The following is a 55190-nucleotide window of genomic DNA, read 5'->3' as shown; positions in this document are numbered from 1 at the left end:
GGAATCAAGCCATGAGATAATGGCCGGAATACCGCCTTCAAATCGCGATCCGCCATGCCGTTCGACGGGAGCGGATGGGAATCGAACCCACCAGACGCTGCGATGCAACGCCTCAACGGCTTTGAAGACCGCGGGGCCCACCAGGAACCCGGACGCTCCCGCGGGCATCATACGACAGAAACGTCAAAACGCCGAAAAGTCAAAAAGTCAAAACAACGAAGATCTCACCACAGAGACACAGAGGCACGGAGACGAAAGAAGCTTTGCAATAAAAATCGAAATCAGTTACTCGGTGTCTCGGTGCCCGTGCGGAAAATGGCATCTAAGGTATGGAGGCGATCGCAGATTCGCGAAACGGTGGCGGCGAGGGCGACAATCAGGATGCCGTCGACCGTCCAGCGGAGGCGCTCCAGGGGGATGAAGGCGAGGGCGACGGCGAGTTGGGCGGCGATGAGGCCGATGAGCAGACCGCGCACCTTCAGCCGGTCGTCGAAGTAAAAGAGGCCGGCCAATCCGAGCGGGAAGACGAACATCGGGTGTGACCACGGTCGCATAAGCCGCCAGAAGACCGCCAGCCAGACGATCGACAGCACGATAGCCGCCGTCAAAAGCCATCGATGATAAGGGGTGCGGCGACCGGCGAGCGCGAGCGTCCAGGCGACGATGAGGAGCGTGCCCGGCGGAGTCCAGGTAACGCTGGTGCCGGCCCAGACTCGAAACTTGCGCAGGATGTTGAGGGCCCAATCGGCGGGGTGAGCGGCGATAAACGTGCGGCCCATCGCGTAGAGCCGGCGATCGGCTTCGACTTCGGAAAGACCCTTCCGACGCAGCCGATCGAACGCGCCATAATCGGCCTGGTCCATGCCGGGACGCTTCGAGTAATCGAGGTTGTTGCCGAGATAAAAGTTGAGTCCGCCGCTCGTCGAAAGCGTCCAGGCGCCGATGACGCGGCTATTGCGATCGCCCCAGCCTATTGCGGCCATGCCGACGCCCAAGAGCAATATCACGGCGCGGAGAATTCCCTTCACCGACGGGCCGCTTCGCCACGCGGCATGGAGTGCGAACGGAAGCGCGAAGACACCGGCATCCGCGCGGGTCAGCGCGCCTAGCCCCAACAAGACTGCGGTGCCGCACCATGCCGCCCACCGTCGTGCGGGGCGATCCGATTCGAGCGCGACGAGATAGAGGAGGATCGCGGCCATCAAGAGGGTGATGACCAGCGTCTCGGTCAGGTAAACGGACTGCAAATAGCGAAACGGGGCATAGAGTGCGGCGATCAGTCCGGCCACAATCGCGCCGCGAGGGTCCGACAAACGCCGCGCGATGAGGGCAATGAAGATCGTGGCGAACATCGAGAGGATGGACTGCGCCTCGATAATGCCGGAGTCCAGTACCTCGCGGCCCTGCCAGCGATCGACGGCGGCAATCAAGACAGGAAAGAGCGGCATCCGCTTGGCGAATTCGCCGGTAGGCGATCGCAACGCGCCGGTGTCAGACAGGGCGATGCCGAGCGAGAGGTACTCCTTCTCATCGTTCGACCGCTCGTCATAGACAAAGAAGAAAAAGACACAGGCATGGCTGGCTAGGGCGACGAGGAGGACGACGATGAGCCAACGGCCCTTCGCCGCTGCGGGCGGCAACGAGGGCGCGTCATCGGGCTGCGCGGACATCCAACGCCTTCTGGAGGGCCTCGACCTGGGCCTCGAGTTCCTTGATTTGCTTGGCCATCTCGGGCAGCCGCGCCGTGTAGGCGAAGGAGCGGAGCGCGTCTTTGAGCGGAATTGCGGGGGTTCCGGCAACCGATGTATCGGCGGGGACATCCTTCATGACGCCGCACATCGCCCCGAGTTGGGCGTTATCGCCGATGGTCAGGTGACCGGCGACGCCGGCCTTTCCGGCCATGGTCACGTGGTTGCCGACGACCACCGAGCCGGCGATACCTACGTGCGCGACGAGCATGCAATCACGGCCGATTTTCGTCCCATGGCCAATGGCGATCAGATTGCTGAACTTCGTACCCTCTGCGATCAGAGTGCGGCCGAGCGTCGCTCGATCGATGGAACAATTCGCGCCGATCTCGACGTCGTCGCCGATCTCGACGATGCCGATCTGCGGGATCTTATGCCATTTTTCCTTGACGGGGGCATAGCCGAGGCCGTCTTCACCGATGACCGATCCGGCATGAATGGTGACGCGATGGCCGAGGAGGCTGCCGTCGTAGATGACGACATTCGGATACAGGAGGCAGTCGTCGCCGATTTGGCAATCGCGGGCGATGTAACAGCCGGGATAGAACACGGCGTTTTTTCCGATCGTGACATTCTCGCCGATGGTCACGTTATGATGGATGCACGCGCCGGGGCCGATCTTGGCCGACGACGCGATCACCGAACGGGGATCGATGCCGCACGGCGGATGTTGTCGGTAGCCGTGAACGTGGACCATGACGGCCGTGACGGCGGCGTAAGGGTCGGTCGTGCGAAGGACGGTCAGCGCGTTGGGAATCGCCTGGTCCTGCGAGACAATGACCGCGCCGGCACGGGTGGTTTGCAGAGCCTTTTCGTACTTGGCATTGGAAAGGAAGCTGATTTCCTGCGGACCGGCGTCTTCGAGTGTGGCGACGCCGATGACCTCGCGGCCGGCGTCTCCGATGATTTCGCAGGGCATCTGATACTTCGCTAGGATGTCGGCGATCTGGCTGAGTCGATAGGGCATATAGGATTCGACCACCCCCGGTCCGGCCGCATGGAATCCGCGAGGCCACTGCTCGATTATGCGGCGACGACGGCGGTGAGTCAATTGCGTTGGGCCGTTCGAGGCTGCGGCGGAACGCTATAATAACGCGAATGCGACCGTTCGGCACGTCGGCAAGGTGAGAGCGTTTTGACACTCGGTGCGATCGTCATCGTTGAGGATGAGCAGGCCATCCGCCAGGGCGTGGTTGAAGTCCTCCGCAGCGCGGGGTATCAGCCGATCGAGGCCGCGGACGGTCAGGCCGGTCTGACCGCGGCGCGGCGTCCGGACGTGCGGCTCGTCCTGCTCGACCTGCTTCTGCCCAAGCTCGACGGCATGGATGTTCTGAAGAACCTGCGGAAGACGCATCCGACGCTGCCCGTGATCATTCTGACGGCGCGGGGGACCGAGGAGGAGCGCGTGTCGGGCCTGCGGGCCGGGGCCGATGACTATGTTGTGAAACCGTTTTCGGCGAAGGAACTGCTTGCCCGTGTGGAGGCAGTGCTTCGGCGGAGCGCGGAGCGGCCCGCGCAGGTGCAACGTCTGCGCGACGGGGGATTGATCGTGGATCTGGCGAGGCGGGAGTTTTTTGCGGGCAAGGGCGAGCGCCAAGCGCTTTCTGAGACGGAGTGTTCGATCCTCAGCCACCTGGCAGCACACGCGGGCCGGGCCATTTCGCGCGAGGAACTTCTGGCGCGGGTGTGGGGTGTCGGCCGGGGCGTGGAGACAAGGACGATCGACATGCACGTCGCCCGCCTCCGCGCGAAACTGTCGTCGGCGTCCGGGGAAGATGGCGAACGGTTCATCGTCACCGTCCGCGGCACGGGGTACATGCTGGGCGCCGATCTTCGCGCCGAGGCGAGCGGCGCCTCGCGGGGAGGGCCGGTATGACGCTGCCGAAAACCACCCGGCGTCGAGCGGTCTTCGCGCTCGCACTCATTTGGATTCTGGTGATCGGAGGATTGGCCTGGGCGACGTCCGCAGCGATCCGGCTGGAGCGACTGGAGGCGCGGTATGAGCGCGACGAAGCGGAGACCGTCCGGCTGGAGCGCGCCGTCCGGTTGATGGAGGCAGTGGTCGCGCCGGTTCTCGATCAGGAATCGACGCGCCCTTATGAACATTTCCGCGCGTTTTATGTCCCTGCGAGAGCGCGCGACAAGATGGACGGATCGGACGTCAGCGAGCGAATCCTGGTGCCGTCGCCCCTTCAGAATTTCAAAGGGCCGGATTGGCTCTTGTTGCACTTTCAGGGCTCCGATACCGAGGGATGGGTATCGCCGCAACTGGAAGCGGGCGCCGGCAGCGCGATGCCCGCCGGCGCGTTTCCGGCGGCCGAGCGGGCCCGGCAGGCATCGGCGGCGAACTGGCTGGCCGCGCTGCGGGATCGCTATTCGCCCGTCACGATGCTCTCTATCCTTGAAGAGGCCCTGTCGAAGGAGATCAACGGTCGCAGCTCTCTCCTCGGCGAGTCTTCGACCTGGCAGGGGGGGCGAGCGGAGTCCAGCCCGGCTCGATCGACTTTTTCGTCCGATACGTCCGGACCGCCCGACAAGGAGCCGGGACGGGGCGCAGCGGATTTTTACCGGCGCAGCGCCCGGCTTCTGCAAATGCAGCGCGAGTACTTCCCGCTCTACCAATGTGAACCGGAGACCGTGGCGCTGGAAAACCTCGACGCCGAACGGCGCGAGCCACAGAACAACGGGACCAGCGGCGCGTGCGTGCAGGTTTCACGCACCCTCATGATGCCAATCTGGCTGGACCTGACGTTTGACGGCCGACAGCAACTGGCGCTGGTCCGTTCGGTATCGGTGGAGACGCAGCCCTATTGCACGCTTCAGGGCGTTCTGATCGATTGGGATCGGCTGCGTGCAGTCCTGGAAGGCGAGATTCGGGACATCTTTCCGAATGCGCGCGTCGTTCCCCTGGCGAGCTCCGAGTACTCGGAGCGACGGCCGCCGCATGGCACGATGCAGAGGATTCCCGTACGCCTTGAGCCGAATGAGGCTGCCGGGGTGCGGACCCGTGAGAATGAAAAATCTTCGTGGGGGGGGTTGGCCATCGCATGGGCGGCGACGCTGCTGGCGCTGACGGCGATATCGTATGGCACCCTCAAGTATATTTCTTATTCGGAGCGGAGGATGCAGTTTGTCGCGGCCGTGACGCACGAACTGCGCACGCCGTTGACGTCGTTCCAACTGTATAGCGATCTCCTGGGCGAAATGAAAACGGAAGACGGCGAAAAACGGCGGCAATACGCCAGAACGCTGGGAACGGAATCGAAGCGCCTGGCGCGGCTCGTGGAAAATGTCCTCGCGTATTCGCGGGTGGGCGACCAGAGCCCGCGGCTCAGCCCGCAGGCCGTTTCCCCGCAGTCCCTTTTGGACAGTGCGGTTTCACTGACGGCCGAGACGTGCGCGGCAGCGGCCAAGCAGATCGTGGTCGAAAACCGCTGCCCGCGCGAGATGATGCTGCACACCGATCCGCAATTGGTCGTACAAATCCTGGCCAATCTCCTGGAGAACGCGTGCAAGTACAGCGGCGATGCCGCGGACCCGCGGGTCTGGCTGTCCGTTTCGCCGGCGGGCGACGGGGCGATCTTTGAAGTGGACGACGCCGGGCCGGGCGTGCCGTCGCGGATGCGCCGCGCGGTTTTCGAGCCCTTTCGGCGCGGCAGCTCGGAGCCGCAGCGCAAATCCAGCGGCGTGGGACTGGGTTTGTCGTTATCGCGCTATTGGGCGGAATGTCTGGGCGGTCATTTGTCACTCAAAAAGAGCACGCGCAATGGCACGCATTATTCCTGTTTTGCGCTGACGCTACCGAGTCGCTTGCCGGCCAATCGGGAGATCGTCGGCAGTTGATGGGCCGACCGGCGTCACCACTCCAGGTCTTCTTCTTTCGGCGGCGGCAGCCAATTGGACGTAAAGACGTTTCGCAGGTACTTCCGGATGGCCTCCCGGCGCTGCTCGTCTGACCAATCCGACTGGCGCTGAACCCAGGCGATGAAGACCGGATTGCCGCGGCCAATTTCGAAGGCCTTGGCAAAGCTGTCCTTGAACATCGACGCGGCCTTTCGCGCCTGTTCCTCCGACCAATCCGGTCGTTTCTTGCGCAGTCCCGCCGCGCCGACATCGATGCCGCACTCGACCGCCAGGGCGTGCGAGGGCGCGACGGCGGCCCAGGTTGTCTCGGGAGTACTCAACTGTAGCTCCACTCGCTTGCGCGGGGGAAGGACCAGCGTCATTCCCTTGAGCATGGGAGGCTCGGGTAGACCCTCGGCCGCCATCTTTTTGCGGACCTCTGCGACGCTCCTGGCGTGGCGCGGTCTGGTGACCATGATCGCGGGGTCGCGCTCCAGGAGATGGGCGTCTTCGAGGGTGGCCGCGACCGGCGGATCCCCCGGGTCCATGACGACGACGAGGCCCTTTTCCAGTTCGCGCTTGAAATTCCGCTTGATGTACTTCTGCACATCGCGCACCCAGCGATCGGCCTCGCCCGCGGATTCGGCACTTCGGGCGTAGATAAAAGCTTGCGGGGTGTGAAAGAGCCTTCGGCCTCGGTATTCGGCGGAAACCTCGCGCGGGGCCTCGAGGAGGACTTTGGGCGGCTGCGGACCACACCCGCCGGCAACAAGAATGAGGACGACGCCGGATACGGCAATACTAATTCGAACTAGACCGGATGACGGAATCGTGGGGCCTATTGACGCGATCATTTGTAATCCCTTCGAATCGCCCTGTTGAACTCGCGATCACGCCGCCTCGTAGGCCTTGCGGAGCCAACGGATGAGTTCAGCGTCGACATCGGTTTTCTTTTCTACGCGGACGCGATGGCTGACCATGGCATTGAAGCTACCGGATTTCTCCAGGCGCGGCGTGGACGACTCGCCTTTGAGGTTGATCCCGACGTCCACGCGCGTTGCGGTTGACGGTTGGACGATCGCGAATTGCTTGGACCGCCGCAGGCTGACGTACGCCTTCTTCGGGGCGATCTCGACGTCGCCGCCGAATTTGCCGACTGCGGTGAGCAGGGCGTCGTAAATCGGCCGCAGGCCCGCCTTGGCGCCGGCGTATTGCCCGTCGACAAGGTCTTCACCCTCGACCGGCGCCTCGCCGGATGCGGCCTGCAACGTCTTCTGCGCGACCAGATTCGCGTATCCGTGGCCCATGCCATGTTCCGACTTCAGAAATGCGACGATCTCGCCGTGCCTGGACTTTTTGGAAGCCGTTGCAATTTTGAGCCATGCATCCAGCGGCTTTCCCGTCTTTTCCTTCAAGTTTGAAATCATGGTTGCCAGCATTTCTTCGGGAGTCTTGGCCATTCGGTCCCCTCGTTTGTCGTTGTTGATTGGTTGGTCCCTCACCCCTCATCGGGCGCCGACAATGGTAACGGATTCCGATACATCTCGACCAGCCCATTGCCGCAGACCGGTCCGGACCAAACCTGGTGGCCATGAGCGCGGCGCGAGCGACGAAAGTCGCATAGAATTCGCCCATGGAGCGCGCGGCCGTCGATGTAGACACCCTTCCATCCACCGTTGCCGCGGAGATGCGCGCCGCGTCGATCCGGCATCGACGCCTTTGCGTCGTTATGCTCGGTCTTGCGGCAGGCTTGTCAGCGGTTGCGAGCCTGCTGCATTTCGCCGCGTTACAATGGATAGATCGATGGCCCTTTCTTGCGCCGTCGCAGGTCCCCGAGTTATATGTGGGCATGTGGATATTCGGCGTACTGGCCGCCGTAACGGCGGGCGGGGCGCTCGTCGTGCGCCGCAAGGCGAGCGGGTCGGCGAGATTGGCGCGCCTGTTCTTGCTGGCAGGGGTGGCGCTGGGGATGATTCTGACGGACCGGGCCTTGGCCTTTGTCTTCCCACCGCCGTCCGAGTTGAATTCGCTTCTGGAGCCGCACCCGGAAAGGGGCTGGACCCTGCGTCGCAGCGCGGTGGGAACGGATGCCGGCGTCCATGCGCGGACGAACTCCCTCGGACTCCGCGGGGCCGAATTGCCGCGTGACAAACCGGCGGACGAGTTTCGCATCCTGTTCGTCGGCGATTCGGTCACCTTTGGCTACGATTTGTCCGACGATCAGACGCTTTCGGCGCGCTGTTGCGCGGCCTTGACCGGCCGGTCATCCCGCGCAGCCGTTCGGTGTGTCAATGCCGGCGTCAGCGGCTACACCACGTGGCAGGAGCTTCATTATCTCGAGCACGACGGGCTCGCGCTGCGGCCCGATTTGATCGTGCTCCAGTTTTCGTTGAACGACATCCTCGATGTGCTACTCGTTGAGCCCGGCCGCGTGCATGGCCGGCGGATAGAATTCGAGTTCTCAAATTCTTCCCATTGGTCGGGGATCGTCCGGGCGATTACCTCACTTCGCGCGCGCCGTTACTGGCGACAGGCTCGGGAAAACCTCGAATGGATTGATGAAGGCGATCGGGCGACGGTCGCGAAGCTCGGCTCGTTTGCGTCCATGTTCGCGGAGCCGCCGCCGGCCCCGGTGGAAAAGGCCTGGCAGCGCGTGCTCGTCGATCTGACCGCGTTTGACGCGTTGTGCAAGGCGCGCGCGGTCCCGTGGGCTTTCATCGTGACGCCGCCGCGCTCCGAATTGGATCCGAAGGTGGCCCACCTCCGGCCGCAGCGGCGCCTGCGGGTGTGGGCTGACGAGCATCATGTCCCGATGTTCGATCCGCTGCCCCTTATCCTGAAAGAGGGCGAGCGCCGCGGAGTGTCGGGCGATGCGATCTATATTGATGAAGGGCACCCCACGGCGGCGACGATGAAGCTCATCGCCGAGGCCCTGGCGAGTTTTCTTGTTGAACGAGGCTTAATAGGCCGACGCGCTACTAACGATCCAGCTCCGCCGCGATGATGTTGAGGCTGCCGAGGACCGCGACGACGTCGCTGATGCAGTGACCAACGACGAGCTTGGGGAAGCATTGGTAGTTGATGAAGCTGGGCGGGCGGCAGCGGGCGCGGTAGGGGGCGTTGCCGCCATCGGAGGCGAAGTAGAAGCCGAGTTCGCCGTTGGCGGTCTCGTTGGCGCCGTAGGCCTCGCCGATCGGCGGCGAGAAGCCGCGGTTGGTCATGATCTGTTCGAAGTGATGGATCAGGCCCTCGATGGAGAAGTAGATCTCACGCTTGTCCGGCAGGGTAAGCTTGTCATTGGGCAGGACGTTGACCGAGCCGGGGGGGATGTTGTCGATGAGCTGATGGACGATTGAAATGGCCTGGCGCATTTCTTCCAGCCGCACGAGATAGCGGTCATACACGTCACCGTGCGAGGCGACGGGCACTTTGAAGTCGACGGCGGATGAGCCCTTGCCGTCCCAGTTGTCAGCGTAGCACAGGTACGGTTCATCCTTGCGGAGGTCGCGCTGGACTCCGCTGGCCCGGGCGATGGGGCCCGTCCAGCTCCAGGCGATGGCCTCGTCGTGCGTCAGGACGCCGATGCCGCGGGTCCGCTCGACGAAGATGCGGTTGCGCGTCAGGAGGGACTCCGTATCGTTGATGGCCTGGGGGACGCGCTTCAGGAACGCCTTCACGTGATCGGGCCACTCCGGCGGCATGTCGTACATGAGCCCACCGACGCGGGTGTAGCTCGTCGTGAAGCGGGCGCCGCAGATTTCCTCGAACAGGTCGTAGATGTGCTCGCGCTCGTTGAAGGTGTAGAGGAAGGCGGTGAACGCCCCCAGGTCCAGACCCGCGGTCCCGATGCAGAGTAAGTGGTCCTGAATCCGGGCGAGTTCGGCGATGATCGTCCGCAGGACTTTGCACCGCGGTGTCAGTTCGATCCCGAACAGTTTCTCGCAGGCGTGGTGCCAGGCGATGTTGTTGGCCATCGGGCTGATGTAGTTCATCCGGTCGGTGACGACGACGTACTGGTTGTAGTTGAGGTGCTCCCCGAGCTTCTCGAAGCCGCTGTGCAGGTAGCCGATGTGGGGTGTGCAGGCGACGACCGTCTCGCCGTCGAGTTCGAGGACGAGGCGCAGGGTCGTGTGCGTGGCCGGGTGCTGCGGCCCGAAGTTCAGCGTCCACAAATCGCCGCCGACGTCTTCACGCTCGAGGCGGGTCGGCTCGATTTTCGGCATCGTCGCCATCAACGATTATCCTCCACGGCGTCGACAATACGCCCGTAGGCATCGTAGGGCAGACTGCAATTGTCGTCCAATTGGCAACGTCTGTTCCTGGCACGTTGACCGGGCGCGGTGCTCGTTTGTATAGTTTCACCTTCGGTGTAATCCCAACGCAACCCATTGCGCAGCAAGGATGCCATGCCCGAGATCAGGAAGCTCGACCCCAGCCTCGTCAATAAGATCGCCGCGGGCGAGGTGATCGAGCGGCCGGCTTCCGTCGTCAAGGAATTGCTGGAAAACGCCCTCGACGCTGGGGCCACGCGCATCGATGTCGCGCTGGAGGAGGGGGGCACGCAACTCATACGCGTTGCGGACAACGGCTCCGGGGTTGCGGCGGGGGACCTGCCCCTGGCTGTGGCGCCCCATGCGACCAGCAAGCTTCATACGAGCGACGATCTTTTCAACATTCGCACGTTGGGCTTTCGGGGCGAGGCGCTGGCGTCGATCGCCTCCGTCAGCCGACTGCGGATGGCCAGTCGGACCGTCGGAGCGATCGAAGGACATGAAATCATCTGCACTGATGGACAGATCGAGGGGCCGCGGCCCTGCGCCGCGCCGGTCGGTACCTGCGTCGAGGTACGGCAACTCTTTTTCAATGTGCCCGCGCGGCGGAAGTTCCTGCGCCAGGCGCCGACGGAACTGACGAATGCCACCGAGCAGCTCGCCCGGCTGGCGCTGGCCCATCCGCAGGTCGCCTTCACCCTCGCGCACAACGATCGCGCGTCGCGGAACCTTCCGGCGACGGCTGATCGACGGGCGCGGATAGCGGATTTTTACGGCGCGGAGCTCGCCGAGTGCCTGATTCCCATCGACCGCGAGGAGCGCGGATTGCGGATCGAGGCGTTAATCGCTCCGCCCGCCCAGTCGCGGGCCTCGACCAAATGGCAATATCTGTTTCTCAATGGGAGATTCATCAGTGACCGGCGAATCGGATTTGCGATCCGTGAAGCCTTTCGCGGTCTCGTCGAGCATGATCGCTATCCCGTTATTTTCATTTTTCTCACGACCGATCCTCAGGCGTACGACGTCAATGTCCATCCCACGAAGATCGAGGTGCGTTGGCGCGATGCGGCGTTGGTGCAGTCGCAGGTGCTCGCGATTTTGCGGGAAACGCTGCTGTCGCGCGACCTGACGCCGGGGCTGAGCCTGGCACGCTCATCGAGCGGGGCGGCGGCACTAACCGAGGACGATCTCGGCCATCAGGAGCGGACCCGGGCGGCGCTGGCCGACTATCTCAAGTCGATCGACCCGACGCAGGCGCGGCTGGCGTTCCAGCCGCCGCGATTTCCGTCGGAGAGCGTGCGGCCATCCATCTCGGAGACGTTGACGACGCGCTATCCTTCGTTTGAAGAGGCCGTCGCGCGGCCGACTCATTCGACAGTAGTGACTCACTCGGGTGAGGGCGCAGCTGCGGAACAGCGGCCGCCAAACGGCAAACCGGTTTCGGGGGAAAATGAATCATTCGAGCCACCTCCAGCGAATGTGCCTCCGGTGCGAACTGCCGCTGAAGCGCAGGCCTCCGTCATCCAGGTCCACAATACCTATCTCGTCGCGCAGACGGAGGACGGGATCATCATCGTCGACCAGCACGCTCTGCACGAGCGGATTCTCTATGAGCGATTTCGCGATCGAATCCTGGCCGGAGCGCTGGAGTCGCAGCGGCTCCTGATCGCGCCGACGATCGAGGCGTCGGCCGGGATGGTCCAGGCGGCGGAGCACCATCGCGAACTGCTCCTGCGGCTGGGGATCGAGCTGTCGGTCTTCGGGCCGACGACGCTGGCGGTGCTGGGCTTCCCCAGCCTGCTCAAGACCGTCGAGCCGGGCGAGTTCGTCGCCGACCTGCTGGAAAAGCTCGCCGAGCAGAGCGAACCGCCCTCCGATGAGACGCTGCTGCACCAGGCGCTCGACATGATGGCTTGCAAGGCGGCGGTCAAAGCGGGCGATCCGCTGACAGCCGAGGAGATGCAGGCCCTGCTGATGCAGCGGCACTTGACCGACCGCTCGTCGAATTGTCCGCATGGTCGCCCGACGACGCTGCAACTGTCGACGCGGGATTTAGAACGGCAGTTTAAGCGGGTGTAGTTCAGCAAAGTGACGAAGCTCCGCAGCTCAAGTATCATTTGGAGAAATACTACCGGGAGGTACCCATGAAATTCGCCACACGCGCCATTCACGTCGGACAAGAGGCCGATCCCACGACCGGGGCGACGATCGTCCCCATCTACCAGACTTCAACTTACACTCAAGAGGGCATCGGGCAACACAAGGGCTTTGAATACTCGCGGACCGGCAACCCCACGCGCGCGGCGCTGGAAAAGTGCCTCGCCTCGCTGGAAGGGGCGCAGTACGGCCTGGCCTTCGCCTCGGGTACGGCGGCCAGCGCGGCGATTATGAATCTCCTGTCCAGCGGTGACCACATCGTCTGCGCCGACGATGTGTACGGCGGGACCTATCGGCTCTTCGAGCTCGTCCTGAAGCGCTATGGACTGACCTATTCCTGGGTGGACATGACGCGGTCAGACAACGTCAAGCAGGCGATGCGGCCGAACACAAAAATGATCTGGATCGAGACGCCGACCAACCCACTGCTCAAGATCGTGGATATCGCGGCGGTCTGCGAGATCGGCCGGCGAGCCGGAGCGATCAGCGTCGTCGACAACACCTTCGCCAGCCCCTGCCTCCAGCAGCCGCTGGAACTCGGCGCCGACATCGTCGTCCACAGCACGACCAAGTACATCGGCGGCCACTCCGACGTCGTCGGCGGGGCGGTCATGCTCAGCGACGAAAAGCGCTACCAGACGATCAAGTACCACCAGAACGCGGTCGGCGGCGTGCCGGGGGCATTTGACTCGTGGCTGGTGTTACGCGGCCTCAAGACGCTGGCCCTGCGGATGCAGGCGCACTGCGATAATGCGGCGAAGGTCGCGCAGTTCCTCGAGGGACACCCGGCCGTCGAAAAGGTCGTCTATCCCGGTCTCGCCTCCCATCCGCAGCATGCCCTCGCGGGTCGGCAGATGAGCGGCTTCGGCGGTATGGTCTCGTTCGTCGTGAAGGGCGGAGAGGCGGCGGCACGGAAGATCGCGGGGCGCACGCACCTGTTCGCCCTGGCCGAGAGCCTCGGCGGCGTGGAAAGTCTTATCGGCCACCCGGCGACGATGACCCATGCTTCGATTCCCGCGGCCGAGCGCGAGTCGCGGGGCATCACCGGCGGTCTGCTGCGGTTGTCGGTCGGTATCGAGGACGCGGACGATCTGGTCGCGGACTTGGAGGGGGCACTGGCGGTCCTTTCGCCGTCGAAGGCGGTCGCGGCGGGAGTTTGAGAGCGCTTTCTTCAGATGGCGCAGATGAACGCAGATTAAGAAAGGGGTCTTCGCTTGCCGCTCCCAATCACCCGCTTGTTCGCCAAGACACGACAGTCCGCGGAGAGAACGATCAACGAAATCAAGCCGATGCTGCGGGTGCGGTCGAAACGACAGTTGATGCAAGGTTTCAAGGGACGTTATCTCCACGGCGAAAGGGACCTCGGGAGGCGCGCTCGGAAAAACGCTTGGTAGTGCTTGATGGGAATGCAGGCTAACCCTTGAGTTCGATTTCACGCGTCAGTGAGACTGACTTGTCGCCGATTTTATCCCGGATTGTCGCGCTGATTTTGTACACGCCCAACTTGTCGTGGGGCTCGAAGCGTATCTTGATCACCAATCGATTATCGAATACTCGAAAGCGTGTCGGGATTTTCCCAGACAGCGCCTCCAAATCCTTGAGGTCCGCTTCTTCATAGACGTCGCCATCCGGGTTGAGAATCTTCAAATCATACGTCACGTTCGCATTCAAATCATCTGCCAACTCGATTCCGCCGAAAACGATTTTGATGCCGACGATATCGCCACGCTTGGCCGTCGACTTGTGGCCAATGCGCGGCGCATCATCGACGGGCTTGTCGAACTCCGCCATTTCCTTGTCAGCCATCACGTAGAGGTCCGCGGAGAAGGGTCCGTCCTTGTGTGGTAGCGCGTCCTTTGGTTTTGCATAGGACACCATTTCTTGGAGCTTTTTCTTCACGTCGCCCGTTCGCGACATAGACTCCTTGTGGATCAGCCGATACACAAGCTCATGCTGAATCATGTTACTTTTCAGCGACCATTCGGCGGCGCCGCGCGTCACTTCATCCTTTGTTGCGTCGCCACTCAGCGGATGCTTCTCATCCAGCACGTCGATTACCTTTTTGACATACACGACGTCGCCGGAAGCCAAGAAAGCGCCCCACATCATGTCGAGATCGCCCGGCCCTTTCATTTTCTTCTTTTTGAGATTGACGGGCTTTTTCTTGGCAAACGCGGGCATCTCGCCAAAGATTTCGGCGACCTTTTTCGCGTGGCCGGAGCGCCAAAGCGCAATCTGTACAGCCTCCTTCGTCCTGCCGGTGAAATCCGCGCTTTTCGCAAATCGGCCGACTTCTGAGGGGTTATCTGCAAATACGATTGCAAGGAACGCGGCGGTCGGAGTTAATGCGGACGCGTTGTCGTCGAGCATCTCACTCTCTTGCAACCATTTGAGGAAATTGACGACGGAGGAAGTATCTTTGTCCAAGTAGTAGTAGGTGACGAATTTGTCAAACTCGGCAGAGCCCTGGGGCGGGTCCTCCAATGCAGACGTATTTGCCGAAAGCGCGACGAGTCCCAACACAGCAAACACGCAACTTCGCATTTTCTTGCTCTCCTAACGATTGGTAGGTCAGATTTTATTCTAACGAATGACCGCGGCCGAATACAATCGCTAGGTCTGATGCGTAATTGTATCCGCGCACAGTTCAACCTGATGGCAGCGTCAGCATCGATGAGAGTTTGATAATCGTATTCCAATTCCGCGCGGTCCCACGGGTGGCGAGGGACTTTTCGATGAGGGTGTTGGTCAGTTTGGAGCGGCCAATGCCGGCGGGGTAGACGGCGTAGAGGTGGCGACCGTCGGCGCGGACGATCTCCGGGCCTTTGATGGCGGCTTGCAGGGCCTTCACGAGCTTCGCGTCGGGGGCGTCCTTGAGGAACACGACGAGGAGGTGGCTGGGATCGGATTTGGCCTCTTTCGGAAAGGGGTTGCGGTCGATGAGGGTTTGCCACTCGTCGGCGGTGCGGACGAAGTAGTCGGGCGCGGCTTTCAGGCGCTTTTTCGTTTCGCTTTCAAGCAGGCGTTCCAAAGACTCGGGCGAGCGCTTGCCGGCCTGAAAGACAAGGTTGCCGCTTTGGAGGAGCGACTTTACGCCGGTGAAGCCGAGGGATTCGAGCATGGCGCGAAGGTCGGACATGCCGATGAGGTTGTGACCGCCGACGTTGATGCCGCGGAGGAGGGCGATGTAGGAAGACATTAAATCAGGATACAGGAGACTGGAGACAAGAAACAAGTGAGATGATCGCGCTGGGGTGAGGCCCGTTAAGGGGGCGACGGTGGAATCAGGGGCTCAAGCTGCGTGATGAGCGCCGGGATGTGAAAAGTCGCCACGCGCCAGATTCGCTCATGTTCGATCTCGCCGTAATCATGCGCCAAAACGTGTCGCTGCCCGGGTGATCTTGTCCCAGGGGATTTCGGGGTGTTGTTTTTTGAGGACGGCGGAGACTCGACGGGCGGCTTCTCCGATGATCTCGATCTGGCGTTCGACCGCCGAACGCAGGAGTAAATCCCCTGCGTAGTCGTCAAAGCTTCGATCTCGGGTAAAGAACACTACCGCCCGCGCGGCGGTCAACATGTCTTCCAAATAGGATGCGTCGCTTTGCTCACGCGGCATAAAGGACCCTGCGCGTGCTCAAGATTTCGTGTTTACGAAAAGGATTGCGCAGGGCTTCCTTTTCAATCAGGTCTACGTGCCGCCCGTAAAGGGCTTCCAGTTCGTCCTGAAGATCGAACAGGTCCCACAGGCTCCAACCCGCGCCGGGCTCGAAACTGACCAACACGTCGACGTCGCTCTCGGGCCCAAAATCATCCCGGAGCGCCGAGCCAAAGATCGCGAATTCCCTGATCTTCCACCTCGCGCAGAGAGGCTTGATATCGAATAACGCAATTTGAATTGGGATTCGTCCGTCCATGGTCTCGAAACCTCTAACATCGCATTTTAGCGGCATCGCACATTTTTGTCTTTTTCGGTGCACCAAGTGGTGCCGCACTTTCTTACGCGGGTCGATCCGACCCGGTGTACGGCTCATGGAGCCGGACCGGCGCCGTCTTCGTCTTGCGCAGCCGCTCGTTGAGCACCTCGACGAACAGGGAGAACGCCATGGCGAAATAGATGTAGCCCTTGGGAATGTGTTGGCCCCAACCTTCGGCGATCAGCGTCAGGCCGATCAGGAGCAGGAAGCTGAGGGCGAGGATCTTCACGGTCGGCCGTTTCTCCACGAAGCTGCTGATCGGACCGGCGAAGGCCATCATCAGGGCGACGGCGATCACGACTGCGGCGATCATGACGGCGATCTGGTCGGCCTCGACCATGCCCACGGCGGTGATGACCGAGTCCAGCGAAAAGACGATGTCCAGGAGCATGATCTGCACCAGCACGCCGCCGAGCGAGGGCCGGACGCGGGCCGACGACCCGCCCTCGTCGCCCTCGAGTTTCTGGTGGATTTCGTGGGTGCTCTTGGCCAGGAGGAAGAGGCCCCCGCCCAGCAGGATCAGATCGCGGCCGGAGATCGCATGACCGAGGATGGAGAACAGCGGGTTGGTCAGTCGGATGATCCACGCCAGCGAAAACAGCAGGGCGATCCGCATGAGCATCGCGAGGGCCAGCCCGATCCGGCGGGCCTTGGCCTGCTGGGCGCGCGGGAGCTTTCCGGCGAGGATGGAGATGAACACGACATTGTCGATGCCGAGGACGATCTCCAGCACGGTCAGCGTGCCGAGGGCGATCCAGACCTGGGGGTCGGCGATCCAGTCCATCCAGCCACTGTATCGCGTCAATCGATAAAGTAAAAAAACGTAAGGCCGAGTTGGCATTCCGGTAAATACCAGCCCGGCCTTACGCTGCAAGAGAAAAACTAAGGAGCGCTTAACTCCCTAAGAGGCAGCGCTGAAGCTTTTCCGCCTTAAGTGCGGGGTCTTCATCGCTGTCCCGAAGCCGGTCAATGAGGGCCTGGATGTCCCGACCGTCGATCACCCCGTCGCCGTTGTAGTCGCAGTCCGGGGAGCGACCCTGGGTTGCGGCTGGTTCAGCATCGGCGAACAAGTTCGCTGTTTCGGGGTTGACGCCGGCAGGGCCGTCGTGGGCCATCTCACGAACCGAGCGTGTTCCAAAGAGACCAGGCAAGACGAACAAAACGGCGACCGCCGCGGCGGCGGCCAGGGGAATCGCGACGCGGACCCATCGGTGGCCGGCGTGAGCGGCGCTCCGGCTCGCACTGGAGCGCCGGTCCGCACGCCAAGGATAGGCTGCCGCCGAGGGGGCCAGAGCGCCATCGCGATGGGCTTGGCCGAGCTGGGCGAGCAGGCTATCGAGATCCGTTGGGGTCATGACGATTCCTCATTGGGGTATTGCAGGTCGAGGCCCCCTTGCGCAGAAAAAATGTCGGAGATTTTCAGACCCTTGGCCTCCATGCACCGCCGGAGGTCGGCGAGGATACGGGGCAGGTCGCGCTCGCGAAGCGTCGCCTCCGGGATCGCAACCTCTTGTGCCACAAGGCGTAAGGTTTCGCCGGCAAAGAAGCGACGGCGGACGATTTCGGCGTCTTTGGGGCTCAACCGGGCCACGCAGTCGTTGAGGCCGACCAGCAATTCAGCCTCGGAAGCGATCGTCTCCGGGCTGGGCTCGCCGGTCTGGGCAGGGCGGAGGTCGTTGGGGCCGCCGAGGGTGGTGGGGGACTGGCGACAGTGTTCGCGATAGACGTTGAGGACGATTCCGGCCATCCAGACCAAAAAAGGGCGGTCGGGGTTGAAGCGCTTGCGCTGCTCAAAGGCGCGGCACCAGGCCTCGTTGACCAGTTCGTCCACCCAATCCGGTCGGTGGGAAATCCGCCAGGCGCTCAGGCGGACGCGCTGGTGATAGAGGTCATAGATGCGCTCAAAGGCCGAGTCGTCTCCCGCCCGCACATCGACAAAAAGCTGCTTTTCCGAGCGATCGGCCATAGCCACCTGCCGGGCGATGATACCAGAAGCGAAAATAAAGCCGTTGGGGCGGCTGCTCTACATTTTTTGGGGAAGCCGCTAAACTGCCGGTCCTGTTGGAGATAGTCGCCTTCAGTAGGGGACCGGAATGCGGCTGGTACGGAAATTGCTGGGGAACGAATGAGCATGAAGATTGCCATACCCAAACCCACCAGTGAAGGCGAAACGCGGGTCGCCTTAATCCCCGAGAGCGTGGCGAAGCTGACGAAGGCCGGGTTGGAGGTGCTCGTCCAGGCGGGTGCCGGCCGACCGGCCTCCTACGCAGACGCTGATTACGAGAAGTCGGGGGCTCGCGTCGTCACTGACGCAGAAGCGCTCTATGGCGAGGCCGATGCCGTGGCGCTCGTTCATCCGCCCGGCGAGGCGGACATCGCCCATCTGCGCTCCGGCACCATCCTGATCAGCGTCCTGAATCCGCTGGTTCGCCATGATCTGGTCGGCACGCTCGCGGATCGCGGCGTCTGCGCGATCTCGCTGGACCTCGTGCCGCGGATCACGCGGGCACAGGCGATGGACGTGCTCAGTTCGATGAGCAGCATTGCGGGGTACAAGGCGGTGGTACTCGCGGCGGCGACACTCGGCCGGATCTTTCCAATGATGATGACCGCCGCGGGGACGATCAAACCGGCGCGGGTGCTGATCCTCGGCGCGGGTGTCGCGGGGTTGCAGGCGATCGCCACGGCCAAGCGGTTGGGCGCGGTCGTCGAGGCGTTTGACGTGCGGCCGGTCGTGAAGGAGCAGGTGGAGAGCCTCGGAGCGCGGTTCGTGATCGTCGAGGCGCCGGCGGAAGATGCGCAGGACAAGGGCGGGTATGCCAAGGAAATGTCTGAGGCGTACAAGCAAAAGCAAAAAGAGACGATCCACCAGCATGTCAAGGAATGCGACGTGGCGATCTCGACGGCGCTGATCCCCGGCAAGCCGGCGCCGAAGCTCATTACGGCGGAAATGGTCCGCGACATGCGGCTTGGATCGGTCATTGTGGATTTGGCATCGGAGGCGGGTGGGAATTGTGAGTTGACGCGGCCGGGCGAAAACGTCGTAGATAACGGCGTGACGATCATGGGGCCGAAAAATCTTCCCGCGAGCGTGCCGTATCACTCCAGCCAGATGTTCTCGCGGAACCTCACGGCGTTCTTGCTCAACATGACCAAGGACGGCCGGATCGAATTCAACATGGAAGACGAAATCGTACGGGATACGCTGGTCACGCGCGATGGCCAGGTCGTCAACGCCCGCGTGCGGCAGGGGATGGGACTGGCGGCGTTGGAAGTACGGCCACCGGAGCCGGTGGGGGCCGCGTAGCAGTACCACAAAGGCAGTTCTCGAAGACTCGACCTGCCCTACAGGGAGACAATTGAATGGAATCACAGATGGAGATGAGCATCTATGTGTTCATGCTCGCCACGTTTATCGGCATCGGCGTGATCCGACGGGTCTCGCGGCTGCTGCACACGCCGCTGATGTCGCTGACGAACGCGATCTCGGCCATTGCGGTCGTCGGTGCGATCATCGTCGCCGGTGGCGAGCACTATCCGACGCACATCCGCGTCATGGGCGCGGTTGCCTTGTTTGCCTCCATGACGAACATCATCAGCGGGTTTTTGATCACCAATCGTATGTTGAAGATGTTCCGCACGCAGAAGGGGGCGAAGTGATGGCGATCGTGGCCGCTGCCCCCCAATCTGCGGTATACACACAACTAGCTTACCTTGTCGCGACCGCCCTGTTTGTTTTTTCGCTGCACTGGATGGCGGAAGTCAAGACGGCGCGGCGCGGCGTGTTCGCGGGTGTCGCGGCGATGATTCTTGCCGTCGCAGCCACTTGGTGGCCGCAGTGGGCGCAAGAGATTCCGCATCACTGGTGGGTGATCGTGCCGATCCTGTTGGCCGTGCCCATTGGCATCTGGCTGTCGCTGGTGCCGCTCACGGCGGTCCCGCAACGAACCGCATTGTCACATGCCTTCGGCGGATTGGCCGCGGGCCTCGTAGGCACGGCAAAATATTACTACTGGATTCACAACGAGCAGGAGATGCTCACCGCCTTTCGCATGACCGCGATTATTGCGGAAATCATCCTGGGATATCTGACGTTTACAGGAAGCTTGATTGCGGCAGGGAAGCTGCAGGAGATCAAGTGGATTCCGCAGCGGCCGTGGGTCTATAAGGGGCAGAATCTTGTCAACCTCGGCGCGTTCGCCCTGGCCCTGGGGCTGGGCATCGCCCTCATCCTCAACCCGGCGCAGGCGTGGTCGCCGTGGGTCTTTGCGCTGATTATTCCTTTGGCCCTGGCATTTGGCGGGATGCTCGTCCTGCCGATCGGCGGGGCAGACATGCCGACGGTCATTTCTATCTTGAACTCGTACGCGGGATTGTCGGCGGTGGCGATGGGGTTCGTGCTGGATAACAAGCTGCTGATTACGGCAGGGGCACTGGACGGCTCTTCGGGTCTGATCCTGTCGATCATCATGTGCAAGGCGATGAACCGGTCATTTACCAACGTGCTCTTCGGCGCGTTCGGGCAGGTGCAGGCCAAAGCGGCGGCCGCCGAGCAGAAGACCTATCGGAGCGCGACCGCGGAAGATGCGGCCCAGATCCTGGAGGCGGCGAGTTCGGTCGTGATTGTGCCGGGCTACGGGATGGCCGTCGCCCAGGCGCAGCACAAAGTCCGCGAGCTCTACGATCAACTGACCAAGCGCGGCGTCAACGTACAGTTCGCCATTCATCCGGTCGCAGGCCGAATGCCGGGGCACATGAACGTGCTTCTGGCCGAGGCGGACATTCCCTACGAGAAGCTCAAGGAGATGGACGAGATCAACTCCGACCTGCCGCAGGCGGACGTGGCCCTGGTCATCGGGGCCAACGACGTCACCAATCCCGCGGCCCGCCACGACAAGGCCAGCCCCATCTACGGCATGCCCATTATCGACTGTGACAAGGCCAAGACGGTCATGGTCATTAAGCGCAGCATGAACCCCGGCTTCGCGGGGATCGACAATGAGCTGTACTACCTGGATCGGACGATGATGTTGTTTGGCGATGCGAAGTCATTCGTGGGCGAGATGGTTAAAGAGTTGTCCGGTGGCGGCGGGCACTGAGCCAAAGTCAATTCATGTCGCGGACGGCCTACTACTGGGACGCGATCAGCCTTGAACACGATACGGGCAGGCATGTCGAGCAGATTGCACGCGCCGAGCGGTTGCGGCCGGAGGCGATGAGGGCCCAGGTGCCGGAACTCGATGCGCGGGCCGTCGTGGATCATGATGCGCCCAGGTGGATCGTTCGGGTTCACGAATCGGCCTATCACGACTGGGTGGCGGAGGCGTGCCGGCGCGGTAAGTCGCTGCTGGATGGCGGCGATACCGTCGTCTCCGAGCGCAGCTACGAGGCGGCGCTGGGGTCGGTGAACGCGGCGCTGACAGCTGCCGACGCGGTCATGACGGGGCAGGCCGACAACGCCTTTTGCGCGATGCGACCACCGGGGCACCATGCGCTGCCTCATGCGGCGATGGGGTTCTGCCTCTTTGGCAATGTGGCCATTGTCGCCCGCTATTTACAGGAGCACCACAAGATCGGCCGGATCGCCATCGTCGATTTTGACGTGCATCACGGTAACGGCACGCAGGACATTTTCTACCGTGACGGCGATGTACTCTTTGTCTCGCTGCATCAGCATCCGCTGTGGCCGGGGAGCGGGATGGCGGACGAAATTGGCGAGGGGCCGGGAAAGGGGATGACGCTGAACATCCCTATTGCTCCTTTCACGAGCGAGTCGGAATACCTGGCGACGTTTGAAGCGCGGGTGCTGCCGGCCGTACTTTCCTTTAAGCCCGAGTTCCTGCTTGTTTCTGCCGGATTCGATGCGCACCGCGATGATCCGCTCGCCAATCTTCAGTTGACGGAGACCGGCTTTGGGCAATTGACTCGCTGGCTGAAACAACTGGCGGGGGATCGTTGTCAGGGCCACATCATCAGTTGTCTCGAAGGCGGGTACAATCTCGACGCGCTGCAGAGAAGTGTCGCCGCGCATGTGCTTGCGCTGATGGAATAGGGATTTCTTCGCGTTGCTGATTCCCGATCTTCACGTAGAATGCTAAAAAGACCCGGCAAACTTGCCGGGGGCTTTAGTTCAAGGACGGCTCCGTGCAGCTCAATATCGCCAATGAGTACGATCGCCTGGAGACGGTTCTCGTGCATCGCCCCGGCGACGAGATCGACCGGCTGACGCACGACAATATGAAGCGGTTCCTTTTCGAAGATATTCCGTACCTCGCCGGGATGCAGGAGGAGCACGACGAATTCGTCGGGGAGATGCACGATCGCGACATCCGCGTGCTCTATTTGGAGAAGCTCCTCCTTGAAGTACTGGAGAAACATCCACTGGCCAAGGCGCGGTTGGTCGAGCAGGTCTGCACGACCGATCAGGCACCGGCGATTGTGCCGGACCTCCTCGATGAGAAGGTCGTCTCGAACGCCGCCCTCATCGGCGTCTTTTTCCACGGCCTGACCAACGCCGAGTATTACGAACTAACAGCGCGGCCGCCGTTGGCGGGTTCGGCGCGGGCCGCGTACATCCTTCCGCCGATCCCCAACGCCTATTTCAGCCGCGATCCTGCTGTCGTGGTCAATCGCTGTGTCGTGTCGTGCAAGATGCACTATCCCGAGCGGGTCCGCGAGGCGATCCTGGTACGCACGGTGCTGGAGCACCATCCCGAGTTCGCCGGTCACAACGTCGCCTACGGCGGCTCGGACAACCCGACGGAAGACCGTCCGTTCACCATCGAGGGCGGCGACTTGATTGTGCTCAATTCGGAAGCGGTGCTGGTCGGGGTCAGCGAGCGGACGCGATCCGAGACGATCAAGGTGCTCGCCCGCAAGGTGTTTACCAGTGGGCAGGCCAAACGGTTCTACGAGATCCCCATCCCGACGCAGCGGACCTTCATGCACCTCGACACGGTCTTCACCATCGTCGATCGCGGCGTCGTCGTATGGTATCCGGGCGTGATGGAGCAGATCGAGCGGATTGATCACTTTGCGTGCGACGAGGCGGGCAGCGTGGTGCGCAAGAGCGAGTCGCGGTCGCTGACGCAGATTCTCAGCGACGAATTCGGCAAGGAGTTGAAGGTCATTCGCACCGGCGGCGGCGACGAGCACTTCGCCAGCCGCGAGCAGCGAACCGACGGGACGAACATCCTGGCCATCGCGCCGGGCGTGGCCTGCACCTATAAGCGCAACGCGCGGACGATCAAGGCGATGGAGCAGGCCGGGATCGAGTGCATTGCGGTGGGGGGCTCGGAACTGGTGCGGGGCCTGGGTGGCCCGCGGTGCATGACGATGCCTTTGCGAAGGGTTGTGGCGTCCTGATCGGAGCCCGGAGCGCCAGCGACGGGATGCGTCATCGCTGCTTGGCGCCGATGCGATAGCTGCGGAATTGACGTTGCGGGTTGTTGTAGTCCTGCCAGTTGTTCCCGCCGAAGTAGTCGCGGTAGTACTCAACGTAGATCGTGTCTTCGACGCTCTCGACCTGGCCGGCCGTGGCAGGCCAGGGTTCGCGGCCGATTTGCGTCGCGAGGGCGGCTGACGGGTGCTTGCCGAACAGCAGCGTTGGCGCGACGGCGTAGCTGTCGTCATAGACGTAAGCATCGTCGCAGCAATGCGAATTCGATGACGCACAGCCCCCGGCGAGGCCGGCGGCGGCCAAAAGAATCAAGACAATACGCGCAGGTCCTAATCGGCGAGACATTCGGACTTCCCCCTTCGCTCCGGGAGATTATACCTGCAAGGGGTGGGCCACTTCTTGTCGCGCGAACCGATTGAGTGAATTAGGACGCAGCTCCAACGCGGTTACAACTGCGAAAATGAGGAACGATCCTCGCGCCGGAAACTTTGCCGGTCATGACGGCGCGCTGATTGCGGGCACCGTCGGCGCAACGGCCCGATAAGCAAGTCATTATCGTGGCCCAGTGAAGACCGTTTTGGCATCCACGAAGCACAGCTTGTTGCCGAACGGATCGTGGATGTAGAACGACCGCTCGCCCCAGGGGCGCTGCGCGATCTGACCGGCGGGGTCGCCGTGGACGTCGCCGGGGGCGAAAGCCGCGCCGGCCACTTGGCACGCTGAGTAGGTCGCCTCAAGGTCATCGACCGCGAAGTAGAGCCACTCGGGCTGTGGCGTGGGCTGGTAGTCGTCGCCGTCGGCCTGTGGGTCGAAGCAGGCCAGGATAGTGCCGTCGCAGTCGAAGTAGTGGCGGCCGTCGGAGACGCGGAAGCCCGGCGCGCCGAGGACGGCGGCGTAAAACTTTGCGGCCCGATCGATGCCTGAAACGGGCAGGATGACGCGGAAGAGCTTGGCGTTCATGGCGAGCACACCTGAATCGACCACGTCCGGCGCCCGCCGGCGGGCAGGCTTCGGGCCCGACGTTACGGCGAGGAATCGTCGCCGGATTGGGCCACGTCGTCAAAGGCCAGCGTGATCTCAATTGGCTTTCCGTCGCGTTCGATGACGAGCGCCAGAGGCGACTGTTTCAGGACCTTGCCTCGCTCACTGAAATTCAGCGATTCGAAGACCCTGCCGTTGGCTTTCACGATGCGGTCGCCGGTCTTCAAACCCGCGCGCTCGGCAATACTTTTCGGCACGACTCCGGCAATGGTTACGGGGCCATCGCTCATCGACATCATCATGCCATAGCGGCGTTTTTGCGAAGGATCGGGCTTCCAGCCGGGAATTGGAGTGAACCGGGCGCGGCCACCGTCGAGGTCCAGTTCCACGGTGAACCGCGAGAGCACGCCGGTACCCACCACGGCATGTTCGAAGCGTTTGTTGAACTCGAGGTCCGGGTCGACGATTTTTTGCCCTGCAATCTCCGCCGGGCCGTCCAGCGTGGCGATTTCCAGTTCGAACTCGCCGCTGGCCGTCCGGGCGCGGGCGGGGGTGGGAGAGCCTTTCAAGGTCAGCTTGTCACGAAGTTCCGACGGGACGGACAGGTCGCGCGTCATGCCGGTGTCCAGGTGCGCTGGAACGGTCTCGCCGCCGATGGACAGATCCAGCAATGGGATTCCGTGCGGGCTCCAACACGTGACTGTCCCGTCGCCTTCGGGCAGGGGTTCCTTGCTGAGTCGCAGCTCCTTTTTCGCGAAGTCCAGCGTGACCACGCGATCGCTGATCGCCGGAAGGCCCACGATGCCGTCCACATCGCCCAATCCCGCAAGAATGGCCTTGTCGCCCCAGACGACCGCGGAGACGTCCTTGAATTTCTCGCCGCAGATTTCGAAGTCGACGGTGGCCGTATCGACTTCGACGGCGTGCGGGGCGGCGGGATCGCCGATCCGGGTCTTTCCGCTCGACTCGATTTTCAATTTCTCGGCGAGTTCAGGGGAGAGAATGGCGACGCCCGCGCCGGTGTCGAAGACGAAACGGAACGGGCCGCGCCCCTGGACGCGAACATCGATGACCGGCCGGTCGTTTTCCATTTTCATCGGTGTGACGGATACTGACGAAGGTGAGGAACGGCGCTTTGACGATGCCTCGTCGCGCTTGTTCGACTGGGGTGCATGGGCGGCTACCCTTTCGGCGGCTTTTTTCTTCGCTGAGGGCTTCCACTGAAAGGCGATCCGCGAATGCGGGTAGTCCAGGACCATCACGCTTTCAGACAGGAGATCGGTGCCGATGTTGCCGTCGATGTAGGGGTCGGCGAAGGCGCCGACGGCTTCGGTTGCGAAGCCCGCTTCTACTTTCTTTTGCCGCTGGCCGCCGAACTCCAGCCACTTGATCCTGCCGCTGCGGCTGGACTTCATTCCACCCACACCGCCGTACATGGCGGTTTGCGTTTTTCGGCCGTCAAGCAGCTTCAAGCGCTCGACGGTCGGGGCATGGAACATGACCGTGCCGCCGGCGCCGGTGTCGAGACGAAATACGGCGTCATGGTCTTCGAAGCGGCCGGGGACGGCAGGCACGCGATCGTAAAGGATGAGCGGCGTCCAGTCGCCTTTGGCGAGCTTGTAAGTAGCGGGATCGAAAACGCTGATGGACTCAGCACTGACCTCGAATTCGACGACGCATTGGGCAAGCGTGCCGTAGCCAATGATGCCGGCGATCTTTTCGCCCATGTGTGCGTCGAGAAACGCCAGGTCCATGCCGGCGGCGAGTGAGTTGCGGAGGGTCAACGGCCCGAGCTGAAGTGTCCTCGGGCGGCAAAACGACGCCGTCGTCGCGCCACCGGCGCCGACGGCGGGCACTTCGGCAAACGTCTCCAGGTCGGCTTCTTCGATGGCCCGGAGGTCCAGCACGTTTTGTCCCGCGCCGGTGTCGAAGATGAACCAGCCGAGGTCTTTGCCGTTCACACGCGGGTGCACCATGAGGTGACCCGTCGGGGCCCGTCTGACCTCGAGGCGCGCGGCGGCCGCCGCGTCAACGCTGCTGCTGGTTGTGGGCGCAAGGTCCGCAAGTTCCGCTGACCAGTCTGGTATGGGAATCAGCTCGGCCTGGGTGAATTCGGAGATCGTAACGCTGCCATTTTCCGTCTTGGCGGTGATCTTTCGGGGCAGGCGGAGCGGGCCGACGCGCAGCTCGCCTTCGAACTCCATGGTGGACTTGCTGACAGGGTCGTCGAATTGCCAACGAATCGGCCGCCAGGTCTTCCGGTCGATGGTCACGCTTCCCGCCGCCCGGCCATCATCGAGGCTGAACGTGAGATCCACCGTCTTTTCGTCGCCGGCGTCGTCGTCCAGGACCAGCGAGGTGGCGCGATCGCCGGAAAACCACAGGCCCGACGCGGCCCACGCCCCAAAAAGGGCTTCGGTGCGGTCGCCGAGCGCTTGATCGACCACCTCGCCGCCGATGTCGCGGGCGCGAACGGTCTTTCCGTCAAACACCGTTGCTCGCGAGAGCTGCGCGTCGAACTTTTCCTTGAAGCGACCGGCGGCGTCGAAGATCGCGGTTTGCGTGCCTTTCAGGCCGGCAAACTCCAAGGGGCCGCTCAGTCGAACAGCGCGGTCGCTTTTTTCAAAGGCATCGATGCCCAATGCGGCGCGAACTTTTTCGACCACCTCGGCGGCGTCGTGCGCGTGCAGGGGAGCGGCGAGGACGAAGATCGTCGCCGCGATGGGCGGCCAATTAATTTTGCGTGGCAGGGGCGAGTTCATTTTTTCACTCCGATTGATTTTGGTTTCGCCGGACGCTGGCGCGGCGGGGCCAGGACGAAGGTAAAGGCGACGGGCTTCGCACCTTTGCGGGCGTCGCCGCTTCTCACGAGGTTGATCATCTGCTCGATCAGGCGATTCAGGCGCCGGATCTGGGTCGACGTCATCCAACCGCGGGAGCGACCTCCCCAGGTGTCGCGAAGCGGGCCGTTTACGACGGAACGGGCGGAGGCCATCGCCCGTTTGAGGTCGCGACGGGCCAGGCGAAGAACGCCGTCGTGAACGGCGCCGATCGCGCGCGTGCGGCTCTTGTCGCGGCGGTCGTAGCGGATCCTTAGCGGGCGGCCGGGGACGTCGTAGAGGGCGGCGGCGGTGCGGCCGTTGCCGACCGTGCCGTTCTGCGTCAGGAGGCCGACGGCCTCGAGTCTGCGGATATGAAAATAGAGCCGGTCAGGCGGCCGACCGAGTGCGGCGGCCATGCGGGCGATGGAGCAGGGCCCGGTCGCCGTGACGACGTCCACGATTTCCTGGCGAAGGGGGGAGGCGAGGGCGGCGATCTGCCGCTGTTCGTCGATCCAGTAGGTTTGGCGGTTTCGGGTCATGGTTGTCTATTGTAATATCGAACGGAATTACAATAATAACTTCACGGCGAAGGCGCCAAATTGCCGCCGGTCGTGCACTTATCGTTCGGGCGTTACTATGGCTCCCATGAGCCGCATCCGGCACTTGGCTGTTGCGTTATTTCCGCTCTACCTGGGCGGGTGCGCCAGTGGGCCGTCGCGGCTTGTTACCCTCGGCGATTCGATCGAACCGGTCCGCAGCACCTTTAACGCCGACCGGGATAAGCCGCGGGTCGTGGCCGTCTTTTCCCCGACGTGAGGGGGCTGCGTGTACGGCGCCCGTGCGGTGCTGAAGGAAGTGGTGGAGGCGGCGCCGAGGGCCGACGTCCGCGTGATCGTCGTATGGCTGCCCATGGTCGAAACGGACAATGCAAAAGCGGCTCGCGAGGCGGCGCGGATGTTCCGCGATGAGCGGGTCACGCAGTTCTACGATCCGCAGCGGCTGCTGGGGCTGGCCTTTCCTCGCGACGTATTTCCGAACTGCATTCACGACGCTCTGCGGGCGACGCCGCCGGAGCACCCGTTTCACGCGGACCTTCAGGCCTGGGCTGAGAGTCCGCCCGATCAGCAGGTGATGTGGGACGCCGTGTTGTTTTACGATCGAAACGGCGAGTGGGGCGAGCGGCCGCCCAAACCAAGGCGATGGTCCAAGCAGGTCGCATTTTTTGAAAACGCCGGACCGGGCGAGCCGACCGCCACGTTTTTCCATAACGACTGCAAAGCCCCGCCGGTGGATTCGGACTGGCACATTGAGGTGCGGAACGGGCTGCAGGCGATAGCTCGTTAATGGTGTGTCGTGGTAGAATGGCCGAATGAGCGAGACGCTTGACCGGATCAAAGTGCTTGTAGCAGGCGGCGAGGTCAAGGTATCCGACCACGGCTATGATGAGTTGGCGGCCGATGATCTCTTGGCGGAAGACGTGTTCGCCGGGCTCGCGGCGGCCGAGGTCGTCGAGGATTACCCGACGTACCCCAAGGGTCCGTGTGTGTTGACACTGCAAAGAGATACAATGGGTAATCCGATACACGTCTTATGGGGAATCCCTGGTGAATACGAAGGGCCCGCTGTCCTTGTCACTGCTTACCGGCCTGACCCAAGCAAATGGTCGGTCGATTTCAAGTCGAGGAAACAATGAGCCGGTTTATCAAGAAATTCGTAAGACAGGATGATTACGTCGCAGAAGTGGATGTCGAACTCACCGACGATCCGGTGGGATGGGGTCCATACCTGTCGCTCTCCGACGCGAATCGGCTCGATGCGGTGCGGGTTGCCTTGCGGCAAGGTGATTTGTCGAGCGCTTCGCGTCTGGCGACGATCTATCGCCTGACCCCGATCAAAGCGACGGCATGAAAACGCGACGAAATCGTCTCGACCCCAGATCGTCGCTGCAAGTTCATCTGGCCTTTGACTCCGACGCAACGGGCTGGGCATATCTCACGCTGAGTGCCGGCCGCTCAACGCACCAAATCAAGTGTTCTTGGCTATGTGACACTTTGGGCGATTTAATCCGCAGCCTTACCAAAACTACTGCCGTTGGGAAGGACCAGATTCACGCGACAGACGAAAGCCATGAGGACGTGCTCATCACTGTCCGCCGAGTGGGAGAGTTCCTGGAGTTAATCGCGAAGAAACGCCTGGTGGCAGCCCGACGAGAAAATTGGAGAACGCTAGGTCGATATCGGGGCAAGCGACTCAGCGTTTGCAGCGAGATTGCTCTCGCTTATCGGAAGGCCATCGAGCCGCTGGGACCAAAAGGATACTACAAAGTGTGGGGGCATTCTTTGCCATTGGACGAGTTCAACGCATTTGTCCGTACTTGCGTCGAAAAAGAGAAGCCGGTGGCGTCGTAAAACGCCATGGGCAACACGTAGTCGCATTCGCCGCTCCCGTCCTTCGCCATTCGCACTTCGTCATTCCGTCAGCACCGCCGTCGCCCACGTGCTCGGGTCCATCCACCAGTTCAGATCATCTCCGACGGTCAGCCACTGCTGGCCGAGTTCGGTGTCTTCGAGCATGTAGTAGAGGCCGATCCGCGGGTTCTCGGTGGGGTCGAAGCCGGCGAGAATGGCCGCGGGCAGGTGGGCGGTGAAGCTGTAGCCGTCCTTGCGGACGTCGGCGGCGATGGGAATGCTCCCGGCGGAGGCGAGCGGGGCATTTTGCATGGCGCGGGGAACGATGGCCGCGGCGGCGACGGGCTCGCGGCCCTTCGCGCCGCCGCCGGTCGGGAGGAAATAGAAATGCTGGCAGAAGCGGCTCGCCCGGCGGCTGTCGCGGGTGTCGCGCATATCGGTCATGAGCCGCAGGCAGTCGGACTGCTTGAAATGCTCCGGCTCGCACTTGAGCGGCCGTCGCTTGCCGCCGACGCTGACGGCGAGATAGAGACCGGCGTCGTCCCAGGTCATGAGTACGTCGCCGAAGGGCTCCTTGCCTTCCAGCTCGTGCAGCGGGGGCAGGAGATAGCGGCGGTCCCATTTGTCCGCCCGGCCGTCGATGGAAGGGGGCTTGGGGCAGCGCAGGAGGGGGAATTCGAACTTGAAGAGGAAGCGATTAGGAATCAACGAAGCCATAAGTCTCACGCGCGACGAAATTTGCAATCCAAATCGACATTCGCGTTGGAACCCGGAAAATGCCCGTTGCGTCGGCGATTCCTAAGCGACTGAATGTATGAAAGGATCCTATCATGAAACCCTTCTCAGGACTCTTGGTCGCCGGTGTAGCCCTATCGAGTGTTGGCGCGACGGGGTGCCATCATGCGTTTGGATGTACGAGGGCACAGCTATCGGAGTGGCGGCTCGATTCGGAACGAAAAATCGAAATTGTGACTTTCGATTCAATCTACCCGCTCTGGGCTGGTGATGTTCTTACCTATTCGCGCGCCATACTTCGGGTATTACGTGAAGATGGATCGCGTCTTGATGATGCGGAACTCTGTTATCGCTATGGCCTAGATCGAATGAAGGCTGGGCCTCTTAGATTTGAGAACATCGAGATTCGTGCCGACGACAATCGAACGAAGCTTTGGATCGTCGATTCGGAATCCCGCTCGATAATTGCGACGTACAATCTTGGGACCGGTGAAGTATCCGACCACCGTCAAAATGGGCCAGCATGGGCTAGGGCGGATTCCGGAATATTGCTCAATCGCATTCGTCCCGCTGAATCGATTGATCTCAAGAACCAAAGCAGGGGCTAGTCGTGCCGTAACGCCTCAATCGGATTCAACCCCGCCGCGCGGCGCGCCGGCAGCAGGCCGAACACGACGCCGACGCCCGCGCTGAAGACGAAGGCCAGCAGCACGAGCCACCCCGACATCAGCGGCTCGATGCCGATCGCCTCGGAGATGGACATCGAGCCGATGACGCCCAGGACGATCCCGACCGCGCCGCCCGACGTGGAGACCACGGCGGCCTCGACCAGGAATTGCCGGTTGATTGCCTTGGTGGAGGCCCCAATCGCCATGCGGATGCCGATCTCGCGGGTCCGCTCGGTCACCGCGACGAGCATGATGTTCATGATCCCCACGCCGCCGACCGCGAGGCTGACCAGGGCGAGGAAGAACATCAGCAGTGTCATCTGATTGCTGATTGTGCGGGCCTGTTCCTCTTTTTCCTTGAGCGTGGTGACCTTGAAGTCGCTTTCGTCGGCCTCGGCGAGCTTGTGCCGCTGGCGGAGCAGGTCGGTGATCTGACCAACGGCCGGAACCACGTCGGCGTCGCTGCGGGCCGAGCAGAGGATCACGTCGGGTTCGGGCACGCCCATGAGATCGCGCAGGACGAGCGGCAGCGGGACGATCATCGCCTTGTCCTCGTCCATGCCGAGGGGATTGACGCCCTTCGGCTCCAGCACGCCGACGATCTTGAAGGTGAGCTGACCGACGCGGACGCTCTGGTTGAGCGGACTGCGATCGCCGTAGAGTTCGCGGACGACGGTCTGGCCGATCAGGCAGACGCGGCGCGGGGCGACGATGTCGAACGGCTCCAGATCGCGGCCCTCGGCGACGGCCCAGTTGCGGATCGCCGTGTAGTTCTGATTCGCCCCGGTCACGGCGACGTTGGTGTGACCCGATTCGTTGACCACGCGGAGGCTGTGGCTGCGGATGCCGGTGGCCATGGAAATGGCGTCGCACTCGGATTCGATGGCCGCGGCGTCGGAGCGGGACAGATTGCTCTTGAGGGCCATTCCCGGCAGGGACGTGTCGGTCTTCTTGGTCTCCTGGCTGATGATGAAGATCATGTTGCGACCGGCCTTGCGGATGTCGCCAATGATGGAGTCCTTCACGCCCTGCACGACGCTGACGCAGATGATGACGACGGAGACGCCCATGATCATGCCGATCATGGTGAGCATGCTGCGGAGGCGGTGCCGCCACAACTCGCGGAGGCCCATCTTGAAGCATTCGATCCAGAGAGCGAGCATTAGCGGGATTCTCCAAGGATCGAATGCGGAAGTTGGTATGCGGAAGTCGGAATGGGGAATGGAAGAAATTGCACCACAGAGGCACAGAGACACAAAGACGACGGAACGATGGGCCGGTCAAAGGGAAGGACATCGACAAGGCGGTGATGATTCGCACTGCAATCCTGAAACAAAATCCGTACTACCTCTGTGCCTCTGTGCCTCTGTGGTGAAAACAAAGTGGGGAGCATCACGCCACCTCCGCTTCGAGGGCGCGAACGTCGGGGACGGCCGGGCCGCCGCAGCGGGGCGTCGGCTGGTCGGCGATCACTTCGCCGTCGCGGAGGACGATGACGCGCTGCGTGAAGGAGGCGATGCCGGGATCGTGCGTGACGATGATGATGGTGCGATGCTCGCGCTCGTGCAGGTCCGCCAGGATCTTCATAATCTCGCCGCTGGTGTGCGAGTCGAGGTTGCCGGTCGGCTCGTCGGCCAGAAGGATGCGCGGGTTGTTCACCAGCGAGCGGGCGATGGCGACGCGCTGTTGCTGACCGCCGGAGAGCTGCGACGGCAGGTGGTGGCGGCGATCGCCGAGGCTGACTTTGTCGAGCGCGGCGATGGCGGCGGCGTGGCGTCGTGCTGTGGGGACGCCGGCGTAGACCATGGGCAGTTCGACGTTCTCCAAAGCCGTGCTGCGTGTGAGCAAGTTGAAATTCTGGAAAATGAAGCCGATGTAGGTGTTTCGCAGGATGGCCAGTTCGTCGCGCGAGAGATTGCTCGTCACCTGGCCGGCGAGGCGATAGCTCCCGCGCGTGGGCACGTCGAGCGCGCCGAGGATGTTAAGCAACGTCGATTTGCCGGAGCCGCTGGCGCCCATGATCGCCAGGTATTCGCCCTCGGCGAACGTGAGATTCAAACCGCGCAGGGCATGAACGTCGCCAGCCTCGTAGATCTTGTGCAGATCATGCAGTTCGATGACCGCCCCGTTGGAGCGGCCGTGCCCGGCGGGGCCGTTCGCGTTGGTCTCATGCGGTGGAGTCATGGATGTGATGATCAGAGCGTGCGGTTGTCGGGCCGGGCCATCTTGATCGCCTCCTTGAGGCCAAAGCTCGACGAGGAGTTGTCGATGAAACGTTTGACGAAGGATTCGCCGGGTTTAGGCCCGGAAAGGATCTCGGTCGAGACGTTGTCGGTGATGCCCACCCAGATCGGCACGAAGCGCCACGTCTTCGATTTTGTATCGAAACCCCACACGCTGGCCTTGGAGCAATAGTCCGCGGGATTGCCCTCGGCGTCGGTCGTGGGTTGCGGCGGCCACTCGACGTCGCCCAGCAAGTCCTGGCGCTCTTCCAGCGACAGCGGCGGTTTGAAGCGGAGGGCCGCGTTGGCGATCTGTGGCACGTTTTTCTTCGCCACACATTCGATCTCCACATTCACCGACAGACCCGGAACCAACGTTCGTTTCGCGTCGTTATCGACCTCGAAGAGCACGGTATACGTCACGACGTTTTGGATGACATCCGGCTGATTGCGCTTGTGCAGGATCTTCCCTTCAAACTTGACCGGCCGCTTGGCCTCGATGGTGAACCGCGCCGGCTGGCCGATCTCGATGTGACTGATGTCGGATTCGCTGATCTTGGCGCTGACCTTCATGCGATCGAGGCTCGGCGCCAGGAGAAAGAGCAGCGGCGTTTGAAACGCAGCCGTCACCGTTTGGCCTTCGTCCAGATATCGGCGTAACACGATCCCGTCGATCGGAGAGACGATCGTGCAGCGCTCCACGCGCGTCGTGGTGAAGTCCAGCCGGGCCTTGGCCTGGTTGAGAGTGGCCTCCGCCTGCGCGACCACCTGCTCGGCCCGCTGGACCAGCAGTTTTTCATTGTTGCGGGCCCGGTCATAGGCGGCAGTCGAGGCCGTGACTGCCGACTTGGCGCGGAGGTAGGTGGACTTGGCGGCGACCAATTCCGCTTCGGGGGCATCGCCGCTCTTGGCCAGATTCTCCACGCGGTTGTTATTAAATTCCGCGCTGACCAACGCCGCCTCGGCGGCCTCTTTCTCGGACAGGGCCTGTCGTGTCATCACCGGAAGATTGGCGATCTGCTCGTTGCGGGCGATCTTGGCATCCGCCAGCGCGCCTTTCGCTCTTTCAAAATCCGCATTGGCCTGATCGTTTTCCGCCTGGGAAAGCTGCGGATCGATCCGGCAGATGACCTGCCCCTTCTTGACCGGCTGATCGTTGTCCACCGGCAATTCAATGATCTTTCCCGTGACCTCGCAGCCCACTTCGACCGTCGAAAGCGGCTCGACGGTGCCGCTGGTCTCGATGGTCATCGTCAGGGGGCCGGTCTCAACCGTTGCCACGGAAATCTCGAAATCGCCGCCGCCGCCGGTGGTGGAGATGAAAAGGGCCGATCCGCCGATCACGACGACGACGGCAGCCACGATCAACCATGTGCGCATCAAATTGACTCTTCGGCGAGGTGTGTCCCGCAAAACATGATTATAGTAGCGGCCGACTGCGGGGTTGCAAAGTTCAGGGTGCAGCGAGTGCGATCAGGGTATCGAGCCGCGCTTTACCAGTTGCCCTGCGGCCGCAGGCCTCGCGTCAGCGGTCCTGACAGGGGCAGGTTTGCGCCCGGAACCCAGCGCCGGGTCGATGCGCTTGGCGATCTCGCCGCGAACAAACCGGCGATTCGTGCAGTCCGCGTGGCCGCCGGTCCAGCCGAGAGAACTGTAGCGCGAACTCCAGCCGATGTTCACGATCCGGCCGCTCGCCTTTCCCGCGCCGCGGAGGCCAACGAGGCCGGCGGCATCGTCAAAAGTGCCATCAATCGTGCCGAGCAGCCGTACCGGCCCCTGGAGCACGGGATCGCTGGAGGCGTAATAGACGTAGATGTTGCCCTTCATGTTCTCCAGCGCCTTGCGCGTATCGTATTTGGACGAAATACTGGAACCGACGAGCACGAGGTTATTGATCTTGTACGGCGGTGTCATGCTTTCCGCGGCCCACATGGCCACGCCTGTCCCCGCCGAGAGAGCGATGATATTCGCTTCGGCGCCGGGGTTATTTTTCAGATAGCTGCTGATATCGCTGCCCAACAGCGCGCCGGACGATCGCGCGATGAAGCGAAGCGTCTGATCGAGCGCCGGATTCATGGTCAGCGACCAATGGTGATTGCTGACCAGTCCCTTGTATCCCGCGTCTTCCATCCCCAACGGGACGTCCAGGACGCCGAAGCCCCAATTGCCCGCGCCGTCGATGTACCACGTCCGGCCGAACCGTTCCTTGGGATCGGCACAGCCGGTGACCAGCAACGCGACGAAGAGAGGAAGCGTCCGCAGCCCTAATCGAAAAATAATCACAATTCACCACTCAAGAGAACGGCGTGCCTGACCGCCGGCCAAGAACTCGCCAAAGTGCCGAGTAATAATGGAGAAGCCGTTTTATTTCAAGCGTCCCGTTCCGAGATCGACTGGAGTTCTTCCAGGAGCTTCAGGGCCTCCAGCGGGGTCGTTTTATCGATATTGACCCCTCGCAGCCGTTCGCGAAACTCGTTCCACCATGCCGGAAGGCTGGCGGCCGGCGAAAAGAGCAGCATCTGGTCGGCCTCGGAAGAAACGGCTTGAATCGTGCGGCGGGACGATCCGCTCTCCAGACCCATCAGCACCTGTTCGCTCCGGACGACAACACTCTTGGGCAAGCCCGCCATGGCGGCGACGTGGACGCCGTAGCTGCGGTCGGTCGGGCCGGGGATGATCTTATGCAGGAAAACCACATCGCGGCCCGCACCGGCGGGGCGGAGTTGCTCGCGGACGGCGACGTTGAAGTTGGCAACGCCGGGGAGTTTCCCCGCGAGGTCCGTCAGCTCGTGATAGTGCGTGGCGAAGAGGGTGCGGCAGCGAATCCGCCGGGCGAGGTGCTCCGTCACTGCCCAGGCGATCGCCAGGCCGTCATAGGTGCTGGTGCCCCGGCCGATCTCGTCGAGGATGACGAGCGATCGATCCGTTGCTCCGTTGAGGATCCGCGCGGTCTCAACCATCTCGACCATGAACGTGGACTGGCCGCGGGCAATCTCGTCATTGGCACCGACGCGGGCGAAGATGCGATCGACCGCAGCGAGGCGCATCGACTTGGCGGGGACATAGCTGCCGGTGTGGGCGAGGAGCGTGAGCAGGGCGACCTGGCGGATGTAGGTGGATTTCCCCGCCATGTTCGGGCCGGTGATGATGAGGAGGCGATCTCCGTCGTCGGTCAGTTTGCAGTCATTGGGCACGAAGCGATCGGCCAGCGCGGCGTCGAGGACGGGGTGGCGACCATCGATGATCTCAAGAAGGCCTGAGGCCTGAGACTTGAGGCTTGAGGGGTTCTCAAACACCGGTCGGCTGTAGTCGCGGCGGCGGGAAAGTTCCGCCAGACCCGTGAGGACGTCAAGCGTGGCGAGCGCCCGCGCGGCAGATTGAAGCCGGGGCAGATCGCGGATGACGCGGCCGCGAATTTCTTCGAAGAGCGACAGCTCCAGCGCCGTCGCCCGGTCCGCCGCGCCGAGTACGTCCTGCTCGTGTCGCTTGAGTTCATCAGTGATGTAGCGCTCGGCATTGCGGACGGTCTGGCGGCGGACATAATCGGCCGGGACCTTCTCGCGGTGCTGGTGCGTGATTTCGATGTAGTAGCCGAAGACGGAGTTGTAGCCGACCTTGAGCGTGGGGATGCCGGTCCGCTCTATTTCGCGGGCCTGGAATTCGGCGAGGTAACGATGGCCCTCGTGACCGATCTGGCGGAGGCGGTCCAGTTCGGCGTTGAAGCCGTCGGCGATGAAGCCGCCGTCGCGAAGGACCGGCGGGGCATCTTCTTTGATGGCACCGGCGAGGTACTGCGCCAGTTCGTCGTGGCCGCTTGCGGCAACGGCAATCTGACTGAGCAAGTCGGTTGCATCCTTGCCGGCGTCGTGCACCGGTGGGCCGATGGCGGTGGCCACGTCGGCGCAGAGCCGCAGCGTCCGGCCCAATCCCGCCAGATCGCGCGGCGACGCGCGGCCGACGCCGATGCGGGCGAGGATGCGCTCAATGTCACCCATATCGCCCAGAAGTCCACGAAGTGTTTGCAAACGCGACGGCTCGTCGAGCAGGGCGGCGATGGCGTCCTGTCGGGCGGTAATCTGGGTTACGTCGCTCAGAGGATAGCACAACCACTGCCGCAACAAACGCGCGCCCATTGGGCCGGAGGTCATGTCGATCGCGCCCAATAATGCGCCGTCGCGGGCTCCGTCGCGCAGGGTGCGTTCGACTTCCAGTGAGCGGAGCGTAAAGGGGTCGATGGCTACGCCGTCGCCGCTGGCGCGCGGCGCAATGGTCAGGATATGTTCCAGCGCCGATTTCTGCGTCTCCTTCAGGTAGTCGAGCACCGCCGCCGCCGCGGCCAGCGAGGCGTCAAAGCGATCGAAGCCGAATCCCGCCAGGTCTTTGATCTTGAAATGCTCGCAAAGCGACTGTTTGGCGAGGTGGCGATCGAAGACGTGTTGCGGCCGCGTCGAGATGTTGGGGCAGACGACCTCGCGCAGCGTCTCCACCAACGTCTCAGATTCGTCGATCATCGTTTCGGGGACGATCAATTCCGCGGGTTGCAGACGGGCAAGTTCATCGACGAGTGCCGCCGTGGGTAGCATCTGTGCAAAGAACTGTCCCGATGACAGGCACACGCACGCCAGCCCCGCCTCGCGGCTGTTCCAATCCGCCCCCGTCGGGAAGATCGCCGCCAGTGGCTGCTCGGTCCGTTCGTCGAGCAGGTTTTCGTCCGTCAGCGTGCCGGGCGTGATGATCCGCACGACGTCGCGCTTGACGACGCCCTTGGCCGTCTTGGGGTCCTCCAACTGCTCGCTGACGGCGACCTTGAAACCCGCCTTGACTAGCCGGGCGATGTAGCGGTCCGCCGCGTGGTAGGGGACGCCCGCCAACGGGATCGGCGTCGGGCTGTTCCGGTCGCGGGCCGTCAGCGTGAGTCCCAGGACGCGGGCGATCGTCCTGGCGTCGTCGTAGAACGTCTCGTAGAAGTCGCCCATGCGGAAGAGCAGGATCGCATCGCCGACCTTGGCCTTCTGTTCGATGTATTGCCGCATGGCGGGGGGGAGGGTGGTTTTGTCCCTGCGCTGCGGCGAGGGTTCCGTCGGGATCGGTGGGGGGGTCGATAACGGAGCAGAGGGCTTGGCTTTGGTCGGTGGCTTCATCGGCTTGCTCTCCTGCTCCGGCCGCTATATTACGCCTTCATGGCTGACCGGGAAGGGATTCGCCGTTACATCTCGAAAAAGGCCGCTTTGTTCGAGGAATCCGTCATCCGCAAGATGACGCAGGTCTGCCTCGCGCATCACGGCGTCAACCTCGCCCAGGGATTCCCCGACTTTCCGACGCCGCCGGAGTTGCAGGAGGCCGCGATCAAGGCGATTCGCGACGGGTTCAATCAATACGCGCGGACGTGGGGTGCTCCGCAGATGGTGGAGGCCCTGGCCGAGAAGGTCCGCTGGTTCCAGGGGATGGAGATTGATCCGAACACGCAGGTCACGATCTGCTGCGGGACGACGGAGGCGATGATCGCGTCGCTCCTGGCGACGATTGATCCCGGCGACGAGGTGATCGTCACGTCGCCGTTCTACGAGAACTACGGGGCCGACACGATCCTCTGCGGGGCAGTGCCGCGCTATGTGACACTGCATCCTGTAGCGTCCGCCGTCCCCGGCGGACGTCCAGGCTTTCGATTCGACCAAAACGAACTCGCCGCCGCCTTCAACTCAAGAACCCGCGGCATCATTGTCAACACGCCGAACAACCCGACCGGCAAAGTCTATACCCGCGCGGATCTGCAGTTCATCGCCGACCTGTGCATAAAGCACGACGTGCTGGCTTTCACCGACGAGATCTACGAGCACATCCTCTACGACGGGCGACCGCACGTCTCGCTGGCTACGCTGCCCGGAATGGCCGAGCGAACGGTGACCATCAGCGGCCTCTCCAAGACTTACAGCATGACCGGCTGGCGGGTCGCGTGGGCGATCGCGTCCAAGGAGATCACGGCGGCAATCCGCAAGGTGCACGATTTCCTGACGGTCGGCGCGCCGCACCCGTTGCAGGTCGCCGGCGCGGCGGCGCTGCGGTTGCCGCGAAGTTTTTATGAACAGCTTGCCGCCGAGTATGCGGAACGGCGGAGTGTGATGTGGTCAGCCCTGAAGGAGATTGGCTTCGAGGGCTTCTATCCCGAGGGGGCGTACTACATCATGGTGAATATCGATCGGTTCGCCCGCCCCGGCGAGGACGACACCGCCTTCGCCCTGCGGCTCGTCAAGGACGCCGGCGTCGCGACCGTCCCCGGCAGCAGCTTCTACAACCCGGCCAGCCTCGGCCACCGGCAGGTGCGGTTTGCGTTTTGCAAGAAGATTGAGACGCTCGAGGATGCACACCAACGGCTACGAAAGTGGGCTGGACAATGAATGCCGCGCGGTGGCTTGCGATCGCGGCCTTAATCTCGGTTTCGAGCTGTTCTCAGCCAGATCCCCAATCGGGCGCTCAGTCTAGTCCCGCGCCGATTAGCTCGTTTTTTGGTGAGTACCGCTTCCTCTCCAACTTCTGGCCCGCGGTCGTCGAGTATGAGAACATTACCTTCTCCAGCGTCGAGCACGCCTATCAAGCGGCCAAAACCTTGGACATGGCCGAGCGGCGGCGGATTGCGGCAATCGTGGAGCCCGGCGATGCCAAGCGGGCGGGGAGGGCGCTGCGGCTACGACCCGACTGGGAGCAGGTCAAGATCGGTGTCATGGAGGATTGCGTGCGCTACAAGTTCACGCACCACGCCGACCTGCGCGAGAAACTTCTGGCGACCGGCGACGCCGAACTGATCGAAGGAAACACCTGGGGCGATCGTTTCTGGGGCGTCTGCGACGGTCAGGGGGAGAATCATCTCGGGAAGATTCTGATGAAAGTTCGAGCGGAGCTTCGTGCTGAAAAGTAGGGCGGGCTCTACCCGCACTCGCTCGATTTCGCAATCTGCTGGTGTTCGCGGCGGGTGGAACCTGCCTTACTCCGGCTTCCACGGCCGCGGATAGGCCACGACGCTCCGGAGACCCGTCTTGTCCACGCTGCGGACGCCGAAGATGTAGTTGTCCTTGGACAGCGGATGCGTGCAACCAGTGGAGGGCCCGACGTCCATAGTGTGCTGCCACTGCGGGGCGGTCGTCTCGCGCCAAACGACTTCGTAGCCCTCCAGGTCATGCTCTTTGCCGACGTCCCATTCCAGCCTCGTCGTATTTTCCAACTTCTCGGTCAATACACGCAGATTCGCCGGCGGGGCCGGGGCCAGGGCCAGGCTCACCAGGGCCGCCGCGTTCACGCGGGCGACCTGCGCGACGTAGCCATAATCGACAAACTGCGGCAGGTCGCCGTACTGCACGCCGCCTTCGACGCGGACATTCTGGTGCTGGCGGCGGTAGTCCTCGTTCATCTCGGTGAAGCGCACTGCGGGATAGCCCTGTTCGGAGAACGACTTGTGATCCCCGCCTCGCAGGAATCGATCCCGCCGGTAGATCATCACCACGTCTAAACCCGGCACGTATTCGCCGGCGATCGTATCGATATAGCGAGCGAGCTGCCTCGCGGGTGAGTCGTTCTCATTGCCCGTGTCCATCCGCTCCTTTTTCTGTTCCTCGGTGCTTTCCGTGATCGGCACGCCCTCGGAGAAGACGCGGACATGCGTGCGATCGAGCACCCCGTTGCCGCCCACCGTGTTGCCGATGATGTCGTTGGTGAACATCCCGGCGATGTTTACATCACGCTTTCGAAACTCTTTGGCCATGTAGTCCGAGCCGATCAACCGCTGCTCCTCGCCCGCAACCGCGGCGAAGACCAGCGTCGCATCGAACTCATGCTTCGACATCACGCGGGCCAACTCCAGGACCGCGGCCACACCGCTGGCGTCGTCGTTGGCCCCCGGGGCGTCGCTGGCAGAGTCCATGACGTCGCTGCAAATCGAGTCGTAGTGGCCGCTGACCAGGTAAATGCGATCGCGTGAGTCGGAGTCCTTGCCGGGCAGCGTGGCGACGATATTGACGATCTCGACATCGCGATTCACCCGCTTGCCGTCCGGCGGGGCGATGAAAGACTGCGTCTCGACCACGAGCCGGCCGCCGCTGTCCGCCGCATAACGATCGAATTCCGCCTTGATCCAGTACCGGGCGGCTCCAATGCCGCGCGCCGCGCTCGTTACGTCGCTGAGCGTGTGCCGCGTGCCGAACGAAGCCAGCTTTTCCACGCTCTGCCGGATGTTCTCCTCGGAGATATCGCTCACGATCTTGTGGATCATGGGGTCGCCGGGAGGCGCGCAGCCGGTCAACGCCATCCACCCAATCAATACAGCGACGCCTGGCACAATTCGCTTCATTTTGACTTCACCTCGTCCACGACCCGTCGCGCCAGGGCCATCGCCTCAGACTTTTTCTTCACATCACCGTTGAGCTGGGCGTAGTACACACGATCGAGGACCTTCTTATAAAGAGGCCCCGGCTTTTGACCAAGCCGCATGAGATCGGTCCCCGAGACGAGCGGTGGGGGGGCCACGGCGGTGGGGGGGATGCGCTTCGCCCTCGTGGAAATCTTTTTGTACGCGGTGGGGGGGAGGCCAGCGGCTTCGAGCCGCGCCGCCAGGAGCCGCAGCAGGTCCGGAAAGGCTGGATCGGCCATGAGCAGCTTGAGGTCGGCAAGCGTGACCCTTTTCGGTTCGTCGAGGTCGGTCAGATGGGCGAGCAGCCAACTGACGGTCCGCTTGGTCTGGTTGCTGCACCGCAGATTGTCGCAGACCTCCCCGGCCTCGAAGGGACGCAGCGTGTGCAGGATCGCCGTCAGGGCGAGATCGAACGATGCCTCGGCGGGGAGCGCGGCGAGGATGTCGCGCGACATCAACGTACTGGCCGCGATGTCTTTGGCCCGCGGCCAGAGATGCGGCAGGAGTCCACTTTCCACGATGAGCCGAAAAGCGCGGGCCCGACTGGGATGGCTGAGCATCGCGTCGAGTTCCTCGCGGATTCGTTCCGGACTGATGTCGATGATCTTCGGGGCATTCGCGCGGATGGCCGCCCATGTCGCCGGGTCAATCTCGAAATCCAGCCTGCCGGCAAAGCGGATCGCGCGGAGCAGCCGCAGGTGGTCCTCTGCAAAGCGCTGTGCCGGGTCGCCGATCGCGCGGACGACTTTTTTCTTGAGGTCCGCGCGCCCCTCGACGTAATCCACGACCTCCCGCTTGATGGGGTCGTAGAACATCCCGTTGATGGTGAAGTCCCGGCGGATCGCGTCCTCGCGGGCGTCGGTGAACTGCACGGCTGTGGGATGCCGACCATCCTGGTAGTTCACGTCCCGTCGAAAAGTGGCGACTTCGATCGCATGGCGGCCGATCCGCACGAGCACCACGCCAAACTTGGCCCCGACCTGTTGTGTGCGGCGAAAGAGGCGGACAACCTCACGCGGCTCCGCGCTCGTCGCCACATCGTAATCGCTCGGTTGCTTCTTCATCACCATGTCGCGGACGCAGCCGCCGGCGAACAGCGCGACATGGCCGGCGGCCTGCAAATGACGCACGACGCTTATCGCCGCGGCGTGCGGGGTGGTGGCCGGTCGGGGGTTGTCGAGGCGTTTCTTCATTCCGGCGCGATCGATTAGCGGCCTTTCTTGCGAAATCGAAGCAGGTAATTTTCCGTGAGGAACGGCGTCGCGGGCTGGTCGACGAGGTCGAATCCCGCCGCCTCGATCTCCTTGATGACCTCCTCCTTGCCGGCGCGGACGTGGTCCAGGACCCACGCTCGGCTCTTTCCGGGGATACGCTCAAAATCAACGATGACGAGCGTTCCGCCCGGTTTCAGCGCGCGGCGGATCGATGCCAGCATGCTTCGGGGGTATTCAAAATGGTGATACGTGTCGCAGACGAAGGCCAGGTCAATTGACCCGGCGGGAAGATTCGCCGAGCGCTCGGCCCCCAGGACGGTCGTGACGTTGTCAAGGCCGCGAGACCGCGCCTCCTTCTCGATCCTCTCCACGAATTCGGTCTTGATGTCGCCCGCATAGACGCGTCCCGTCGCACCGACGGCCTTTGCGAATATTTCGACGAAGATGCCCGTTCCCGCGCCGACGTCCGCAACGTGCATGCCTTCCTGAATCCCCGCCGCCCGGGCGATTCGTTCGCGCTCCCGATAGATTTCGCGGCTCTCGGACTCGAATCGTTCCACCCACGTCGGCAGCGGCGTCTCCTGGTATTCCTGATTCACGCCCGGTCGGACACTTTCTTCGGGCGCGGCACATCCCACGGCGAACAGAGTGCACAGGATGGAAAAAAAACAGGGCGACTTGAAGTGCGTTCGGAAAGGCATTTGGGCGTTCCTGGCGGTTTTACATTGTCGCTGTACGGGCCAGCAACGTAATCGCCATCGTACCCCAGACGCGACGGTCCATCGAAGCCCAGCCACCGGGCAGCTCCGGAGGCAAGGCGAGGGCCGCGTCGTGCCGCCAATAAGCCAGCGCGTCGGGCGCGACCGGCACGCTCGCGCCGAGTTTTCCGAGCAATCGGCCCATGATGGAATTCGGCGCCACATCCTCGCTGAGCCGGTAGGGGGGATCGAGAAAGATCAGCCCAAAGGCCTCGGCGGCGAGCGGTCGAGGCTCGGCCCGCTCGGCGGGCTCCGGCCATACACGGGTTCGCTTGACCAACCCGAGTTTTTCCAGGTTTGATTGGAGACAGCGAAGCGCCGCCTGGTCGGACTCGACAAAGACGCAGGTCGCCGCACCCCGCGACAAGGCCTCAATGCCCAGACTTCCTCCGCCGCTGAAGATGTCGAGGACGGCCAAGGGGGGCAGATGCCCCGGCTGCGCCAGCCGCGCACCGAGCCAGTCGAACAGGGCGACTTTGACGCGATCGAGGATGGGCCGGGTGCCGCAACCCGGCGGGGCCTCCAACGATCGTCTGCGAAACTCTCCGGCGATGACGCGCATGTGGCGAGTATAACGGCGTGCATCAACCTTTGACGCATCGGGAGGGCATTTCTAGAATCGGCTCCGTCCACTCGGGATTCGCCGCATGAAGATTCAAGGTGTCAAGGGAACGCGCGATCTGTACCCGGAGCTGCTCGCGCCGATCCGGCATATCTTTGACGTCTGGCGGCGCGTCTCGATCCGTCACGGCTTCGAGGAGTATGAGGGTCCGACGCTCGAATACCTCGACCTCTACCGGGAAAAGAGCGGCGAGGAATTGGTCGGTCAGCTCTATCGCCTGACCGACAGCGGGGGACGCGAGCTGGCCCTGCGGCCGGAGATGACGCCGACGCTGGCGCGGATGGTGGCGGCGAAGGTGAGCGCGTTGCCCAAGCCAATCAAGTGGTTCAGTATCCCGACGCTCTTTCGGGGCGAGAACGTCCAGCGGGGGAGACTCCGAGAGTTCTACCAGTGGAATATCGACGTGATCGGGACCGCCGATCCGCTGGCCGACGCCGAGTGCATCCTGGTCGGCGTCGAAGCGCTGCGCGAACTTGGCCTGACCGCCGCGGATTTTGCGGTGCACATCAGCAATCGGCGGCTCATGTCCGCACTATTGGCGGCGGGGGGGATTGCCCCTGATCGTCACGACCAGGCCTTCGCCTTGATGGACAAAGCCGGCAAACTCGATGCTGCCGAATTCGCCCGGCGTTGGGATGGGGCGTTTGCTACGAATCTCTCGGCCGCAGCCCTTTCGGAGTTGATGGCAGCCAAAGGCCTCGCTGAACTGGAATCCGTCGCAGTACGCCTCGGCGAGCGAACCGCCGCGCTGGATGAAGCCGTGGCCGAGACCGGCCGGCTGATGACCATTCTCGATAATTTTGGAATTACAGAATTCTGTAAGATTGATCTTCGCGTCGTCCGCGGCCTGGCGTACTACACCGGGCCGGTCTTCGAGTTTTACGATCGTTCGGAAAAAGAGCGGGCGATCTGCGGCGGGGGGCGCTATGACGACCTGTTGGGCAAGCTGGGCAAGTCCAAAGAGCCGGCGGTCGGCTTCGGCATGGGCGACGTGGTGTTGTCGCTGATCCTGGAAGAGAAGGGACTGCTCGGGGCGGTGCGGCGGGGGGGGCTCGCGTTTGTCGCGGACGCCATCGACGGCATGCGCCCGCACGTATATCGAATTGTCGCGGATCTTCGGCGAGGAGGTGTCACTACGGAGTTTTCCTACGCGCCGCAGGCCTTTGGCAAACAGATGAAGCTGGCCGACAAGCTCGGCGCGCAATTCGTCGTGATCGTCGGCGAAGACACGCGCGTTCGACAGGTCGTCAAAATAAAAAACATGGCGGGGGGGGGCGAGCGCGAAGTATCCTTAAAGGAATTGTGCGCGGAGCCGATTCGATTCCTTGGGCCGGCCAAATGAAGGTCCGCCGCAGTCATTATGAATTGGCCTTCGAGGCCTACCTCGATCGCCGGGGGACGCCGTATGTGTCCGTCGAGGACGTGCGGCACATGGTCAAGGGACGGACCGGGGCCAAGGCGTTTGACTATGTCGTCTATCCCGCCGCGGGACCGGCCTGCCTTGTCGATGTCAAAGGGCGGAAGTTTCCGCAGCGCACCGACAGTGGCGACTGCCGCCAGAAAAACTGGGTGACGCGATCCGATGTCGATGGCCTGCTCACCTGGCAGGAGCTGTTTGGCGACGGCTACGAGGCGGTCTTTGTCTTCGCCTACTGGCTGGCCGAGCCGGACGGTCTGCCGCCTCCGCTCTTCGACGATGATGACGTGCTGCGATTCTCGGGTAGGCGCTATCGATTCTGGCTCGCCCCAGTGGGGGAGTATTCCAAACACTACAAGCGGCTTTCGCAGAGCTGGGATACCGTCTGCATTCCCCGAGACGAGTTTCTGAAGCTGAGCCGTTCGCTGGAGACGGTATGGCCGGCGGCCCCTTGCTGAGGGAAATCAACCGCCCACGACTGCATCTTTAGCAATTGCACGGTCGCAAGGGCGGCGTACAATCCGATAGGCAGGATAGCATGAAATACCGATTCCGATTACTGGCGCGGCGACTGGTCTTGTCGGCCGCGCTTCTGGCGGCCGCAACGACGGTGGCGGGGGCGCAGATCAACGACCCGTCCGTAAAGGACGGCAACATCCAGTTGCTCCCGGAAAAGAGGCCCATTGTGGAATACGTCCTGGCGGGGGGGTTCCTCCTGGCGGCGCTGGCCGTCGGTTTCAAGCCCACCAAACGGGCGGGAAGTGAATAGGGTGCCATCATGACGAAACGTGCGGTCATTGTCCTGCTCGTGGGGCTCAACCTGCTCCTGGCGGCAACGTTGATTCTCTCCGCGTCGCGACCGCCCGCGGCCTATGCCCAAGCCGCGCCGCTCGGACAAAATTACCTGATGGTCGCCGGTGAGATCCGCGATGCACTCGACGGCCTGTACGTCATCGACCTGGCCCAGAGACGGATTCACGTCTTCATACCCAACCGCGATCAAATCAACCGCCGGATCTTTCATTCCGGCTGGCGCGATCTGAACAAGGAGTTTCGCGGCGCCCGCTAGGCCCGTGGCGGCCGGCCCCCGTGCCGGCCGAAGAAGTGGAGAATGCCATGAACGACAACCGCAACCTGGCTATTGGAATCCTGACCGTGACCGCAACAATCCTGTTCGTCGGCGTGGTTTTCTCGACGATGGGCGGACGCAATGAGGCCCTGGCCCTCGGCCAGCTCGATCGCGGCGGGGATTATGTCATGGTGACCGGCCAGTTCAGTGACACCGAGGAATTGATCTATGTCACGGATGCCGCCGCACAACGGATGAACATTTACAGTTACAACGCAACGAATCGTCAATTCACATTATGGGATTCGATCGACCTGCGGACGGCCTTGGGAGCGGCCGGTCGATGAGGTTCTTAATCCGTGTTTGTATGCGCGGCTCCCCCATCGAACGCAACATAACAGTCATTATGGGACGTTTAATTCCTCGTTGCATCTGCCATCCAGGACGTTGTCCTCCTCAACTGCGGTCCCAATTCATCCGTCGAGTAGTCCAGCTCCGGCCGTTTCCTCCGAAGACCGCCCCTAAGGTGTGCGTGACCAGTAGCGCGACCCGTCCCCGCTTCGTCAATTCGTATGCATTTCTCGTCGCCATCGTAAGGACGCCGGCCCGTTCCAAAGCCCGCAAATGGTGATACAGCGGCCCGGTCTTCAGGCCGACAGCCTTGTGCAGGGCGAAATGCGTCGCCGAACCCTGCAGAATCGCCCGAAGGATGCGGATCCGATCCGGATGGGCCAGACCGGCCAGCATCCGGGCGACGTGTCCCGCATCCACGGCGCCGAATATCGCCGCCTTGGGTCGCCGTCCCGGCGTGGGATGAAACCGCCCCACCCGCGCGAATCCAATTTCAGCCTCCGATCCCTCACGCTCCAGAACGGCCAGCAAGATGCCTAGACCGAATCGATGGCCCGTCCGGTCGAACTCCGGAAAGAGTGTTCGTGCGGTCGACTCTGCCCCGACCCGTCCGCGGCTCTTGCTTTGCCGGACGGATTTCCGCCTGATCGCCGTATTGAGGACGCGAGCATTGCGCGGCATTGTGCCGCCTACCGGCCCTCCTGTCGTGGCCCTCGACTTCTTGCGCAGACTCGGCATATCATGGTCTCCCGTGTACGATGCCTCCCCGATGTTTATCGGTTATTCTGTTATTCTGTAAAAAGTGAAACCGAATATGGCCACGCTTCCAAACGAAACAACCCCATTTACTGCGCGCCCTCCCCGGCGAACATGGCTGGCCGTGTTAGGGGTTGTCTTGTGCCTCGCCGCCCCCTTCGCTTACATGGCCCTGCTGGATCAACCCTTCCTTCGCTCGACCGGCCTCGCAGGTTTCGGATTGCTGATCGCGGGCACGCTGCTCGGCTGGGTTGCAGCACTCCAGGACCCACGATGGCGCATCCGGATTCTCGCCATCATCGAGACGCTCTTTTTGGTATTCGGCATCTATGGTTTCTTTGGTCTGGGCGCCGTACCGGAGTCCCCGAGTTTCGCCGCTCTGACTTCGCCGCCCGACTTCTCGCTTCCGGATCACACGGGCCAGCCCGTCAAACTCAGCGACGCCTACTCCACCGGTCCTGTCCTTCTCGTCTTCTATCGCGGCTTCTGGTGAACCTTGTGCGTCTCGGAGCTCGTGGGGCTCCGCGGAGTTTCGGATGAGATGCAGCGCCGCGGCGGGCGGCTCATCGCCGTCTCTGTGGACAAGCCAGAAGATTCCGCCAGAGTCGTCGAGCAGAAGAAACTGCCGTTCTCGATCCTCGCCGACGTTGATCGCAAGGTCATCACCGCCTACGGCCTCGTGCACAAGGGCGGCGGCCCACACCACGAGGACATCGCCATCCCCGCGCACCTGTTGATCGCGCGCGGTGGGTCGATTGCCTGGCGCCACCTCCCCCGCCGGATCCAGGATCGCCCCTATCCTGCGACGGTTCTGGACGAGATCCGCAAATTGAAATAAGCCGGTAATTTTGCCCGCGTGGCAACCTGCTGCCGAGTGAGTTCGCCCTTATACTCCTTTTCATATTCCGTCGAGATTCGGCGGCTGATTGAAACGAGGCAAATGCGTGCCCAATAGACTTTTATGCCTGCTGGTGACGTTGCTGAGCGCCCCCGCAACGTTGGCGGCCCGGCCCCTCATGGACCTCGTCCCTGCCGACAGCCTTATTGTCTATGCCGCCAAGCCCTACAAACGACTGCTCCCCACCTCGCGCCCTGACGGTCAGCCGACCTTTTCCATCGCGTCGATCGCCGCCGCGCTGAACGCTGCTGGACTCATTCCCAATGAAGGACAGGTCTTCGCCGACATCGCCGGCGCGTTGCCCCTTTTCGGTCAATTCGAACATGCCGTCGTTCTCCTGGAAGTGTCGAGTCGTGTCGTGGAGCGCAAAGATCTGACCGCGAGCGCCCCTGCGGAACTCGGCCCCAGCCTGCGACTCAAAAGTCTACAAACCGCCGTCATCTTTCGCACCGGCGAACAATCGTCCGCCGTCCTTCAACAACTCGATCGCGTCATCGGCCGCTATACCAATCAGGGAGTGGCGCAGCTCACGACGCAAAAAGAAGCCGGCTATTCCTACCAGCGTCTCGTCGACGAACGCCTTCCCGGCTGGGCTATTTGGGAATGGGGTCGCCTGGACGAGTTTTACGTCCTGAGCTTTGGCGAAGGCGCGTTTATGAAAGTGGCGAAGACCCATGCGGGTCAAGTGCAGCGGCTGGCCGACGATGCCTGGTTTCGCAGCGCGCTGGCCAAGACGCACGGCGACAAGGCCCTGGTCCACGGGTTCTTTGCTCTCTCTCGGCTTCGCGAGGGGCTTGGCGATGCGGCGCAAGGCCGCGTCGCGCGCGTCGCCGATGCCTTGCAGGCCTCCAACATGACCCACGATCTCTGGACGATCGGCCAGGAGGGTCGGGCGCTCACGTGGTATCGCTGTTACCACCGCGACGGCGAGGACTTCATTCGCACCTACAGCGAACCGGCGAGTTACCCCCCCCACCATCGGCGTATTGTCCCGGACACCGCACGGCACATCGCCATCATCAACGCCCCCACGCGCTGGCTCGTGGACAATCTGCCCCGCGCCTGGATCGCGGCCCAATCCGAGGGCAACTTGCGCAAGTGGAAACGCGCCTGGCGGACCCTTGAGCAGGAAACCGGAATCGATATCGGCGGCAACCTCATCGAGCACCTTGGCCAGACCATCGTCATCTTTGATTACCCCCCCCACCCGCTGGACATCCCCTTCGCCCTGACGGTCGCCATCGAAATCAAGAACCAACGGGCCGTGCGGATGGCAACCGACGCCCTGCTGGGCGCCTGGAGCCAGTATCTTGACGATCGCGCCGAGCGGAATCAGACGGTGCTGGTCAGGGTCAAAGTCAAACGGGACGACGATGGCATCTGGTACCTCCAGGCGGGCATTCTCGGTCCGGCGCTTAAAGTCACGGATCGATACGTGGTCATCAGTTGGTCGCCGCAGGCCTTGCGCGACGCCTTGAAATACATCGAGGCTCCCACGGGCAAGGGACTTTCTTCCCGGTAACCGCTGTCTATCGGACCCGTCACGCCCCAAAAAATGCCGGCCCTTCGCGAGTGGCGCACTCTCCCATTGACTTTACGCCACAAACGTGATAAATATAGCATTCACAACGTGTTGGCTGCATGCCTGGCCATTGGGGAACCAGCTTCGTCGAACGCGAAGCCTGCTGGCCCGAAACTCGGAACCGTGAGGTCAAATTCTCGTGGCGAACAAACCCGCCGGGATCGTCGGTTTCGTCGTCGCGCTCGTCATCGTGGGCGCATTGGTGGCGACTCCTTTCTACATGGGGACACTCCGGTCGGATGCGCAGGCCCTCGACGACGCGGTGCGCGAGGACGTGGAGGCGGTGCGCCGCGCCGTCCTCAACCTCGATGAAGACCTTGCCGCCTACGTGAGCATGACCGCGTCCGTGGGACCGCCCGCCGAGGAGCCCGCCGACGAGGGCTATCGCACCCCACCGGGATTTCCTGACGACGATCCCGTCTTTAAGAAGTCGTTGATCCGAGATCTCAATCAATCGATTGAAATGCTTCAGCGCGTCCAGGAGCACGACCGCGAGCGCGGCACGACCGTCCTCGGAACCGAGACGATCGAGCGCCGAAAACTGAAGGTCGACCGGACCGTCACCGACTTCAAGAACAAGTACCTGAAGTCCGGGGAAAAGCTGCTGCGCGAGGCGGAGTCGAGACTGAGCCAGCTCCGATCCGTCACTCGCGGCACCGCATCCTCTGCCAATCACCTGGGCGTCAATCGCATCAAGGGCATCTTCTTTCTGGCGAAGGGCCGGATTCAAGCCAACGGGGCGGAGTTCGAGCGATTGCGGGCGACGGCGTTCCGACGCACGGCCCAGGAGCGCGTCCCCGCCCTGCTGCAACTCAAGCGTCAGGTCGAGGCAATCGACGCCCAGATGCCGGCAGAGCGACTCGCGGCGATCGACCAACGGCTGCAGGGAACGCAGACCGGGCTTGCCGCGTTGAGAGGCGTAATTCAACAGCTCGGCGGCATCGTCGCCGCCCGACAGGAGCAGGTCGCCGAACTGGAGCGCAGCTCCGCCGAAGCCCGCCAGGGCCTGGCCGAACTCGGTACGCAGCGCATGGCGTTTGGCGACTATTCGTCCCGCTATCTGGAGCTGTCCGCGGAGGCCCGCAAGGCCGAATCCGAAGCGACCGCCCTGCGCACGGGTACGCTGCGCGGCGCGAAGCCCGTGGAGACCTTTACCGCCGATCCGACGCCGCCGGTCTACGAAGGCGGGGCCCCGGATGCCGGCTTGGATACCCTGACGTTTCGTCTGGAGCAACTCAAGGGTCAGGAATCCGCCCTCAAGAACATGCAGAAGGAGCTGGAGTCGCAGCGCGCGAGCGTTGCCGAATTGGAGCAATCGTTGAAGCGCCGGCGCGGCGAGATCGTTCAGCAGATCGACGGCCAGTCCTCTCAAGTCCAGGAAGTCCTGGCTCAGGCGGCCGCACATGAAGAAAAGGCGGACAAGGCGGCGGAAGATGCGATCAAGTCCTTGAAAGAAGCGGCGCGTGCGGCGAAGGATGCCGTGAAAGCCGCCAAGGACGTGACCAACGAGGCTCGTCAGTCCGCGAGCGCGGGCGGCAACGTCGACGAGCGCCTCCAGCGCGTGAGCCAGGACGTCGACACGGAGGCTTCGATGCACTGTCTGGCGGCGGAGTGTGCCTACTCGATGGCCCTGCTGCGCAGCGAAAAAATCCAAGCCCTTCGCGAACAAGCCAAGATCACGGGATGGCTCGCCGCCGCAACCGGTGGCGAGGCAACGGCGAATGTCAGCGAGATGGATAAGCTGCAGACCGACGCCGCCAATGAGGCCGCCGACGCCCTTAAATCGTATGACTTGGCGGCCGCGCTGATCGGCAAGGCCAGTTACAAGGCCGACAACACGTCAATCAGCGGCAAAAACTACCTTTGGCAGGTCCAGGTGGGCAAGGCCGCGGTTCACCTGCTCCTTGCGGCCATCCACGCCAGCGACCCCGAGAAATCCGCAACGGAAAGGGCCCTGGCCTACGATTTGCTCAAGGAGGCGGCGGAGAAACGCGAGCAAAGCCCCCTGCTGACGCCCGCGATCGAGACCATCGTTTACCTCCAGAAATCCGCTAAATAGCCCCTCTATCAGCCACGGGAAAGCCACGGAGGGCACATGGCCCATTCCGCGCTTGACATCGCACACCGGGCTATATATCCTTCAATCCGGATATATGGATGCAACATCGTTTACCCCCGCCGCTGCTCAACCGGAGCTGTTCCGCGCGTTGGCCGAGCCCACGCGCCAGCGGCTGGTTCAGATCCTCCTCTCCGAGGAATTGAGCGTGACCGAACTGATCACGGTGTTGCGACTTCCTCAATCTACCATCTCGCGGCATCTCAAAGTCCTCCGCGCGGCGGACCTCGTTCGCGACCGCCGCGAGGGGGTTACCACTTATTACACGGCCGCGCCGCTTGACGACGTCGATGACCTGCGCGGGGCGATCCACCGCTGGCTCGCCCGTCGTCCCCTGCCCCAGCCGCTTGTCACGCGGCTCCAACGCGTCCTTCGTCGCCGCGATGACGGTGCCGCCGGTTTCTTTCAGCGCATCGGCAAGCGCTGGGACGAGCTCCGCGAGGCCGCCTTCGGCGAGGCCTTCGCGACCGAGGCGTTCGCCGCCCTTCTGCCGCGCGAGTGGACGGTCGCCGACATCGGCACCGGCACCGGTTTTCTGCTGCCCATTCTGGCGGACAATTTTGACCGCGTCATCGCCGTCGAACCGGCGGCGACGATGCTCGAATGCGCCAGGCAGCGCGGGGCCGAGTGCGGCGCGACCAACATCGACTTCCACGCGGGCGACCTGGATCGCCTGCCGATCGAGGACCACACTTGCGACTTGACCATCGCCTGCCTGGTCCTGCACCACGTCCCCGAGCCGGGGCGGGCCCTGGCGGAGATGCACCGCGTCGTGAAACCCGGCGGCCGCATTCTGGTGATCGAACAACGGGCCCACGAGAACCAGGCCTTCTACGAAATGATGCAGGACCGCTGGTGGGGCTTCGAGCGCGGCGATTTGGCCAGACAGGTCGCGGCAGTCGGGTTCGGCGATGTCCGTCATCACGACCTGCGCATGGTCCAAGCCAAATCCGGCGCGATCGACTCGCCCGGTCTGTTTGTTTTGACGGCATGTAGGGCGGGTTCTACCCGCCGATGATACGAATGGCGTGCGAAGCACGCCCTACCACGGAGACTATGAAATGGCGACAGCGACGATGACGGAAGATTTCAAAGTAGCGGACATGAATCTCGCGGCGTTCGGTCGCAAGGAGATCGAACTGGCCGAGCATGAAATGCCCGGTCTCATGGCCATCCGCGAACAATACGCGGGCAAGATACCGCTCGCGGGAGCCCGCATCACCGGCTCGCTGCACATGACCATCCAGACGGCCGTCCTCATCGAGACACTCGTCGAACTCGGCGCGGACGTCCGCTGGGCGAGCTGCAACATCTTCAGCACCCAGGACCACGCCGCCGCGGCCATCGCCAAGGCCGGCATCCCCGTCTTTGCCTGGAAGGGCGAGACGCTTGAGGAATACTGGTGGTGTACGCTTCAGGCGCTGGTCTGGCCGGACGGCCGTGGCCCGACGCTCATCGTCGACGACGGCGGCGACGCGACGCTGCTGGTCCACAAGGGCGTCGAATACAACAAGTCCGGCAAGGTCCCCTCCCCCGACTCGACCGACGTGGAGGAGATGCAGATCATTCTCAAGCTGCTCACCGTCGAACAGAAGCGTGACTCGCAGAAGTGGGTCAAGATCGCCAAGGAGATCGTCGGCGTCTCCGAAGAGACGACGACCGGTGTGCATCGGCTCTATCAGATGAAAGAAGCCGGCACCCTTCTCTTCGCCGCCATCAACGTGAACGACTCCGTCACCAAGAGCAAGTTCGACAACCTCTACGGCTGTCGCCATTCGCTCGTGGACGGCATCATGCGGGCCACCGACATCATGCTCGCCGGCAAGGTCGCGGTCGTCTGCGGCTACGGCGACGTGGGCAAGGGCTGTGCCCAGAGCCTTCGCGGTCAGGGCTGCCGCGTCATCGTCACCGAGATCGATCCCATCTGCGCCCTGCAGGCCGCGATGGAGGGCTACCAGGTCCTCACCCTCGAAGACGTCGTCGAGACCGCCGACCTCTTCGTGACCGCCACGGGCAACTTCAACATCCTCACCGTCGATCACATGAAGCGGATGAAGCACAACGCCATCGTCGGCAACATCGGCCACTTCGACAACGAGATCGACATGGCCGGCCTCAAAAAGTTCCCCGGCGTGAAGCGAATCAACATCAAACCGCAGGTCGATGAATGGGTCTTCCCCCCCACCGCCGGCAAGCCTGACGGTCACTCGATCATCGTCCTCGCGGAGGGCCGGCTCCTAAACCTCGGCTGCGCGACGGGCCACCCCAGCTTCGTGATGAGCAACAGCTTCTCGAACCAGGTTATCGCCCAGATCGAGCTCTGGCAGAACCACGCGAACTACGAGAAGAAGGTCTACACGCTGCCCAAACACCTCGACGAGCGCGTCGCCCGGCTGCACCTGGACAAGCTCGGCGCAAAGTTGACGAAGCTGACGCCCAAGCAGGCCGACTACCTCGGCATCCCCGTGGACGGGCCTTACAAGTCGGAGCACTATCGATACTAGGCCGGGTCCGGCACCGTTGATCGCTCGATGATGCGACGACCCGTCGATTGCGCGGGGCGATTCCGATGCAAGAGGCCGACTAGCCCATTCCCCGGCCGATCGCAAATTGGCGCCGGCCACGAATCACCCGGCGCCCCTCGCGCGCTGGTTTCAATTTCCGGAAAGTAGTGCGGTGCAAAACAACCGGACATCGCGGCCGTCGGGCAGGCCGTTTTCATCCATGTCGGCGGCAAGGATGCGCCGGTCTTCGGTATCGAGACCCAGCAGTACGTCGACG

At 62.6% G+C, this 55190-nt stretch carries 58 protein-coding genes and 1 tRNA gene (1 of these 59 cut by a window edge); 29 read left to right on the top strand and 30 right to left on the bottom strand.

Annotated elements, in window-relative coordinates; all coding sequences use genetic code 11:
* Positions 1 to 65 precede the first annotated feature (65 nt).
* The 3 genes from VJZ71_19700 to lpxD form a co-directional block, all read right to left on the bottom strand.
* Positions 66 to 160, bottom strand: a tRNA-Sec gene (locus VJZ71_19700).
* Positions 161 to 281: 121 nt separating this feature from the next.
* Complete coding sequence (locus VJZ71_19695) at positions 282 to 1670, bottom strand: glycosyltransferase family 39 protein (GenBank protein ID HKQ50307.1); 1389 nt, start codon at positions 1668 to 1670, stop codon at positions 282 to 284.
* The gene (gene lpxD / locus VJZ71_19690; GenBank protein HKQ50306.1) at positions 1651 to 2715 is read right to left on the bottom strand and encodes a UDP-3-O-(3-hydroxymyristoyl)glucosamine N-acyltransferase; all 1065 of its coding nucleotides are present in this window, start codon (positions 2713 to 2715) and stop codon (positions 1651 to 1653) included. Before lpxD ends, VJZ71_19695 begins: the two co-directional genes overlap by 20 nt.
* 168 nt (positions 2716 to 2883) lie before the next feature.
* On the opposite strand from lpxD, the gene VJZ71_19685 reads away from it, so the two are divergent.
* Both VJZ71_19685 and VJZ71_19680 read left to right on the top strand, forming a co-directional pair.
* On the top strand, positions 2884 to 3624 hold the full coding sequence (locus tag VJZ71_19685; protein ID HKQ50305.1) for a response regulator transcription factor: 741 nt from the start codon (positions 2884 to 2886) through the stop codon (positions 3622 to 3624).
* A complete protein-coding gene (locus tag VJZ71_19680; protein HKQ50304.1) occupies positions 3621 to 5591 on the top strand; it encodes a HAMP domain-containing sensor histidine kinase in 1971 nt (656 codons plus the stop codon). Before VJZ71_19685 ends, VJZ71_19680 begins: the two co-directional genes overlap by 4 nt.
* A 14-nt stretch (positions 5592 to 5605) precedes the next feature.
* On the opposite strand, the gene VJZ71_19675 is transcribed toward VJZ71_19680, so the two are convergent.
* Both VJZ71_19675 and VJZ71_19670 read right to left on the bottom strand, forming a co-directional pair.
* Complete coding sequence (locus VJZ71_19675; GenBank protein HKQ50303.1) at positions 5606 to 6445, bottom strand: hypothetical protein; 840 nt, start codon at positions 6443 to 6445, stop codon at positions 5606 to 5608.
* A 36-nt stretch (positions 6446 to 6481) separates the two neighbouring features.
* Entirely contained in the window at positions 6482 to 7051 is a 570-nt protein-coding gene (locus VJZ71_19670; GenBank protein HKQ50302.1) for a DUF4287 domain-containing protein, read from the bottom strand.
* A gap of 173 nt (positions 7052 to 7224) precedes the next feature.
* Between VJZ71_19670 and VJZ71_19665 the strand changes: the two genes are divergently transcribed.
* Positions 7225 to 8595, top strand: coding sequence for an SGNH/GDSL hydrolase family protein (locus VJZ71_19665; GenBank protein HKQ50301.1), 1371 nt, complete (start codon positions 7225 to 7227; stop codon positions 8593 to 8595).
* Here the strand turns inward: VJZ71_19665 and nuoD are convergent.
* Positions 8570 to 9814, bottom strand: a complete 1245-nt coding sequence (nuoD, locus tag VJZ71_19660; protein HKQ50300.1) for an NADH dehydrogenase (quinone) subunit D — start codon at positions 9812 to 9814, stop codon at positions 8570 to 8572. The genes VJZ71_19665 and nuoD overlap by 26 nt on opposite strands.
* A gap of 183 nt (positions 9815 to 9997) precedes the next feature.
* On the opposite strand from nuoD, the gene mutL reads away from it, so the two are divergent.
* Both mutL and VJZ71_19650 read left to right on the top strand, forming a co-directional pair.
* A complete protein-coding gene (mutL, locus tag VJZ71_19655) occupies positions 9998 to 11941 on the top strand; it encodes a DNA mismatch repair endonuclease MutL (GenBank protein HKQ50299.1) in 1944 nt (647 codons plus the stop codon).
* A 65-nt stretch (positions 11942 to 12006) separates the two neighbouring features.
* Positions 12007 to 13179, top strand: a complete 1173-nt coding sequence (locus tag VJZ71_19650) for a cystathionine gamma-synthase (protein HKQ50298.1) — start codon at positions 12007 to 12009, stop codon at positions 13177 to 13179.
* Between the two features lie 253 nt (positions 13180 to 13432).
* Here the strand turns inward: VJZ71_19650 and VJZ71_19645 are convergent, their stop codons facing one another.
* The 8 genes from VJZ71_19645 to VJZ71_19610 form a co-directional block, all read right to left on the bottom strand.
* Positions 13433 to 14563: a hypothetical protein gene (locus tag VJZ71_19645; protein HKQ50297.1), complete on the bottom strand. Its 1131-nt coding sequence runs from the start codon at positions 14561 to 14563 to the stop codon at positions 13433 to 13435.
* Positions 14564 to 14666: 103 nt separating this feature from the next.
* Positions 14667 to 15218, bottom strand: a complete 552-nt coding sequence (locus tag VJZ71_19640; GenBank protein HKQ50296.1) for a DUF1697 domain-containing protein — start codon at positions 15216 to 15218, stop codon at positions 14667 to 14669.
* Positions 15219 to 15283: 65 nt separating this feature from the next.
* The gene (locus VJZ71_19635) at positions 15284 to 15397 is read right to left on the bottom strand and encodes a HepT-like ribonuclease domain-containing protein (GenBank protein ID HKQ50295.1); all 114 of its coding nucleotides are present in this window, start codon (positions 15395 to 15397) and stop codon (positions 15284 to 15286) included.
* A complete protein-coding gene (locus VJZ71_19630; GenBank protein HKQ50294.1) occupies positions 15387 to 15596 on the bottom strand; it encodes a HepT-like ribonuclease domain-containing protein in 210 nt (69 codons plus the stop codon). The genes VJZ71_19635 and VJZ71_19630 overlap by 11 nt, the downstream gene beginning before the upstream one ends.
* A gap of 28 nt (positions 15597 to 15624) precedes the next feature.
* On the bottom strand, positions 15625 to 15933 hold the full coding sequence (locus VJZ71_19625; protein ID HKQ50293.1) for a nucleotidyltransferase family protein: 309 nt from the start codon (positions 15931 to 15933) through the stop codon (positions 15625 to 15627).
* Between the two features lie 82 nt (positions 15934 to 16015).
* Positions 16016 to 16777 (bottom strand): TerC family protein, encoded by a 762-nt coding sequence (locus VJZ71_19620; GenBank protein HKQ50292.1) that lies wholly within the window; start codon positions 16775 to 16777, stop codon positions 16016 to 16018.
* Positions 16778 to 16886: 109 nt separating this feature from the next.
* Positions 16887 to 17348, bottom strand: coding sequence for a hypothetical protein (locus VJZ71_19615; GenBank protein ID HKQ50291.1), 462 nt, complete (start codon positions 17346 to 17348; stop codon positions 16887 to 16889).
* Positions 17345 to 17959 (bottom strand): sigma-70 family RNA polymerase sigma factor, encoded by a 615-nt coding sequence (locus tag VJZ71_19610; GenBank protein ID HKQ50290.1) that lies wholly within the window; start codon positions 17957 to 17959, stop codon positions 17345 to 17347. Before VJZ71_19610 ends, VJZ71_19615 begins: the two co-directional genes overlap by 4 nt.
* 165 nt (positions 17960 to 18124) lie before the next feature.
* Between VJZ71_19610 and VJZ71_19605 the strand changes: the two genes are divergently transcribed.
* The 5 genes from VJZ71_19605 to VJZ71_19585 all read left to right on the top strand — a co-directional run bounded on the left by VJZ71_19605 (position 18125) and on the right by VJZ71_19585 (position 23358).
* Entirely contained in the window at positions 18125 to 19300 is a 1176-nt protein-coding gene (locus tag VJZ71_19605) for a Re/Si-specific NAD(P)(+) transhydrogenase subunit alpha (protein ID HKQ50289.1), read from the top strand.
* 56 nt (positions 19301 to 19356) lie between these two features.
* Positions 19357 to 19653 carry an NAD(P) transhydrogenase subunit alpha gene (locus tag VJZ71_19600; protein ID HKQ50288.1) on the top strand — a complete coding sequence of 99 codons (297 nt, stop codon included), beginning with the start codon at positions 19357 to 19359 and terminating at the stop codon, positions 19651 to 19653.
* Positions 19653 to 21092: an NAD(P)(+) transhydrogenase (Re/Si-specific) subunit beta gene (locus tag VJZ71_19595; GenBank protein HKQ50287.1), complete on the top strand. Its 1440-nt coding sequence runs from the start codon at positions 19653 to 19655 to the stop codon at positions 21090 to 21092. The genes VJZ71_19600 and VJZ71_19595 overlap by 1 nt, the downstream gene beginning before the upstream one ends.
* A gap of 14 nt (positions 21093 to 21106) precedes the next feature.
* On the top strand, positions 21107 to 22045 hold the full coding sequence (locus VJZ71_19590; protein ID HKQ50286.1) for a histone deacetylase: 939 nt from the start codon (positions 21107 to 21109) through the stop codon (positions 22043 to 22045).
* Between the two features lie 92 nt (positions 22046 to 22137).
* Positions 22138 to 23358, top strand: a complete 1221-nt coding sequence (locus VJZ71_19585) for an arginine deiminase family protein (GenBank protein HKQ50285.1) — start codon at positions 22138 to 22140, stop codon at positions 23356 to 23358.
* Between the two features lie 31 nt (positions 23359 to 23389).
* On the opposite strand, the gene VJZ71_19580 is transcribed toward VJZ71_19585, so the two are convergent.
* The 4 genes from VJZ71_19580 to VJZ71_19565 all read right to left on the bottom strand — a co-directional run bounded on the left by VJZ71_19580 (position 23390) and on the right by VJZ71_19565 (position 27734).
* The gene (locus tag VJZ71_19580) at positions 23390 to 23737 is read right to left on the bottom strand and encodes a hypothetical protein (protein HKQ50284.1); all 348 of its coding nucleotides are present in this window, start codon (positions 23735 to 23737) and stop codon (positions 23390 to 23392) included.
* Positions 23738 to 23944: 207 nt separating this feature from the next.
* Positions 23945 to 24376, bottom strand: a complete 432-nt coding sequence (locus tag VJZ71_19575) for a VOC family protein (GenBank protein ID HKQ50283.1) — start codon at positions 24374 to 24376, stop codon at positions 23945 to 23947.
* 38 nt (positions 24377 to 24414) lie between these two features.
* On the bottom strand, positions 24415 to 27135 hold the full coding sequence (locus tag VJZ71_19570) for an aspartyl protease family protein (protein ID HKQ50282.1): 2721 nt from the start codon (positions 27133 to 27135) through the stop codon (positions 24415 to 24417).
* On the bottom strand, positions 27132 to 27734 hold the full coding sequence (locus VJZ71_19565) for a helix-turn-helix domain-containing protein (GenBank protein HKQ50281.1): 603 nt from the start codon (positions 27732 to 27734) through the stop codon (positions 27132 to 27134). Before VJZ71_19565 ends, VJZ71_19570 begins: the two co-directional genes overlap by 4 nt.
* 106 nt (positions 27735 to 27840) lie before the next feature.
* Here VJZ71_19565 and VJZ71_19560 point away from each other — a divergent pair, with 106 nt between their 5' ends.
* Genes VJZ71_19560 through VJZ71_19540 form a run of 5 tightly spaced genes read left to right on the top strand, consistent with a single transcriptional unit; the run spans position 27841 to position 29603 of the window.
* Positions 27841 to 28011, top strand: coding sequence for a hypothetical protein (locus tag VJZ71_19560; protein HKQ50280.1), 171 nt, complete (start codon positions 27841 to 27843; stop codon positions 28009 to 28011).
* Between the two features lie 9 nt (positions 28012 to 28020).
* Positions 28021 to 28539 (top strand): hypothetical protein, encoded by a 519-nt coding sequence (locus tag VJZ71_19555; protein HKQ50279.1) that lies wholly within the window; start codon positions 28021 to 28023, stop codon positions 28537 to 28539.
* A gap of 25 nt (positions 28540 to 28564) precedes the next feature.
* Entirely contained in the window at positions 28565 to 28888 is a 324-nt protein-coding gene (locus VJZ71_19550) for a DUF4258 domain-containing protein (protein ID HKQ50278.1), read from the top strand.
* A complete protein-coding gene (locus VJZ71_19545) occupies positions 28885 to 29103 on the top strand; it encodes a hypothetical protein (protein HKQ50277.1) in 219 nt (72 codons plus the stop codon). The genes VJZ71_19550 and VJZ71_19545 overlap by 4 nt, the downstream gene beginning before the upstream one ends.
* Positions 29100 to 29603: a hypothetical protein gene (locus VJZ71_19540; GenBank protein ID HKQ50276.1), complete on the top strand. Its 504-nt coding sequence runs from the start codon at positions 29100 to 29102 to the stop codon at positions 29601 to 29603. The genes VJZ71_19545 and VJZ71_19540 overlap by 4 nt, the downstream gene beginning before the upstream one ends.
* A gap of 60 nt (positions 29604 to 29663) precedes the next feature.
* On the opposite strand, the gene VJZ71_19535 is transcribed toward VJZ71_19540, so the two are convergent.
* On the bottom strand, positions 29664 to 30320 hold the full coding sequence (locus VJZ71_19535; GenBank protein ID HKQ50275.1) for a hypothetical protein: 657 nt from the start codon (positions 30318 to 30320) through the stop codon (positions 29664 to 29666).
* A 113-nt stretch (positions 30321 to 30433) separates the two neighbouring features.
* On the opposite strand from VJZ71_19535, the gene VJZ71_19530 reads away from it, so the two are divergent.
* The gene (locus tag VJZ71_19530) at positions 30434 to 30946 is read left to right on the top strand and encodes a hypothetical protein (GenBank protein HKQ50274.1); all 513 of its coding nucleotides are present in this window, start codon (positions 30434 to 30436) and stop codon (positions 30944 to 30946) included.
* Here the strand turns inward: VJZ71_19530 and VJZ71_19525 are convergent.
* The 5 genes from VJZ71_19525 to mutS form a co-directional block, all read right to left on the bottom strand.
* A complete protein-coding gene (locus tag VJZ71_19525) occupies positions 30943 to 32169 on the bottom strand; it encodes an ABC transporter permease (protein HKQ50273.1) in 1227 nt (408 codons plus the stop codon). The two genes, VJZ71_19530 and VJZ71_19525, sit on opposite strands and share 4 nt — an antisense overlap.
* 229 nt (positions 32170 to 32398) lie before the next feature.
* A complete protein-coding gene (locus tag VJZ71_19520) occupies positions 32399 to 33190 on the bottom strand; it encodes an ABC transporter ATP-binding protein (protein ID HKQ50272.1) in 792 nt (263 codons plus the stop codon).
* Positions 33191 to 33201: 11 nt separating this feature from the next.
* Entirely contained in the window at positions 33202 to 34608 is a 1407-nt protein-coding gene (locus VJZ71_19515; GenBank protein HKQ50271.1) for an efflux RND transporter periplasmic adaptor subunit, read from the bottom strand.
* Between the two features lie 93 nt (positions 34609 to 34701).
* Entirely contained in the window at positions 34702 to 35511 is an 810-nt protein-coding gene (locus VJZ71_19510) for a hypothetical protein (GenBank protein HKQ50270.1), read from the bottom strand.
* Positions 35512 to 35597: 86 nt separating this feature from the next.
* Positions 35598 to 38369 (bottom strand): DNA mismatch repair protein MutS, encoded by a 2772-nt coding sequence (mutS, locus tag VJZ71_19505; GenBank protein HKQ50269.1) that lies wholly within the window; start codon positions 38367 to 38369, stop codon positions 35598 to 35600.
* 39 nt (positions 38370 to 38408) lie between these two features.
* Between mutS and VJZ71_19500 the strand changes: the two genes are divergently transcribed.
* Positions 38409 to 39623, top strand: a complete 1215-nt coding sequence (locus tag VJZ71_19500; GenBank protein HKQ50268.1) for an aminotransferase class I/II-fold pyridoxal phosphate-dependent enzyme — start codon at positions 38409 to 38411, stop codon at positions 39621 to 39623.
* Positions 39620 to 40141, top strand: a complete 522-nt coding sequence (locus tag VJZ71_19495; protein ID HKQ50267.1) for an NADAR family protein — start codon at positions 39620 to 39622, stop codon at positions 40139 to 40141. Before VJZ71_19500 ends, VJZ71_19495 begins: the two co-directional genes overlap by 4 nt.
* A 66-nt stretch (positions 40142 to 40207) precedes the next feature.
* Here the strand turns inward: VJZ71_19495 and VJZ71_19490 are convergent, their stop codons facing one another.
* Genes VJZ71_19490 through rsmD form a run of 4 tightly spaced genes read right to left on the bottom strand, consistent with a single transcriptional unit; the run spans position 40208 to position 44160 of the window.
* Entirely contained in the window at positions 40208 to 41566 is a 1359-nt protein-coding gene (locus VJZ71_19490) for a M20/M25/M40 family metallo-hydrolase (protein HKQ50266.1), read from the bottom strand.
* Complete coding sequence (locus tag VJZ71_19485; GenBank protein HKQ50265.1) at positions 41563 to 42819, bottom strand: CCA tRNA nucleotidyltransferase; 1257 nt, start codon at positions 42817 to 42819, stop codon at positions 41563 to 41565. The genes VJZ71_19490 and VJZ71_19485 overlap by 4 nt, the downstream gene beginning before the upstream one ends.
* Before the next feature lie 14 nt (positions 42820 to 42833).
* Entirely contained in the window at positions 42834 to 43541 is a 708-nt protein-coding gene (locus VJZ71_19480; protein HKQ50264.1) for a methyltransferase domain-containing protein, read from the bottom strand.
* 19 nt (positions 43542 to 43560) lie between these two features.
* Positions 43561 to 44160 carry a 16S rRNA (guanine(966)-N(2))-methyltransferase RsmD gene (gene rsmD, locus VJZ71_19475; GenBank protein ID HKQ50263.1) on the bottom strand — a complete coding sequence of 200 codons (600 nt, stop codon included), beginning with the start codon at positions 44158 to 44160 and terminating at the stop codon, positions 43561 to 43563.
* A gap of 85 nt (positions 44161 to 44245) precedes the next feature.
* Between rsmD and hisS the strand changes: the two genes are divergently transcribed.
* The 5 genes from hisS (at position 44246) to VJZ71_19450 (ending at position 47053) form a co-directional block, all read left to right on the top strand.
* Positions 44246 to 45562 (top strand): histidine--tRNA ligase, encoded by a 1317-nt coding sequence (hisS, locus tag VJZ71_19470; GenBank protein HKQ50262.1) that lies wholly within the window; start codon positions 44246 to 44248, stop codon positions 45560 to 45562.
* On the top strand, positions 45559 to 46095 hold the full coding sequence (locus tag VJZ71_19465; protein HKQ50261.1) for an HYExAFE family protein: 537 nt from the start codon (positions 45559 to 45561) through the stop codon (positions 46093 to 46095). Before hisS ends, VJZ71_19465 begins: the two co-directional genes overlap by 4 nt.
* A gap of 80 nt (positions 46096 to 46175) precedes the next feature.
* Positions 46176 to 46406: a hypothetical protein gene (locus VJZ71_19460; GenBank protein ID HKQ50260.1), complete on the top strand. Its 231-nt coding sequence runs from the start codon at positions 46176 to 46178 to the stop codon at positions 46404 to 46406.
* 9 nt (positions 46407 to 46415) lie between these two features.
* Positions 46416 to 46706, top strand: a complete 291-nt coding sequence (locus tag VJZ71_19455; GenBank protein HKQ50259.1) for a hypothetical protein — start codon at positions 46416 to 46418, stop codon at positions 46704 to 46706.
* Positions 46707 to 46753: 47 nt separating this feature from the next.
* Positions 46754 to 47053: a hypothetical protein gene (locus VJZ71_19450; GenBank protein HKQ50258.1), complete on the top strand. Its 300-nt coding sequence runs from the start codon at positions 46754 to 46756 to the stop codon at positions 47051 to 47053.
* Positions 47054 to 47162: 109 nt separating this feature from the next.
* Here the strand turns inward: VJZ71_19450 and VJZ71_19445 are convergent, their stop codons facing one another.
* The gene (locus VJZ71_19445; GenBank protein ID HKQ50257.1) at positions 47163 to 47795 is read right to left on the bottom strand and encodes a winged helix-turn-helix domain-containing protein; all 633 of its coding nucleotides are present in this window, start codon (positions 47793 to 47795) and stop codon (positions 47163 to 47165) included.
* 76 nt (positions 47796 to 47871) lie between these two features.
* Here VJZ71_19445 and VJZ71_19440 point away from each other — a divergent pair, with 76 nt between their 5' ends.
* The 6 genes from VJZ71_19440 (at position 47872) to ahcY (ending at position 54913) form a co-directional block, all read left to right on the top strand.
* On the top strand, positions 47872 to 48306 hold the full coding sequence (locus VJZ71_19440) for a hypothetical protein (GenBank protein ID HKQ50256.1): 435 nt from the start codon (positions 47872 to 47874) through the stop codon (positions 48304 to 48306).
* Positions 48307 to 48309: 3 nt separating this feature from the next.
* Complete coding sequence (locus VJZ71_19435; protein HKQ50255.1) at positions 48310 to 48651, top strand: redoxin domain-containing protein; 342 nt, start codon at positions 48310 to 48312, stop codon at positions 48649 to 48651.
* Between the two features lie 106 nt (positions 48652 to 48757).
* Positions 48758 to 50233 (top strand): hypothetical protein, encoded by a 1476-nt coding sequence (locus VJZ71_19430; protein ID HKQ50254.1) that lies wholly within the window; start codon positions 48758 to 48760, stop codon positions 50231 to 50233.
* Between the two features lie 199 nt (positions 50234 to 50432).
* Positions 50433 to 52352 carry a hypothetical protein gene (locus VJZ71_19425; GenBank protein HKQ50253.1) on the top strand — a complete coding sequence of 640 codons (1920 nt, stop codon included), beginning with the start codon at positions 50433 to 50435 and terminating at the stop codon, positions 52350 to 52352.
* Positions 52353 to 52446: 94 nt separating this feature from the next.
* Positions 52447 to 53427: a metalloregulator ArsR/SmtB family transcription factor gene (locus VJZ71_19420; protein ID HKQ50252.1), complete on the top strand. Its 981-nt coding sequence runs from the start codon at positions 52447 to 52449 to the stop codon at positions 53425 to 53427.
* A gap of 58 nt (positions 53428 to 53485) precedes the next feature.
* On the top strand, positions 53486 to 54913 hold the full coding sequence (ahcY, locus tag VJZ71_19415; protein HKQ50251.1) for an adenosylhomocysteinase: 1428 nt from the start codon (positions 53486 to 53488) through the stop codon (positions 54911 to 54913).
* Positions 54914 to 55063: 150 nt separating this feature from the next.
* Here the strand turns inward: ahcY and VJZ71_19410 are convergent, their stop codons facing one another.
* On the bottom strand, positions 55064 to 55190 hold the final stretch of the coding sequence (locus VJZ71_19410; GenBank protein HKQ50250.1) for a hypothetical protein. It continues 1517 nt past the right edge of the window; only the last 127 of its 1644 coding nucleotides appear in the window; its start codon lies beyond the right edge, outside the window — the gene reads right to left on this strand; the stop codon is at positions 55064 to 55066.

It is taken from the genome of Phycisphaerae bacterium (genome assembly GCA_035275405.1).
Lineage (GTDB): Bacteria > Planctomycetota > Phycisphaerae > UBA1845 > UTPLA1 > DATEMU01.
The sequence above is the reverse complement of the archived record's forward strand: the minus strand, read 5'-3'. Positions and strand labels throughout refer to the sequence as shown.

What these genes read in the sequence shown, in the direction of transcription:
- VJZ71_19695 (HKQ50307.1), bottom strand. Translation starts at nt 1,670, where the DNA reads ATGTCCGCGCAGCCCGATGACGCGCCCTCGTTGCCGCCCGCAGCGGCG.
- lpxD (HKQ50306.1), bottom strand. Translation starts at nt 2,715, where the DNA reads ATGCCCTATCGACTCAGCCAGATCGCCGACATCCTAGCGAAGTATCAG.
- VJZ71_19680 (HKQ50304.1), top strand. Translation starts at nt 3,621, where the DNA reads ATGACGCTGCCGAAAACCACCCGGCGTCGAGCGGTCTTCGCGCTCGCA.
- VJZ71_19675 (HKQ50303.1), bottom strand. Translation starts at nt 6,445, where the DNA reads ATGATCGCGTCAATAGGCCCCACGATTCCGTCATCCGGTCTAGTTCGA.
- VJZ71_19670 (HKQ50302.1), bottom strand. Translation starts at nt 7,051, where the DNA reads ATGGCCAAGACTCCCGAAGAAATGCTGGCAACCATGATTTCAAACTTG.
- VJZ71_19665 (HKQ50301.1), top strand. Translation starts at nt 7,225, where the DNA reads ATGGAGCGCGCGGCCGTCGATGTAGACACCCTTCCATCCACCGTTGCC.
- nuoD (HKQ50300.1), bottom strand. Translation starts at nt 9,814, where the DNA reads ATGCCGAAAATCGAGCCGACCCGCCTCGAGCGTGAAGACGTCGGCGGC.
- mutL (HKQ50299.1), top strand. Translation starts at nt 9,998, where the DNA reads ATGCCCGAGATCAGGAAGCTCGACCCCAGCCTCGTCAATAAGATCGCC.
- VJZ71_19650 (HKQ50298.1), top strand. Translation starts at nt 12,007, where the DNA reads ATGAAATTCGCCACACGCGCCATTCACGTCGGACAAGAGGCCGATCCC.
- VJZ71_19645 (HKQ50297.1), bottom strand. Translation starts at nt 14,563, where the DNA reads ATGCGAAGTTGCGTGTTTGCTGTGTTGGGACTCGTCGCGCTTTCGGCA.
- VJZ71_19640 (HKQ50296.1), bottom strand. Translation starts at nt 15,218, where the DNA reads ATGTCTTCCTACATCGCCCTCCTCCGCGGCATCAACGTCGGCGGTCAC.
- VJZ71_19630 (HKQ50294.1), bottom strand. Translation starts at nt 15,596, where the DNA reads ATGTTGACCGCCGCGCGGGCGGTAGTGTTCTTTACCCGAGATCGAAGC.
- VJZ71_19625 (HKQ50293.1), bottom strand. Translation starts at nt 15,933, where the DNA reads ATGGACGGACGAATCCCAATTCAAATTGCGTTATTCGATATCAAGCCT.
- VJZ71_19620 (HKQ50292.1), bottom strand. Translation starts at nt 16,777, where the DNA reads ATGGACTGGATCGCCGACCCCCAGGTCTGGATCGCCCTCGGCACGCTG.
- VJZ71_19615 (HKQ50291.1), bottom strand. Translation starts at nt 17,348, where the DNA reads ATGACCCCAACGGATCTCGATAGCCTGCTCGCCCAGCTCGGCCAAGCC.
- VJZ71_19610 (HKQ50290.1), bottom strand. Translation starts at nt 17,959, where the DNA reads ATGGCCGATCGCTCGGAAAAGCAGCTTTTTGTCGATGTGCGGGCGGGA.
- VJZ71_19605 (HKQ50289.1), top strand. Translation starts at nt 18,125, where the DNA reads ATGAAGATTGCCATACCCAAACCCACCAGTGAAGGCGAAACGCGGGTC.
- VJZ71_19600 (HKQ50288.1), top strand. Translation starts at nt 19,357, where the DNA reads ATGGAATCACAGATGGAGATGAGCATCTATGTGTTCATGCTCGCCACG.
- VJZ71_19595 (HKQ50287.1), top strand. Translation starts at nt 19,653, where the DNA reads ATGGCGATCGTGGCCGCTGCCCCCCAATCTGCGGTATACACACAACTA.
- VJZ71_19590 (HKQ50286.1), top strand. Translation starts at nt 21,107, where the DNA reads ATGTCGCGGACGGCCTACTACTGGGACGCGATCAGCCTTGAACACGAT.
- VJZ71_19580 (HKQ50284.1), bottom strand. Translation starts at nt 23,737, where the DNA reads ATGTCTCGCCGATTAGGACCTGCGCGTATTGTCTTGATTCTTTTGGCC.
- VJZ71_19570 (HKQ50282.1), bottom strand. Translation starts at nt 27,135, where the DNA reads ATGAACTCGCCCCTGCCACGCAAAATTAATTGGCCGCCCATCGCGGCG.
- VJZ71_19565 (HKQ50281.1), bottom strand. Translation starts at nt 27,734, where the DNA reads ATGACCCGAAACCGCCAAACCTACTGGATCGACGAACAGCGGCAGATC.
- VJZ71_19560 (HKQ50280.1), top strand. Translation starts at nt 27,841, where the DNA reads ATGAGCCGCATCCGGCACTTGGCTGTTGCGTTATTTCCGCTCTACCTG.
- VJZ71_19550 (HKQ50278.1), top strand. Translation starts at nt 28,565, where the DNA reads ATGAGCGAGACGCTTGACCGGATCAAAGTGCTTGTAGCAGGCGGCGAG.
- VJZ71_19545 (HKQ50277.1), top strand. Translation starts at nt 28,885, where the DNA reads ATGAGCCGGTTTATCAAGAAATTCGTAAGACAGGATGATTACGTCGCA.
- VJZ71_19540 (HKQ50276.1), top strand. Translation starts at nt 29,100, where the DNA reads ATGAAAACGCGACGAAATCGTCTCGACCCCAGATCGTCGCTGCAAGTT.
- VJZ71_19535 (HKQ50275.1), bottom strand. Translation starts at nt 30,320, where the DNA reads ATGGCTTCGTTGATTCCTAATCGCTTCCTCTTCAAGTTCGAATTCCCC.
- VJZ71_19530 (HKQ50274.1), top strand. Translation starts at nt 30,434, where the DNA reads ATGAAACCCTTCTCAGGACTCTTGGTCGCCGGTGTAGCCCTATCGAGT.
- VJZ71_19525 (HKQ50273.1), bottom strand. Translation starts at nt 32,169, where the DNA reads ATGCTCGCTCTCTGGATCGAATGCTTCAAGATGGGCCTCCGCGAGTTG.
- VJZ71_19520 (HKQ50272.1), bottom strand. Translation starts at nt 33,190, where the DNA reads ATGACTCCACCGCATGAGACCAACGCGAACGGCCCCGCCGGGCACGGC.
- VJZ71_19515 (HKQ50271.1), bottom strand. Translation starts at nt 34,608, where the DNA reads ATGCGCACATGGTTGATCGTGGCTGCCGTCGTCGTCGTGATCGGCGGA.
- mutS (HKQ50269.1), bottom strand. Translation starts at nt 38,369, where the DNA reads ATGAAGCCACCGACCAAAGCCAAGCCCTCTGCTCCGTTATCGACCCCC.
- VJZ71_19500 (HKQ50268.1), top strand. Translation starts at nt 38,409, where the DNA reads ATGGCTGACCGGGAAGGGATTCGCCGTTACATCTCGAAAAAGGCCGCT.
- VJZ71_19495 (HKQ50267.1), top strand. Translation starts at nt 39,620, where the DNA reads ATGAATGCCGCGCGGTGGCTTGCGATCGCGGCCTTAATCTCGGTTTCG.
- VJZ71_19490 (HKQ50266.1), bottom strand. Translation starts at nt 41,566, where the DNA reads ATGAAGCGAATTGTGCCAGGCGTCGCTGTATTGATTGGGTGGATGGCG.
- VJZ71_19485 (HKQ50265.1), bottom strand. Translation starts at nt 42,819, where the DNA reads ATGAAGAAACGCCTCGACAACCCCCGACCGGCCACCACCCCGCACGCC.
- VJZ71_19480 (HKQ50264.1), bottom strand. Translation starts at nt 43,541, where the DNA reads ATGCCTTTCCGAACGCACTTCAAGTCGCCCTGTTTTTTTTCCATCCTG.
- rsmD (HKQ50263.1), bottom strand. Translation starts at nt 44,160, where the DNA reads ATGCGCGTCATCGCCGGAGAGTTTCGCAGACGATCGTTGGAGGCCCCG.
- hisS (HKQ50262.1), top strand. Translation starts at nt 44,246, where the DNA reads ATGAAGATTCAAGGTGTCAAGGGAACGCGCGATCTGTACCCGGAGCTG.
- VJZ71_19465 (HKQ50261.1), top strand. Translation starts at nt 45,559, where the DNA reads ATGAAGGTCCGCCGCAGTCATTATGAATTGGCCTTCGAGGCCTACCTC.
- VJZ71_19460 (HKQ50260.1), top strand. Translation starts at nt 46,176, where the DNA reads ATGAAATACCGATTCCGATTACTGGCGCGGCGACTGGTCTTGTCGGCC.
- VJZ71_19455 (HKQ50259.1), top strand. Translation starts at nt 46,416, where the DNA reads ATGACGAAACGTGCGGTCATTGTCCTGCTCGTGGGGCTCAACCTGCTC.
- VJZ71_19450 (HKQ50258.1), top strand. Translation starts at nt 46,754, where the DNA reads ATGAACGACAACCGCAACCTGGCTATTGGAATCCTGACCGTGACCGCA.
- VJZ71_19445 (HKQ50257.1), bottom strand. Translation starts at nt 47,795, where the DNA reads ATGCCGAGTCTGCGCAAGAAGTCGAGGGCCACGACAGGAGGGCCGGTA.
- VJZ71_19440 (HKQ50256.1), top strand. Translation starts at nt 47,872, where the DNA reads ATGGCCACGCTTCCAAACGAAACAACCCCATTTACTGCGCGCCCTCCC.
- VJZ71_19420 (HKQ50252.1), top strand. Translation starts at nt 52,447, where the DNA reads ATGGATGCAACATCGTTTACCCCCGCCGCTGCTCAACCGGAGCTGTTC.
- ahcY (HKQ50251.1), top strand. Translation starts at nt 53,486, where the DNA reads ATGACGGAAGATTTCAAAGTAGCGGACATGAATCTCGCGGCGTTCGGT.